Raw genomic sequence first — 54,641 nt, 5'->3', positions numbered from 1 at the left:
TGATCTCCGCCCGCCCGGCCCGCGCATGGCGCACCGTGTTGGCCAGCGCCGACTGCGCGGTCCGCAGCAGCGCCACCTCGTAGGGCGTCGGCAGCTCCACCGGGGTGCCGCTCACCGCGAACCGCACGGTCAGGTCGGGCGCGGTCGTACGGGCGCAGAGCCGCTCCAGCGCGGCGGACAGCGAACCGTGCTCCAGGTCCGGCGGCGTCAGCGCGCGGACGAACGAACGGGCCTCGGCGAGATTCGCCTGCGCGGCCTCGCGGGCGGCCCGCACATGCGCGGCGGCGGGAGCGTCCTCGGGCAGCGAGCGCTCGGCGGCGCGCAGCAGCAGCTGGATGCTGGACAGGCCCTGGGCCAGCGTGTCGTGGATCTCCCGGGCGAGGCGCTCGCGCTCGGCGAGGGTCCCGGCCGTGCGTTCCGCCTCGGCGAGGTCCGCGCGGGTGGCGACCAGCTCCACGATCAGTTCGCGCCGCCGTTCGCTCTCCCGGAAGAGCGCGTCGTATCCGAGGACGGTGGCGACGGCGACCGCCCCGCCGAGCAGCGGCCCGATGAACGCGCCGGGCTCGATCTCCTGCCGGTGCACGACGAAGCTGGTGATCGCGGCGGCCGCGGTGACCACGACGGCGGGCAGCGCCCACCGCATGGGCAGGATGTGGAGCTGGAGGAAGTAGAGCGGGAAGGCCACCCACAGGGCGTCCGGCGACAGGACCAGCAGCGCGGCCCACAGGGCGCCGAGACCCGCCAGCCACACGGCCCCCGCGCGGTTTCCCGGCTGTACGGAGGAGGCGAGCGGCCCCGCCGCGTACAGGGCGGCCATCAGCACCGCCACCACCACGACGGCTGCGGTGTGCGGCGCGTCCTCGCTCGCCGTGCGGACGACCACCAGGGCCAGCAGCCCCATCAGCAGGGCGTGCAGACAGAGCCGCAGGGCTGCCGTGACGTGGGTGTGCGAACGCGAATTCATGGTCCGTCCAGCGTAGCCGCGGCCTCCCCGGACCCGGTCAATCGAAAGGTTGATCCCGGGCCCGTCCGCCGCGCGATGTTTTCCCGCCCGCGCCGCACGACGCTGGAGCCATGTTCGTCGCATGGAGAGACCTTCGCTTCGCCAGGGGCCGGTTCGCGCTCATGGGCTCGGTCGTGGTGCTGATCACGCTGCTCGTGGGGCTGCTGTCCGGCCTGACCGCAGGCCTGGCCCGGGAGAACATCTCGGCCGTCACCGGTCTGGACGCCGACCACCTGGCCTTCGCCGCGCCCCCCGACGGGCAGGCGGAGTCGTTCAGCAACTCGACGGTCCGGGAGGACGACTGGCGGGCCTGGACCGGACGGCCCGGGGTCCAGGCCGCCCAGCCGGTCGGCATCCGGACCCTGAACGCCACCGCCGCCGGTGAGCGGAGTGCCGCCGTCTCGGCCTTCGGCGTCGAACCGGACGGCACCCTCGGGCCGGAGGGGATCGGTCCGGGGCGGGTCGTGCTCTCCGAGAAGGCGGCCGAGGAGCTCGACGCGTCGGCGGGCGACAGGATCGCGCTCGGCCGGACCGAGCGCGAGGTCGCCGCCGTCGCCACGGACGCCTCCTACAGCCACACGCCCGTCGTCTGGACCTCGCTCGACGACTGGCAGGAGATCGGCCACGACGGCGCCGGGCCCGCCGAACAGGCGACCGTGATCGCCCTGACCACCACCCAAGGCGCCGACCTCGCGGCGGGGGACGCGGCGGCGGGCACCAGCACGCTCACGCTCGACGACTCCCTCACGGCCATCGGCTCCTACCAGTCGGAGAACGGTTCGCTGCAACTGATGCGCGGCTTCCTCTTCGCCATCTCCGCCCTCGTCATCGGAGCGTTCTTCACCGTCTGGACGATCCAGCGCAGCGGCGACGTCGCCGTGCTGAAGGCACTCGGCGCGTCGACCCCGTACCTGCTGCGCGACGCGCTGGGACAGGCCGTCGTGATGCTCGCCCTCGGTACGGGACTGGGCACCGCGCTGGCCGCCGGGGCCGGAGCCGTGATCGGCGGAGGAGCCGTGCCGTTCGTCCTGGACGCGGCGACCGTCCTCGTCCCGGCCGCCGTGATGATCGTCCTCGGCGCGCTCGGGGCAGCCCTGTCCATCCGGCGGATCACCGCCGTCGACCCGCTCACCGCACTCGGGAGTGCCCGATGACGCTCACCCTGACCGACGTCACCCTCACCTACCCGGACGGCGAGGGACGGCTCACCGCCCTGGACCGGGTCTCGCTGGACGTGCCCCCGGGCACGCTCACCGCCGTGGTCGGGCCGTCCGGCTCGGGCAAGTCGAGCCTCCTCGCGGCCGCCGCCACCCTGGTCACCCCGGACTCCGGCGAGGTCGTGGTGGCCGGGACGCCGACGGCCGGGCTCGGCCGGGCCGGGCGGGCGGCCCTGCGCAGGGAGCACATCGGCATCGTCTTCCAGCAGCCCAACCTGCTGCCCTCGCTGACCGCCGCCGAACAGCTCCAGGTGATGCGCCACCTGTCCGGGGACTCCGCCCGCGGCGCCCGCCGCCGGGCCCTGGAGCTGCTGGACGCGGTCGGGCTCGCCGACCGCGCCGACCGGCGGCCCCACCAGCTCTCCGGCGGGCAGCGCCAGCGGATCAACATCGCGCGGGCCCTGATGAACGAACCGGCGGTCCTGCTCGTCGACGAGCCGACCAGCGCGCTCGACCACGAGCGCGGCGCGGCCGTGCTCGACCTGCTGGTCACCCTGACCCGGGAGCGCGCCACCGCCACGGTGCTGGTCACGCACGATCTGGCGCACCTGGGGCGGATGGACCGCACGGTGACGATGGACGACGGGCGGCTGACCGTCCCGGCCGGGGTCTGAAACGAGGAGCGGCGGGGCCCGGAACAGCCGGGCCCCGCCGCTCCTCGTTCTCAGCCGCCGTTCGTGCCGTTGCTCGCCAGCGCGTCGGACAGCTCTCCGGCGACCTGCTGGAGGATCGGCACGATCCGCTCCGTCGCCGCCTCCGTCACCCGCCCCGCCGGTCCCGAGATGGAGATCGCGGCCGAGGTGGGGGAGTTCGGCACGGAGACCGCGAGGCACCGCACCCCGATCTCCTGCTCGTTGTCGTCCACCGCGTACCCGGCGCGGCGCACCAGCTCCAGGGCGTCGAGGAAGCCCTCCGGGGTGGTGATCGTCTTCTCCGTGGCGGCCGGCATGCCGGTACGGGCCAGAAGAGCGCGGACCTCGTCGGCGGGGGTGTGCGCGAGGAGCGCCTTGCCCACGCCGGTGGAGTGCGGCAGCACCCGGCGGCCGACCTCGGTGAACATCCGCATGGAGTGCTTGGACGGCACCTGGGCGACGTACACGATCTCGTCCCCGTCCAGCAGCGCCATGTTCGCCGTCTCGCCGGTCTCCTCCACCAGGCGGCTGAGGTAGGGGCGGGCCCAGGTGCCCAGCAGCCGGGAGGCGGACTCACCGAGCCGGATCAGCCGGGGGCCCAGCGCGTAGCGGCGGTTGGGCTGCTGGCGCACGTACCCGCAGCCGACCAGGGTGCGCATCAGCCGGTGGATGGTCGGCAGGGGCAGACCGCTGCTCGCGGAGAGCTCGCTCAGCCCGACCTCGCCCCCGGCGTCGGCCATCCGCTCCAGCAGATCGAAGGCGCGCTCGAGGGACTGCACCCCACCGCTGGAACCGGAGGGCTTGGAGTCGGCTGTGCTGGCGTGGGACGGCGGCACGTCAACGGTCCTTTCGAAGCGGAAGGCAAGGCAGCAGCCTACCGGGCGGTTCCCGATCGGCCCACAGCTCCCCGGTCGGCGTCCATGCCGGTCAGGGGCTGTTTTGTCCGGGTGCCGACGGTCGTTGCGGGCGGCTCGGAGCCGCCCTCCTGGCCCATGCTACGTTCCGCAGTCCGAAATATGACTTTTACTTTGTGGAAACCTCCAGTCGGGCGGCGGAGGTGGACCGGTCGGCCCCCGTGGCGGAAGGTGGGGTCTTGACGAGGGCGATTCCCGAGTGAAGACTCCATCGAAAGCTTCAACAGTTCGTTGAATTCCTGTTGTGATCATTGCTGGAGTGAAGGAGCACAGGTGTCCGGTCCGGACGTGAACCTGATACTGCGCTCGACGCGCGTCGTGACCCCCGAGGGGACCCGCCCGGCGGCGGTCGCCGTCGCGGGCGGGACGATCGACGCGGTCCTGCCGTACGACACCGGGACGCCCGCGGGCGTCCGCCTGGAGGACTTCGGCGACGACGTCCTGCTGCCGGGCCTGGTCGACACCCACGTCCATGTGAACGACCCCGGCCGTACCGCGTGGGAAGGCTTCTACACCGCCACCCGCGCGGCCGCCGCGGGCGGGATCACCACGCTCCTGGACATGCCCCTCAACTCCCTCCCGCCGACCACCACCGTCGAGCACCTGCGGATCAAGCAGCAGGTCGCGGCCCCCAAGGCGCACGTCGACACCGGCTTCTGGGGTGGGGCGATCCCGTCCAACGTCAAGGACCTGCGCCCGCTGTACGAGGCCGGGGTCTTCGGCTTCAAGTGCTTCCTGTCGCCCTCCGGCGTCGAGGAGTTCCCGGAGCTGGACCAGGAGCAGCTGGCCCGCTCCATGGCGGAGATCGCCGGATTCGGCGGGCTGCTCATCGTGCACGCCGAGGACCCGCACCACCTGGCCGAGGCCCCACAGCGCCCCGGACCCGCCTACGCGGACTTCCTCGCCTCCCGGCCCCGCGACGCCGAGAACACCGCGATCGAGGGGCTCATCGCCCACGCCAAGCGGCTGAACGCCCGCGTCCACGTCCTGCACCTCTCCTCCAGCGACGCCCTGCCGCTGATCGCCGCCGCGAAGCGCGAGGGCGTCCGTGTCACCGTCGAGTCCTGCCCGCACTTCCTCACCCTCACCGCCGAGGAAGTTCCCGACGGGGCGACGGAGTTCAAGTGCTGCCCGCCGATCCGCGAGGCCGCCAACCAGGACGCGCTCTGGGCCGGGCTCGCCGACGGCACCATCGACTGCATCGTCAGCGACCACTCGCCGTGCACCACCGACCTGAAGACCCCGGACTTCGCCTCCGCCTGGGGCGGGATCTCCTCCCTCCAGCTCGGCCTGCCCGCCATCTGGACCGAGGCCCGCAAGCGCGGCCACACCCTCGACGACGTCGCCCGCTGGATGTCCGCCGCCCCCGCCGCGCTGGCCGGGCTGACCCGCAAGGGCGCCATCGAGGCCGGACGCGACGCCGACTTCGCGGTCCTCGCCCCCGACGCGACCTTCACCGTCGACCCCGCCGAGCTCTTCCACCGCAACCAGGTCACCGCCTACGCCGGGAAGACCCTGCACGGCGTCGTCCGCTCCAGCTGGCTGCGCGGTGCCCGCATCGCCTCCGACGGCGTCCTCGCCGAGCCGGCCGGCCGCCTCCTCGAACGCGACCACTGACCGGGCCCGCCGGTCCGCTTCCCGTACGGGACCGTCGACCGGGCCCGCCGGTCCGCTCCCCGTACGGGACCGTCGACCGGGCCCGCCGGTCCGCTCCCCGTACGGGACCGCTCGCCCAGTTCACCGGTCCGCTTCTCGAACGCGCCACTGACCGTGCCCGAAAGGAACCCCTGACCATGACGGACGCCGCGATACCGCGCTTCACCGGCGACGCAAGCCCCTACGCGGGCGGCGACCCGTACGCCGACCACCGCACCGCCGACTTCCCCTTCACCCACCTCGTCGACCTGGCCGACCGCCGTCTCGGGGCGGGGGTCATCGCCGCCAACGACGAGTTCTTCGCCGAGCGCGAGAACCTCCTCGAGCCCGGGCCCGCCGTCTTCGACCCGGAGCACTTCGGGCACAAGGGCAAGATCATGGACGGCTGGGAGACCCGCCGCCGACGCGGTGTCAGCGCCACCGAACCGCACCCCACCGCCGACGACCACGACTGGGCCCTCGTCCGGCTCGGCGCGCCCGGCGTCATCCGGGGCATCGTCCTGGACACCGCCCACTTCCGCGGCAACTACCCGCAGGCGGTCTCCGTCGAGGCGGTCGCACTGCCCGGCTCCCCGTCCCCCGAGGACCTCCTCGCCCCCGACGTGAAGTGGACGACGCTCGTCCCCCGTACGGCGGTCGGCGGCCACGCGGCCAACGGGTTCGCCGTCGACGCCGAGCAGCGCTTCACCCACCTGCGGGTCAACCAGCACCCGGACGGCGGGATCGCCCGCCTGCGGGTGTACGGAGAGGTCGCCCCCGACCCCGCCTGGCTCGGCGCGCTCGGTACGTTCGACCTCGCGGCCCTGGAGAACGGCGGCCAGGTCGAGGACGCCTCCGACCGCTTCTACTCCCCGGCCACCAATACCATCCAGCCGGGCCGCTCGCGGAAGATGGACGACGGCTGGGAGACCCGCCGCCGGCGCGACCAGGGCAACGACTGGATCAGCTACCGTCTCGCCGCACAGTCCGGTATCCGGGCCGTCGAGATCGACACCGCCTACCTCAAGGGCAACTCCGCGGGCTGGGCGAGCCTCTCGGTACGGGACGGAGCGGACGGCGACTGGACGGAGGTCCTTCCCCGGACCCGGCTCCAGCCCGACACCAACCACCGCTTCGTCCTGGACGGAACCGTCCGCGCCACGCACGTACGGATCGACATCTACCCGGACGGCGGCATCTCCCGGCTCCGGCTGTTCGGATCGCTCACCGACGAGGGCGCCGGGGCCCTGGCTGCCCGTCACCGGGAGCTGGGCGGCTGATCCCCGAACGCGGCCGGCACCTGGCGCACCGCGGTCGCAGGGGGACCGCGGTGTGCCCGGCCGGTCCCGTTACGTGAGGGTGTGTCACCCTGGTCGAGGTGCGGTGAGCGGGCCCTGCGGGCCGGGCGAACCGCACTTTCCGACGCCCCTACCAGGAGTCCCCATGATCTTCATCGCCGTCAAGTTCACCGCCCTCGACCCCGAGGAGTGGCTCAGCCGGCTGGACGGCTTCACCGTCGCCACCCGCCGCGAGCCCGGCAACCTCTTCTTCGACTGGTCGCACAGTGTGGAGAACCCCAACGAGTTCGTCCTGCTGGAGGCCTTCGCCGACGCGGCCGCGGGCGAGGCGCACGTGAACTCGGACCACTTCAAGGCGGCGATCGCGACGATGTCGGAGCTGGTGGCCGAGGTCCCCGAGATCATCAACGTCGAGGTGGAGGGCGCCGGCTGGTCCCGGATGGCGGAGGTCACCCCGCGCAACCGCTGACCGGCACCGGCACCCTAGAACTCCTCGTGGGACTCCGGGTCGCCGCCGAACCGCCGCTGCCGCCCGGACGCGATCGACGTCAGCTCCTGCGCCGTCAGCTCGAACCCGAACAGATCGAGGTTCTCGCGTTGCCGGCCCGGGTCCGCCGACTTCGGGATGGGGACCGCGCCCAGCTGGGTGTGCCAGCGCAGCACCACCTGCCCGGGACTCACCCCGTGGTCCTCGGCGATCGCCACGGTCGAGGGATCCTCCAGCACCTCGCGGCCCCGGGCCAGCGGGCTCCAGCTCTCCGTGACGACGCCCTTGGCCGCGTGCACGGCACGCAGCTCCTCCTGCGGCAGCAGCGGGTGCATCTCGATCTGGTTCACCGAGGGCAGCACGCCCGTCTCCCGCTCCAGCCGCTCCAGCTGCGCGGCGGTGAAGTTGGAGACGCCGATCGAGCGGACGAGACCGTCCTCGCGGAGCCGGATCATGGCCTTCCAGGTGTCCACGTACTTGTCGAGGCGGGGGAGCGGCCAGTGGATCAGATAGAGGTCCACGTACTCGACGCCCAGGCGGGCCCGCGACTCCTCGAACGAGGCGAGCGTCTCCTCGTACCCGTGGTGCCGGCCGGGCACCTTCGTGGTGAGGCGGACCTCCTCGCGGGGGACGCCACTACGGGCGATGCCCCGGCCGGTGCCGGTCTCGTTGCCGTAGTTGAGGGCCGTGTCGACCAGCCGGTAGCCGAGCTCCAGGGCCCCGGCGACGGCCTCCTCGGCCGCCGCGTCGTCCAGCGGGTAGGTGCCGAGCCCCACCGCGGGGAGTCGCGTGCCGTCATTGAGCGCCTGAACCGGTGTGCCGGACATGTGCTGATCCCGTCCTTCCCGTCGCTGCCCCCGTCCCGGCCAGCGTAGGGGCGTGGCCGGGACGGGGGCAGCCGGACGGGGCCGACGGGGGGAGTGCTCCGGAGAGCGCCCGGGGGAGCGGCCCGGAGAACACTGGGCGAGCGCGCCGGTCGGCGGACAGGAGGCGTGCACGCCCGACGGTGGGGCAGCTCAGGCCCGGGGGCCGCTCAGGCCGCGTGGCCGCCGTCCACGACGAGCTCCGTGCCCGTGATGAACCCCGCGTCCGCGCTCACGAGGTACGCGACGAGCGAGGCGATCTCCTCCGTCGTGCCGAAGCGGCCCAGGGCGGTCGCCGCGCGCTGGCCCTCGGCGAACGGCCCGTCGGCCGGGTTGAGATCGGTGTCCACCGGCCCGGGCTGGATCAGGTTCACCGTGATGCCGCGCGGCCCGAGCTCCCGGGCCAGCGGCTTGGTCAGCCCGACCAGGGCGGACTTGCTGAGCCCGTAGAGGGTGGAGCCGGGCCCGCCCGCGTACCGGCTCAGGGCGGAGCCCACGGAGACGATGCGGCCACCGTCGGCCAGCCGCTCCGCCGCCGCCCGGCAGGCGAGGAAGACGGCCCGCACGTTCACCGCCAGCGTCCGGTCCACCTCCGGCCCGGCGAGCGCGGAGATCGGGCCGAGGACGCCGATGCCGGCGTTGTTGACCAGGATGTCGAGCCGGCCGAGCGCGTCCGCCGCCCGGTGCACGGCGTCGGCGGCCGCGTCGGCGTCCGCCGCGTCGCAGCGCAGGGCGACGCCCCGGCGGCCGAAGCCCTCGATCTTCGCGACGACCGCGAGGGCCGCTTCCTCGTCCTGGACATAGGTGACGGCGACGTCCGCGCCGTCCTGGGCGAGCCGCAGCGCGATCGCGGCGCCGATGCCCCGGCTGCCCCCGGTGACCAGGGCGGCCCGGGCAGGGAGGCCGGTGGTGACGGTGGCGGGGGCGGTGGTGGGCAGGGTGCTGGACATGGCCGGTTCCTTTGCTGAGGGACGCCGTCGCTTCGACGACATCCCCCAGCAAACGCGGGCCGGGGCCCGCGCACCGGCGGGTATCGGACGCCCACGGCCGACAGGATCCGGCAGCCCGGGCGCCTACCGCGAAGGCAGCAGTGCGGGATCCGTCGCCGCGGCCCGCAGCCGGATCAGGATGGCCCGCGCCGCCTTGGCGTAGCCGAGGTTGTTGTTCTGGAGCACCGACTCGGCGTTGGCCAGCTCCAGCAGGGCGATCACCTCGAAGGCCAGCTGGCACACGTCGGTGTCCCCGGCCAGCTCCCCGGCGGACCTGGCCTCCTCGATCGTCTGCTCCACGAAGGTGACCCAGCCGGTCTGCGCGGACGCCAGGGCGTCGTGCACCCTGCCGCCACGGGCGTCGAACTCGGCCGTGGCTGCGTAGAAGAAGCAACCGCCCCGGAACACACGCTCGCGGGAGTACGCGATCCACGCCTCGCACAGCCGCCAGACCCTTCCGAGCCCCGGCGGAACCGACCGGGTGGGGCGCAGCACATGGTCGACGTATATGGCCACCGCCCCCCGCACGGTGGCCAGCTGGAGCCCCTCCTTCGAGCCGAAGAGGGCGAACACCCCGCTCTTGCTCAGCCCGAGCTCGGTGGCCAGCCGCCCCAGCGACAGACCCTCCAGCCCTTCGACCGAGGCGATCTGCACCGCCCGCCCCAGGATCAACTGCCGGGTCTGGTTCCCCCGCTCGACCCGCCCGTCCGCTCTCAACGACGTCATGTGACCACTCCGTGCCTCAGAGTTATCGAGGCGTCAGTCTAGGGAGCGGTGGCGCGGCCGGAGGACCCTCCGCCGCCCGGCCGAACGGCTCGACCGCCGCTGACCACGGGTGATGCCCCGGGACGATCCGAGCGTTGAGACAGGTGTTCCTTTTTCAGGAGCTCAGCGGATAGCGTGATCGCTCCGCGTGCGAGCCGGTGAGGTCTCCACAACACGTTCCGTGGAGATCACAGGAGATCCAGGTGTCCGCTGTCGCCGTGCCCACCCTCGCACCCCCGCGCCGTGCCTGGGGCACCGATCTGCCCGTGCTGGCGGTCGCCGCCGTCTGGGGAGCCAGCTACCTCGCGGCCAAGGGCATCACCACCGCCCACACGGTCATCGCCGTCCTCGTCCTGCGCTTCGCGATCGTGCTGCCGGTGCTCGTGGCGACCGGATGGCGCAGGCTGCGGGCGCTGACCGGTGCGCAGTGGCGCGGCGCCGGGCTGCTGGGCCTGGTGCTGAGCGGGATCTTCCTGCTGGAGACGTACGGGGTGGTGCACACCTCCGCTACCAACGCCGGGCTGATCATCAGCCTCACCATGATCTTCACGCCGTTGGCCGAGGCCGTCGTGACCCGGGTGCGCCCGTCGGCCGGATTCGTCGCGGCGGCCGGGCTCTCCGTCGCCGGAGTGGTCCTGCTGACCCAGGGCGGCGGGCTCACGAGCCCCTCGGGCGGCGACCTCCTGATGCTTCTCGCCGCTCTCGCCCGGACCGTCCACGTCCTGGCGATGGCCAGGATGAAGGCGGTCCAGGGCGCCGACTCGCTCTCCCTCACCACCGTCCAGCTCGGGGCCGCGGTCGCCGTCTTCGCCGTGCTCGCAGCCGTCCCGGGTACCGGCGCGTCGCCGTGGAGCGCGGCGGCGGACTTCGGCGCCCGGGAGTGGGCGGGCCTGGTCTTCCTCTCGGTGTTCTGCACGCTGTTCGCGTTCTTCGTGCAGATGTGGTCCGTGCGCCGCACCTCGCCGTCCCGGGTCAGCCTGCTGCTCGGTACGGAACCGCTGTGGGCCGCCGCCGTGGGCATCAGCCTCGGCGGCGAACGGCTCGGGCTGCTCGGCGCCGCCGGGGCGGTTCTCGTCCTGGCGGGCACCGCATGGGGCCGACGCGGCGCGGACCGGTCCTGATCGCCGGTGTCAGGACTTGCTCACCGGAGTCGGGGCTTGCTCACCGGCGTCAGGATTTGCTCACCGCCGTCAGGGCTTGCTCACCGGCGTCGGGATCTGTCCCCCGCCATCAGACGTGATCGCCGGTGTCAGGACTTGATCGAGTCCGCAGCGATCATTACGGCCACCCCCGCCACGATCAGCACGATGTTGACGAACAGCCCCCGGTCGCTGAGGAAGTCGACCCGCCGCACCACCGTCCACAGCCGGAACCAGCCCGTCCACTCGTACAGCAGCCCGCCGGCGCCCTGGGCGAAGACGAGGAACCCGATCGTCTCGACAATTTTCTTCATGGGCCGAGCCTCCTGCCCGCCCCGCACCCGCCGCGTCGGCCACCGGTCCCGTCCGCCGCGCCGAAAGTAGCCGGTCCTGCGACTTTGGTCGCTCCCTCGCCACGCAGGGCCCCTCCGGGCCGCCCGGCTGCGTAACTTTGTCGATATGACGCGCACCGAGTACCGCTGGCTGCTCCCTTCGGCCATGGCCGATCCCGAGCTGCCCGGCGACCGGCCCCGGGCGCGGCGCACCGTGCGGGACTGGGCCGTCGACATCACGGTCTTCCTCGGTGCCGCGGGCTTCGGACTGCTGGCGCTCGCCGCGATCGACGCCGACAGCACCACGGCGGACGTCTTCGTCCTCGTCGACTCGGTGATCGGCGCGGCTGCCTGCTGCGCGCTCTGGCTCCGACGACGCTGGCCCGTCGGGCTCGCCGCCGCGCTGACCGTCGTCTGCGTCGTCGAACCCGTGGCCGCCGGGGCGCTGATGGTGGCCCTTTTCAGTCTGGCCGTGCACCGCCCCTTCAAGCCGGTGGCGATCGTCGGCGCGGGCGCGCTGATCGTGGCTCCCCTGCAGCCCCTCCTGCGCCCCGACCCCTCGACGACCTTCCTCGTCTCGGTCATCTTCGGGGTCCTGCTCGTCCTGCTGGTCCTCAGCTGGGGCATGGTCGTACGCTCCCGGCGCCAGCTCGTCCTCTCGCTCCGCGAACGGGCCCGCCGCGCCGAGGCCGAGGCGGCGCTGCGCGCCGAACAGGCCCAGCGGCTGGCCCGGGAGGCCATCGCCCGCGAGATGCACGACGTCCTGGCCCACCGGCTGACCCTGCTCAGCGTGCACGCCGGGGCCCTCGAATTCCGGCCCGGCGCCCCCGCCGCCGAGGTCGGCCGGGCAGCGGGCGTCATCCGGGACAGTGCCCACGAAGCCCTCCAGGACCTCCGCGAGATCATCGGCGTCCTGCGCGGGCCCGGCGACACCGACGAGGGCGAGCGGCCGCAGCCCACCCTCGCCACTCTGAACGCCCTCATCGCCGAGTCCCGGCTCGCGGGCATGAAGGTCGCCGTCGACAACGAGGTCGCCGAACCCCAGGACGCCCCCGCCGCCACCGGCCGCACGGTCTACCGAATCGCCCAGGAGTGCCTGACCAACGCCCGCAAGCACGCGCCCGGCACCGAGGTCTCCCTCACCGTGGCGGGCGGCCCCGGCGAGGGGCTCACCATCGAGGTGGAGAACCCCGCGCCCACCGAGCCCTTCGAGCGGGTCCCCGGATCGGGCCAGGGGCTCATCGGCCTCACCGAACGCGCCACGCTCGCCGGCGGCGGGCTGGAGCACGGCCCGACGGAGGACGGCGGCTTCGTGGTCCGGGCCCGGCTGCCGTGGCCCGCCGCGTGAGGCCCCGGGGCGGTGCGGGGCCTCGCCGGAGGACCAGGACCGTGACGCGTTCCCGGAGAGGTGGGGCCGTGACGCGTGCCCGGAGAGCTGGGCCCGTGACGCGGGCCCGGGGAGCCGTGGCCGTGACGTGTGACCGGAGGATCCGGGCCGCGACGCCCGCCGTACGGGGCCCGCTCACCGGCTGGCTACGGTGGCCGTCATGAACACCCCGGCGTCCCCGACACCCCCGGCGTCACCCGCGCCCCCGCCCGTCCGGCTGCTGATCGTCGACGACGACCCGCTGGTCCGGGCCGGACTGACCCTGATGCTCGGCGGCGACGAGGGCATCGACATCGTGGGGGAGGGCGCGGACGGCGACGAGGTCGAGGAACTGGTCGAACGACTGCACCCGGACGTCGTCCTGATGGACATCCGGATGCCGGTCATGGACGGACTCACCGCTACCGAACGGCTGCGCCGCCGGCCGGGCGCGCCCGAAGTCGTCGTCCTCACCACGTTCCACGCGGACGAACAGGTGCTCCGGGCCATCCGGGCCGGGGCGGCCGGATTCGTCCTGAAGGACACCCCGCCGGCCCGGATCGTCGATTCGGTCCGCCGGGTCGCCGCCGGAGACCCGGTGCTCTCGCCCGCCGTCACCCGCCAGTTGATGGCGCGCGCCGCGGGCGGCGGACACGACGACCGGGCCGGCCGCACCGGCCGCGCACGCAGGCGCTTCGACCAACTCGCCGAGCGGGAGAAGGAAGTGGCCGTCGCCGTCGGACGCGGCGGCTCCAACGCGGAGATCGCGGGCTCCCTCTACCTCAGTGTCGCGACCGTCAAGACCCACGTCTCCCGGATTCTCGCCAAACTCGAACTGAACAACCGTGTCCAGATCGCGCTGTTGGTCCATGACGCGGGACTCCTCGACACGGACGGGACGGACGGGACGGACAGGGAGGGCGGGGGCGGCCTACGCTGACAGGACCGGACAGGACCGGACAGGACCGGAAGAGGGGCTGACCGCCGGCCCGGGGTCCGGTTCAGCCGCCGCCGGGGATCTCCGTCATCGCCACCGGCCGCCGTTCGCGGCGGGAGACCTCGCACGCCTCGGCGATCCGCAGGGCGTGCAGGGCCTCCCGCCCGTCGCACGGATTGGCCAGTTCGCCGCGGGCCACCCGCAGGAACGCGTCCAGTTCCGCCTCGTACGCCGGGGCGAACCGTTCCAGGAACCCCGGCCAGGGCTTCGCCGGTGCGCCGGGACCGCCGGGCTCGGCCGAGGTCAGCGGCGTACGGTCGTCCAGGCCGACGGCGATCTGGTCCAGTTCGCCGGCCAGCTCCATCCGCACGTCGTACCCGGCACCGTTGCACCGGGTCGCGGTGGCGGTGGCGAGCGTCCCGTCGTCGAGGGTGAGCAGGGCGGCGGCCGTGTCCACGTCCCCGGCCTCCCGGAACATCGCGGGTCCGGAGTCCGAGCCGGTCGCGTACACCTCGCTCACCTCGCGTCCGGTCACCCAGCGCAGGATGTCGAAGTCGTGGACCAGGCAGTCGCGGTACAGCCCGCCCGAGAGCGGGAGGTAGGCGGCGGGCGGCGGGGCCGGGTCGGAGGTGACCGCGCGCACGGTGTGCAGCCGGCCGAGCCTGCCCTCCCGTACGGCGGCCCTGGCCTCGCCGTACCCGGCGTCGAAGCGGCGCATGAAGCCGAGCTGGAGCACGCTGCCCGCCGCCTCTACCTCCGCGAGCGCGGCGAGGGTGCCCGGCAGGTCCAGGGCGATCGGCTTCTCGCAGAAGACGGGCAGCCCGGCGTGTGCGGCCCGTGCGATGAGCCCGGCATGGGCCGAGGTCGCCGAACAGATCATCACGGCGTCGGGCGGGCCCCCGGCGGCGCCCTCCCCGGCGAACAAGCCGTCCACCGAGACCGCTGTCGCCCCCGTCCGCGCCGCGGCTCCGGCCGCCCGCTCCGGATCCGCGTCCGCCAGCAGCAGGGCGTCCACGGCGGGGTGACGGCTCAGCACCTCCGCATGGAATGTGCCGATCCGTCCCGTTCCGATCAATCCGATGCGCATGGGCCCCAAGGTGACGTTCGCCCGGTCGTCATGTCAAGCGTTTGTCCTGACAAATGGCGGCCGCACCGATCGGCGGCTCCCCGCCCCGGTACGCCATGGCTTTGTCCGGACAAGCGAACTACGCTCGCCCCGTGACCGCACATGGATCCGACCGGCCGCTGCCGCTGAGCGTGGACCGCACCAGCCCGGTGCCGCTCTACTTCCAGCTGGCACAGCAGCTGGAGGCGGCCGTGGAGCAGGGCCGGCTGGCCCCCGGCGCCCTGCTCGGGAACGAGATCGACCTCGCCGCCCGCCTCGGCCTGTCCCGGCCGACCGTCCGCCAGGCCATCCAGTCGCTCGTCGACAAGGGCCTGATGGTCCGCCGCCGGGGAGTCGGCACCCAGGTCGTCCACAGCAAGGTCCGCCGCCCGCTGGAGCTCAGCTCGCTCTACGACGATCTGGAGGCGGCCGGCCAGCGCCCCGCCACCAGCGTCCTGCGCAACACCACGGAACCGGCCACCGCCGAGGTCGCCGCCGCGCTCGGCGTCGCCGAGGGCAGCGAGGTCCACCTCGTCGAACGGCTGCGCAGCGCCCACGGCGAACCGATGGCCCTCCTGCGCAACCACCTGCCCCCCGGGCTGCTGCCCCTGCTCACCGAGGAACTGGAGGCCACCGGCCTCTACCGGCTGATGCGGGCTTCCGGCGTCACCCTGCACAGTGCCCGCCAGACCGTCGGCGCGCGCGCCGCGGACGACCGGCAGGCGCGGGCGCTGGCGGAGCCCGTGGGGGCGCCCTTGCTGACGATGGAGCGCACGACGTACGACGACACCGGCCGGGTCGTCGAGTTCGGCTCGCACGTCTACCGGGCGGAGCGGTACGCCTTCGAGTTCCAGCTCCTGGTGCGCGCCTGAGCCCGCCCGGAGCCTTCCCGGGCCCGTGGGGGCCCCACTCAGCCCGTCCGGCGATTGAGGACGGAACCGCCGACGTGGGCGAGGCCGCACCCGCTGGCTACCGTTACCCAGGGCCCCTGTGCCCGCGGACACACCCACGCAAGGGTTCCGTCCTCAAACGCCGGACGGGCTGAAATGGTGCGGGCACACGGGTTGCGCTCGACAGCCCCCGTGCCCCAGGCTCCGTGTCCGTCGGGCCCACCCACGCAAGGGGTCCGTCCTCGAACGCCGGACTGGCTGGGGGTGCGGGCACCGAGGGGCGGGGCTCGGGGATACTTGGGCAGCCGGGCCGGGACCGTACACTCCCCGGCCCCGTCAAGCAGCACAGCGAGCAGCAGTAGAAGGGCACGGCGTCGTGGCAAGGGTTCGGACAGGGGTACGCGCGATGGGCGCCGTGCTGGCAGTGGTGCTGGGCGCCTCCCTCACGGGATGCAGCAGCACCGGCGGCAAGCGCGCCGAGGAGCGCGCGGCCGCCGCGGCCGAGGGACGGGCCGCGGTGAACACACCGCGCTGGACCTTCGCCATGGTCACCCACTCGGGCGACGGCGACACCTTCTGGGACATCGTCCAGAAGGGCGCCGAGCAGGCGGCCCTCAAGGACAACATCAACTTCCTCTACTCGCACAACGACGAGGCCAACCAGCAGGCCCAGCTCGTCCAGACCGCGATCGACAAGAAGGTCGACGGGCTGATCGTCTCGCTGGCCAAGCCGGACGCCATGAAGGCCGTGGTCGCCAAGGCCGTCAAGGCCGGCATCCCGGTCGTCACCGTGAACTCCGGCTCCGCGGAGTCCAAGGAGTTCGGCGCGCTCACCCACATCGGCCAGGACGAGTCGATCGCCGGAGAGGCCGTCGGCGACGAGCTGAACAGCCGGGGCCGCAAGAAGGCCCTCTGCGTCCTGCACGAGCAGGGCAACGTGGGCCACGAGCAGCGCTGCGCCGGGGCGAAGAAGACCTTCGACGGCACGATGCAGAACCTGTACGTCGACGGCACCAACATGCCCGACGTCACGTCGTCCATCGAGGCCAAGCTCCAGTCCGACAAGAGCATCGACGCGGTCGTCACCCTCGGCGCCCCCTTCGCCGACGCGGCCGTCCAGGCCAAGCAGACGGCGGGCAGCAAGGCCGAGATCGACACCTTCGACCTCAACGCCAAGGTCGCCACCGGCCTCCAGAGCGACAAGCTCGGCTTCGCCGTCGACCAGCAGCCCTACCTCCAGGGCTACCAGGCCGTCGACCTGCTCTGGCTCTACCGCTACAACCGCAACGTCCTCGGCGGCGGCCTCCCCGTGCTGACCGGCCCGCAGGTCATCACCAAGGACGACGCCGACGCCCTGGCCGACTTCACCAAGCGGGGCACGCGATGAGCGGCGCCACCGCCGCACCGCGGAAGCCGGAGCAACTGGACGAGCGGCTGGTGCGCACCTCACCGCTGCGCAAGCTGCTCGGCCGCCCCGAACTCGGCTCGGTCGTCGGCGCCGCGGCCGTCTTCCTGTTCTTCGCGATCGTCGCCGACAGCTTCCTCCAGGCCTCCAGCTTCGGCACCGTGCTGTACGCGGCCTCCGTCCTCGGCATCATGGCCGCGCCGGTCGCGCTGCTGATGATCGGCGGCGAGTTCGACCTCTCCGCCGGCGTCATGGTGACCAGCTCCGCGCTGATCTCCTCGATGTTCAGCTACCAGATGACGGCCAACGTCTGGGTCGGCGTCTTCGTGTCGCTGCTGGTCACGCTCGCCATCGGCGCGTTCAACGGCTTCATGCTGACCCGCACCAAACTGCCGAGCTTCATCATCACGCTCGGCACGTTCCTGATGCTGACCGGTCTGAACCTCGGCTTCACCAAGCTCATCAGCGGCACCGTCTCCACCAAGGCCATCGGCGACATGGAGGGCTTCGACTCGGCCCGCGCGCTGTTCGCCTCGACGCTGACCCTCGGCGGCGTCGAGTTCAAGGTGACGATCCTGTGGTGGGCGGCGCTCGTCGGCGTCGCCACCTGGATCCTCCTCCGTACCCGTTTCGGCAACTGGATCTTCGCCGTCGGCGGCGAGGCCGACGCGGCCCGGGCGGTCGGCGTGCCCGTCATCCGCACCAAGATCGGGCTCTACCTCGGCGTCGCCTTCGCCGCCTGGGTCTCCGGCCAGCACCTGCTGTTCAGCTACGACGTCGTCCAGTCCGGCGAGGGCGTCGGCAACGAGCTGACGTACATCATCGCCGCCGTCATCGGCGGCTGCCTGATCACCGGCGGCTACGGCTCCGCGATCGGCTCGGCCGTCGGCGCCTTCATCTTCGGCATGACCAGCAAGGGCATCGTGTACGCCGAGTGGAACCCGGACTGGTTCAAATTCTTCCTGGGAGCGATGCTGCTCCTGGCCACCCTGCTCAACGCGTGGGTGCGCAAGCGCGCGGAGGCGACGGCATGACGGCCACCCCTGAAGACCCCGCCGGAGCGACCGCGGGACCGCTGGTCGAGCTGGACGACGTGTCCAAGTTCTACGGGAACATCAAGGCCCTGGAGCACGTCTCGCTGGAGGTCCACGCGGGCCGGATCACCTGTGTCCTCGGGGACAACGGCGCCGGCAAGTCCACCCTCATCAAGATCATCGCGGGGCTGCACCGGCACGACGCCGGACGCTTCCTGATCGAGGGGGAGGAGACCACCCTCGCCAACCCGCGCGACGCCCTGGACCGGGGCATCGCCACCGTCTACCAGGACCTCGCCGTCGTCCCGCTGATGCCGGTCTGGCGGAACTTCTTCCTCGGCTCCGAGCCCACCGTCGGCTTCGGCCCCTTCAAGCGCCTCGACGTCCGGAAGATGCGGGAGAGCACCCGTACCGAACTGCTGCGCATGGGCATCGACCTGCGCGACGTCGACCAGCCCATCGGCACCCTGTCCGGCGGCGAGCGCCAGTGCGTGGCCATCGCCCGCGCCGTCTACTTCGGCGCGAAGGTCCTGGTCCTGGACGAGCCGACCGCGGCCCTCGGCGTCAAGCAGTCCGGCGTGGTCCTCAAGTACGTGGCGGCCGCCCGCGACGCCGGCCTCGGCGTGGTCCTCATCACGCACAACCCGCACCACGCGCACCTCGTCGGAGACCGCTTCGTCCTCCTCAAGCGCGGCGCGATGTCCGGCAGCCACACCAAGGACGACGTCACGCTGGACGAGCTGACCCGGCAGATGGCGGGCGGCAGCGAGCTGGAGGAGCTCAGCCACGAGCTGGAACGCACCCCGGCCCCCACCCTCCCGGGCGCCCACGGCGCGAAGGGCGGGACTCCCTGAGCGGCGACCGCCCCGGCGCGGCCGACCCCGCCCACCGGCCCGCCGGTGCCGGGCAGTGGCAGAATCGAGCCCGGCGGGCGCCGTCCGCCGCCGGCCGCGACAGCGGCCCGGCCCCCCAGACCCCGCAGGGACGATGAGCACGTACCGCGACTTCGCACACCGCGGCTCCGCCCGCGCCACCGTCCTCAAGACCGTCGGCACCAAGGAACGCCGCTCGCATCTCACCGCCCCCCGGGTCCCCACGGTCGGGATCGACATCGGCGGCACCAAGGTGATGGCGGGCGTCGTCGACGCCGACGGCAACATCCTGGAACAGCTCCGCACCGAGACGCCCGACAAGTCCAAGAGCCCCAAGGTCGTCGAGGACACCATCGTCGAACTGGTCCTGGACCTCTCCGACCGCCACGACGTCCACGCGGTGGGCATCGGCGCGGCGGGCTGGGTGGACGCCGACCGCTCCAAGGTGCTGTTCGCCCCGCACCTCGCCTGGCGCGACGAGCCGCTGCGCGACGCGATCGCGTCCCGCCTCGTCGTCCCCGTCATGGTCGACAACGACGCCAACACCGCCGCCTGGGCGGAATGGCGCTTCGGGGCGGGCCGCGGCGAGGACCATCTCGTCATGATCACCCTCGGTACGGGCATCGGCGGCGCGATCCTGGAGGACGGACAGGTCAAGCGCGGCAAGTACGGCGTGGCCGGTGAGTTCGGCCACATGCAGGTCGTGCCCTCGGGCCACCGCTGCCCCTGCGGCAACCGGGGCTGCTGGGAGCAGTACAGCTCCGGCAACGCCCTGGTCCGAGAGGCCCGGGAGCTGGCCGCGGCCGACTCACCGGTGGCGCACTACCTGCTGGACCGGGTGAAGGGGAACATCCCCGACATCACCGGCCCGCTCATCACCCAACTGGCCCGCGAGGGCGACGCGATGTGCATCGAGCTGCTCCAGGACATCGGCCAGTGGCTCGGCATCGGCATCGCCAATCTGGCCGCGGCGCTCGATCCCTCCTGCTTCGTCATCGGAGGCGGCGTCAGCGCCGCCGATGACCTGCTGATCAACCCCGCCAGGGACGCCTTCAAGCGTCACCTCACCGGCCGCGGCTACCGCCCCGAGGCCCGGATCGCGAAGGCGCAGCTCGGCCCCGAGGCGGGTATGGTCGGCGCCGCGGACCTGGCCCGGCTGGTCGCCCGCCGATTCCGCCGGGCCAACCGGCGGCGCGTCGAGCGGTACGAGCGGTACGCCCAGATCTACGACCAGGCGGCGAGCACCCTCCGCAACACGCGGGCCACCCGTACCGCTGACTGAACCGCAGCCGCCCGTTGCGGCGTCCCCCCTTCAGTACGCCGTCACCGCAGCACTTGAGGACCACCTGATCATGATCGCAGCCGAGCACCCCGTGGTGCCGCACCAGTCGGAGTCTCCGGGCGACGGCGAGGGCAAGCCGCCAGAGGACCGGCGGCATGTGTTCAAGCGGCGATTCATCACCGCGACGATCATCGTGCTGCTGATCGGCATCCCGGCCGGCTACCTGCTGATCTCGGCAGGTCAGAGCCGCCGCTCGGGCCAGGACAAGGAGGCCGAGGCGGCCGCCGTGGGCCTCCGGGAGGGCTGGCCCTCCAAGATGCAGCGCCGGATCTTCGAGATCCCGATCCCCGGCAACGGGCAGGGCGTCCAGTACTACGAGACGAACAACTGGAAAGCCAGCCGGATGTACGCGAAGTTCCGGACGACCTCCGCGGGTCTCGACCGCTTCCTGAGCGGGGTGGGCACCGGACGCGCGGCGCTGGAGCCGGACACGATCACCATCAGCCCCCGGGACATCAAGATCACCGGCTGGTCCTTCGGCCCGGGCGAGGAGTGGGCCGGCACCACGCACAGCAACAAGAAGCCGCGCCCGACCCAGAACATCACGGTCAACATGACCGATCCGGCCAGTCCGGTGGTGTACGTGGTCTCGGCGGCGACCCCTTGATGGCCCGCCGTTCGGCGGGCGCACCGGGGCGCGCGCTCCGCCGGTAGCCGAGAACCGGCCGCGAGCGCCCCCCCCCGGCGAGTCTCAAAGACGACCTGCGAAGAGGCGTTCCGGGAGACGATGATGATCGCTATGCCGGAAGTTCTGGAGATCCTCGCCCTCGCCTGTACCGGTCTGTACGCCGGATACATGCTCGCCTTCATGTCGGGCCTCATGCCCGCGCTCAAGGAGGTGGACGACGCGTCGTTCACCCTGGTCATGCGGACGGTGAACCGGAAGGTTCCCGGTCCGCTCTTCCTCGTTCTCTTCCTCGGGTCGCTCGCCTTCCCCGTGGCCTCGTTCTTCGTCGAGCCGGACGGACGGGCGGGCGGTGGCACGGCTTTGGTAGGCGCCGCAGCGGTCTGTGCGCTGGTGGGCCACCTGGTCACGTCGGGCGGCAACGTCCCGCTGAACAACGCCCTGGACTCGTCGAAGGGACAGGGCGACGAGCGGAGCGCCCGTACGGCGTTCGAGGGCCGGTGGAACGCCCTGCACGCCCTGCGCACGCTGCTGGCCGCCGCCGCATTCGTCCTGGTCGCCATGGCCGTCACCGGCTGAGGTGGTGCCCCGGTTCCGTGGACCCGGTTCCGCGGACCCGGCTCCATGCCTACGTGAAGCGCCGTCGACATGAGACGATGGCGAATGAAATTGAGTCTGTGAGCTATTCAACGTCTGCGTTGCGGAGACTTTAATGAAGTCATGAGCACTCACGGACAGAACACAGCGCCCATCCTCGTCATCGGCGGCACCGGCAAGACCGGGCGGCGCGTCGTGGAACGACTGGAGACGTTGGGCCGCCCGGCCCGCGTCGGCTCGCGCTCCAGCGAGACCCCCTTCGTCTGGGAGGACGAGAACACCTGGGAGGCCGCTCTCGCCGGAGTCTCCGCGGCCTATGTCACGTACTACCCGGACCTGGCGTTCCCCGGCGCCAAGGAGGCCATCGGACGGTTCGCCGCCGTCGCGGTGGAGCGGGGCGTCAAGCGCCTCGTGCTGCTCTCCGGCCGGGGCGAGGAAGGGGCGGTCGCCAGCGAGGACGCCCTCAAGGCGTCGGGGTGCGACTGGACCGTCGTCCGCTGCAACTGGTTCAACCAGAACTTCAGCGAGAGCTTCTTCCTCGACCCGGTCCTCTCCGGCGAGCTGGCGCTGCCGACCGGTGACGCCGTCGAGCCCTTCGTGGACGCCGACGACATCGCCGACGTCGCGGTCGCCGCACTCACCGACGACCGCCACATCGGCAAGACGTACGAGCTGTCCGGACCGCGGCTGCTGAGCTTCCACGACGTGGCGCGCGAGTTGTCGGCCGCCACCGGCCGGACCATCACCTACATCCCGGTCAGCAGCGACGACTACCGCGCGGCGCTCCGAGGGCTGGGCGAGCCGGAGGAGTTCGCCGATCTCTTCACGCTGATCGTCGACGGCCGCAACGCCAGCATCGTGCACGGCGTCCGCGAAGCGATCGGGCGGGAGCCCAAGGACTTCGCGGACTACGCCAAGGAGGCGGCGGCCGGCGGGGCCTGGAACGCCTGACCGGTCCTGTTTCGAGCAGCGGTGGTCCGCCGACCGGGGAGCCGGTCGGCGGACCACCCCTCGACCGTGTGTCGCCACATACTGACAAGTCGGGTGTCCGGCAGCGCAGCGCCGGAACGCCCGGAGAAAAGAGGGACGCGATGGACGGGCCGGCGTGGGAGGGCAGAGGGGTGGGCGCGCTGCCCCGCCACCTCCGCGGATTCGCGCAGACACATCTCGCGCTGCGACGTGACTCCCGCCGACTGGTTGCCGCGGTGCCGCTGTTGACATCGGCCGGAGTGCCCGCGGTCGCGGAGTGGTGGCGGCAGTTCCGCGCCATCGTCGACTGGCACCATCGTACCGAGGACGAGATCCTCTGGCCGGGCCTGATCGAGCACGCGCCCGAGATCGCTGCCGGATCGCACCTCATGGTCCAGGACCACGTGGCCCTCGACGACTCCATGCTCCGGGTGACCCGGGCCCTGGAGACGGGCCGGGCCGAGGCGCTGGACGGCCCCGCCGGCGCGTTCGACTCCGTCCTCCACCAGCACCTGCACGAGGAGGAAGAGCTGACGTTCCCGGTCTTCGCCCGGGTGCCGCCGGACGTCTTCACCGCTCTGGAACGTCGGGTCCTGGCCGCAGCACCCTTCGGCGTCAAGCGGATCCTGCCGCCCTGGCTGCTGGACGGGCTCCCCGAGCCGGACGGGCTGATGCCGGGACCGGTGCTGCTGATCGGCCGCACGCTGCTCCTGAAGCGCTATCGCCGCTCCGTGACAGGACTGCTGGAACCCACCTGAGCCGGCCCCGCGTCCGCCGGAGCCGACGGCCCGTACCACCGAACGAGCGGAGAGACACCATGAGCCCAGCCTCCTCCCGTCCCGAACCCGCCCTCCTCGCCGCGACCGTCGGCACCGGTCTGATGGCCGGGCTGTACCTCGCCTTCGACGTCGGCGTGATGCCCGCGCTGGCGCGCCGCGATGACGAGGGGTTCGTCAGCGCGATGCGCCGGGCCAACGACGCCCTCGACGACAGCGCCTCCTTCGGGGCCCTCTTCCTCGGGGTGTTCGTGGCCACCGGTGTCGCCGCCCGTCGGCTCCGCCGCGCCGAGCAGGGCGAAGCCGCCCGGCGGGCCAGGGGCGCCGCGGTGCTCTACGGGCTCAGCATCGCGGTGACCATCGGCGCCAACCTCCCGCTGAACCGCCGGCTCCGGAACGCCCCCGTGGCGCCGTCGGCAGCGGTGCGGGCCGCCCGGACCGCTTACGAGCGGCCGTGGCGGACCGCCAACGCCGTCCGTACGGCCGCCTGCCTGGGGGCCCTCGCGCTCCTCGGTGACGCGGCCCGGCGGCGGGTCGCCGCCCGGACACGGTGATGGCGGCGGTACCGAGCGAAGAACCGGGAACCGCCGCCGGCTCCCGGCCGTTGGCAGGAGGACGCGGGCGGGGCGACCGACCCGGGACCGGTCCGTGCGGTGGTCGGCGCTCTTCACGGGGGTGGCGGCCGGAGCCGGGCCGACTCGCGGGACCACGATGGCGAAACGGTACGAGGTGACTGTGGTGGATGCGTTCAGCGGCCTGCTGGGAAGTCCCAAGGCCCGGGGAGCATTTCTGCTCAAATCCGTGTTCAACCCCCCGTGGGGCTTGCGCGTCGAGGACCGCGCGCCGCTGTCGCTCGTCACCCTGCTGCACGGGTCGGCGTGGGTGCTCCGCGAAGGCGGCGAACCGGTCAAGCTGGCCGCCGGGGATGTCGCCGTCCTGCGCGGCCCCGAGCCGTACACCCTCGTCGACGACCCGGCCACGCCGCCCGGCGTCACGGTCGCCCCCGAGCAGAGGTGCAGCACCGCCGACGGCGAGGACGTCACGGAGACGATGTCGCTGGGCGTGCGGACCTGGGGCGAGCCGCACAGCTCCGGCTCCACGGTGATGCTGAGCGGCACTTACCAGGCGCCCAACGAGGTGGGCCGCCGGCTGCTGGCCAGCCTGCCCGCCCTGCTGGTGCAGCCCGCGTCGGCCGCCCGGACGCCACTGATCGGCATGCTGGCGGCCGAGATGGACCAGGAGGACGTCGGCCAGGAAGTGGTCCTGGACCGGCTGCTGGATCTGCTGTTGATCAATGTGCTGCGCTCCTGGCTGGTCGAGCCCGGCACGGGGGCGCCGCTCTGGTTCCGCGCCCAGAGCGACCCCGTGGTCGGCCGGGCGCTGATGCTGCTGCACGACCGGCCGAGCGAACCGTGGACGGTCGCCTCGCTCGCCTTCGCCGTCGAGGTCTCCCGGGCCAAGCTGGCACGTCACTTCACCGAGCTGGTCGGCGAGCCGCCGATGTCCTATCTGACCGGGTGGCGGCTCACGCTCGCCTCCGACCTGCTGCGCGACCCGGATCTGTCGGTCGCCAAGATCGCCGAACAGGTCGGCTATTCGGGGCCGTTCGCGCTGAGCGCCGCGTTCAAACGCGAACGCGGCGTCAGCCCGCAGGAGTACCGTCGCGGCAAGCGGTCGGAGGGGGCCCTGGCCACCGGGTCCGACGGCCGGACCGTGTTGCTCAGACGCTGAGGCGCACCGCCGGCCGGGGCGGCCCCGGACTCCGAGTCCCGGCGCCCGGTACGGCCACGGCTGTGAGCAGCAGTCCGTCCCCGACATACCAGCGGCCGGTGTACGGGTACGCGCCTCTCGCCGGAGGCGGCACGCCGCCTGAGGCGGTGGTCGCCCGCGCGACGAGGGGGCGCCGGCGCGCCGGGGGCGGCTGCGTGCGCTCCGGACGTACCGAGGCCGTGAACAGGCCGTCGGCGGTGAACGCCACCTCGATGGCGCGGGTCCCGATCCAGCGGCCCGTTGCCGGATGCCAGGCCTTGTAGACCGACTCCTTCGCGCTGAACAGCAGCCGGTCCCAAGGAACGCCGGGATGGATACGGGACAGCTCCGCCACTCCGCGCCGTTCCGGCCCCGTCGCCACGAGGTCCAGCACGCCGGGAGGCAGAGGCAGGGCCTGTTCGGCGTCCACGCCGAGCGCCGCCCACACCTCGGTGCGCGCCGCCACCGCACCCCGGTAGCCGGCACAGTGCGTGATGCTCCCGACGACACCGGACGGCCATGCCGGGCCGCCTTCCACCGTGCGCAACAACGGGCCGTACGGCTCGGAGAGCTGGTCCAGGCAGTGGTGGGCGCAGGATCGCGCGGCGGCGAACCGGCGGACGGCCGCCTCGGGCCGTCCGCGCAGCAACGCCAGCTCCCGGGGGTCGGGCAGGCGGGGCAGCACGTCGTCGAACGTCTCCGCCCCCGCGACCCCTTCCGGGACGACCCGTTCGATCACGGCCGGAGATCCGCCCGGAGCGCCCCGAGGCAGCCCGGGCGGTCTGCGGCACCGGTCACCGGGACCCCGCCCGCTTCACGGCCCCGCCGCTCACGGGCTGTCCGGTGGCCTCGCCGCTGACTCGGAGGACCGCCGCGACCACCTCGTCCGGACGTTCCAGCGGCAGAACGTGTCCGGCGCCGGGCAGGGGAGTGAACGTGGCGTCCGGCAGCGCCGACGCCAGCTCCCGGCCCAGCTCGGGCCGGATGACCTGGTCCTTCTCTCCGGCCAGCACGGCGGCCGGGACCCGGACGGAGGCCAGTGCCGCCCGTAGGTCCATGCCCCGGGACGACCGGAAGCAGGCGGCGCGCACCGGCGGCGGGGTCCCGGCGAACACCTGGCGGTTCACCTCGCGGAGTCGTGGGTCCAGTGCCGTACCCGTCATCCGGCCGAGCAGGAGCCGCCCGAGCGCGGGCCGCCGCAGCGCCCAGGAGAACAGCGGGGCCTCCATCATCGAGGCTTCCTTCTCCGGCGTGTCCTGGCCGTGCGCGGCCGAGGCGACCAGCACCAGCCCCACCGGGCCGGCGCCCGGCCCGGAGGCGGCCGCCAACGACAGCGCCGCGAACCCGCCCCCGGAGTGGCCGACGATGATCGGCGCACCACCGGCGTAGTCGACGACCCTCGCCAGGTCGGCGGTCATCGCCTCGGCGCTGATACCGAAGGAGCCCGCGGTCGAGCCACCGTGACCGCGCAGATCGTGGACGACGACCGGGAAGCCACGCCGCAGCAGCCGGTCCGTGACCGGGCTCCAGACCCGGCGGCTGCCACCCCAGCCATGCGTCAGCACGACCGCGGGCAGCTGCTCGCCGCCGTGCTCCAGCGGGGGCAGTACGGAGAGCGCGAGCCGCCCGCCGTCCTCGGTGGCGAGGAAGACCTCACCGGCGGCGGGCGCCGTCACCGTGTCCCCCCGGCGGCCGGAGCGGCGGCCGGAGCGGCGGCCGGGGCGGTGGCGAGCAGCTGGTTGAGCCTGCCGAACGCCGCACGGGTGGCGCGGGTGTGCATCGCCGCGACGTCCACCACGTGGGCGAGGAGAGCGAGTTGGCCCTGCGGGCTGGCGCGGAAGGACATCGCGAGCCGGGTGCCGCCGTCCTCCAGCGGGGTGAGTCCGAACTCCGCGGTGCCGCGGAACGCCCCGTCCACGTACTCCAACGCCAGCCGCTCCGCCCGTTGCACGAGGGTGGTGCGCGCGGTGAACCGGAGCTTCTTGCCGCCCTTGTCGACGCCCTTGGTGTGGACGGTGATCCGGGTCAGCGCGCCGACCCGGTCGGGGGCGCCGTCCACCGGTTCGAAGGTGTTGTCGGGCACCCACCATCGCGCCTCGCCCGTGAGTTCGCCCAGGAGGGCCTCCCAGACGGCGTCAGGACCGGCGGCGAGCAAGGCCTCGTCGACGAGCTCGTACTTCTTCACTGCTCCTCCTCCTGCGGGATGAATGGGAGGGGCCGCTCCCGCGGGAGCGGCCCCGGGCTCTGCTCGGTCAGCCGAAGAAGCCCTGACCGGGGGTGAGGACGTTGCCGGGGTCGAACCTGCGCTTGGCGTCGCACAGCGCCCCGTAGCTGCTGCCGAAGTGGCGCCGCCAGTCCGAGGCGGTCAGGTCCGGCACCGCCCCGACGAGGTAGCGTTTGGCGCCCAGCTCCACGGCACGGTCGTACAGCCAGCGGTTCTGCTTGACCATCCGCGCGATCTCGGCGTCGCTGGTTCCCGGGTTCGGGAAGCGCAGCAGGTCGAAGAGGTACCCGGTCCTGTCCCTCGGCTGGACCGCCATGGGCGCGGTGATTTTGGACGTCGGGTACGGGTAGGTGAGCATCACCCCGGCGCCCAGCCCCTCCGTGGTGAGCTGGCTCTCCACCAGGCGCAGGAAACGGGCGGCCGAGTAGCGCGGCAGGAAGAGGCTCAGCCACGGCTTGGCCTCGAACCAGTGCCCGCCCTCCTTGAGGAAGGCCTCGTAGCCGTCCAGCCGGAAGAGGTAGTCGCGCAGCGCGTAGTCCTCGATGTGTGCCTCGGCGCGCAGGTCCTTCAGGCCCGACAGCAGTCTCGCCCGGTCGGGGACGCGACCGCCGGAGTACGTGGCGACCGCCTCGATCTTGTAGCGCCAGCCGGAGCCGTCCGGCTTGCGGACCATCTCGCCGCCCTGCATCTGGAAGCGGCGGTCGGCGAGCAGGATCTCCGAGTCCTCCATGAAGGCCGTGACGTCGCCGTAGAACAGGCTGAAGACGGTGGCCCGCTCGGCGGCCGGCACGGTCCGCAGTGTCACGCTGACGATGACGCCGACCTGGCCGCCCCCGGCCAGCGCGGTGTGGAACAGGTCGGAACGCCGGGTCTTCGAGGTGGTGACGACCTCACCGGTGCCGGTCACCACGGTCATCGAGGTCACGGTGTCCGCGATGAGACCTTCGGAGCCCATGGTCAGGCCGATGCCCCCGACACTGATCGTGCCGCCCACCGAGAGCGGCAGGTAGTCCGGCAGGGCGGGCAGGGTGCGGCCGCGGGGCAGCAGGTGGTCGGTGATCTCCGCCCAGGTCGCCCCCGCTTCCACGGTGATGGAGTCGCCGCCGGTGGAGAGGATGCGCGCCATCCCGCGGGCGTTGACCGCGATGCCGCCGGGCACGGCGGCCTGGCCGTAGCAGGAGTGGGACTCCAGGTCGCCGCCGGTGCCGCTGCGGCCGTTGACCGCCAGCTTCAGCCGGTTGGACCGCGCGTAGCGGATCATTTCGGCGATGTCCTGGACCGAGCCCGGCGTGAGGACGGCCCAGGGCACGGTGCCGTTGACCAGCCGCCCGAAGTCGTGGCTGTAGGAGCCGAACTGGCCGGCATCCGTGGTGAGTGTGCCGTCCAGCCGCGGTACGGACACGATGCGGTCGCCGGGTCGGCGATCCGGGTCGGCGGCCCAGGCCCAGCTGCCGGTGGTGGCGTTCCAGCCGATCACCGTGGCGGCGGCGCCGACTGTGCCGAGCACTGCTCTTCGGGAAGGGGTGTGCAGATTCACGGGGAGGGGCTCCATGTCTTGTCGGTCACGCGTACGGCGTTCAGGAAGCGGTGGGCACGGGCGCCCGTAGGTCCTCGCTGGTGCTCAGCAGGTGCTCGGCGGGGTCGAACCGGCTGGTGGCCCGCCGGAAGCGCCAGGTGTAGGTCGGCCAGATGGACGGGTTGCGGCCGTGCTCGTCGAGATACCAACTGCGGCAGTTGCCGGCGTTCCACACGGTGCCGTCCAGCCACTGGTCGAGCTTCTGGTTGTAGGCGCGCTGGGCTTCGGGCAGCACCTCCACGCCGGCCAGACCGCGCTTGTCCATCGTTCGCAGGGCGTCCAGGAGGTAGCTGATCTGCGCCTCGATCATGATCACCTGGGAGGAGTGGCCGAGGGTGGTGTTCGGCCCGAGGAGCATGAACAGGTTCGGGAATCCGGCGACGCCGGTGCCGCGCAGCGCGCTCATGCCCTCGCTCCAGGCGTCCTTGAGGCTGGTGCCGTTCCGGCCGAGGACGCGTTCCGCGATCGGGCGGCGTACCGCCTCGAATCCCGTTCCGAGCACGATGGTGTCCACCGGGCGCTCCCGGCCGTCGGCCGTGACCACCGCGTCCGCGGTGACCTTGGAGATGGCGTCGGTGACCAGCTCGACGTTGGGCTGCTGGATCGCGGGATAGTACGTGTTCGAGAAGAGCAGCCGTTTGCAGGCCATCACGTAGTCCGGGGTGAGCCGGGCCCGGAGTGCCGCGTCCGGCACGCTCTTCCTGAGGTGGTCGGACGCCATCTTCTGCATCTTCCCGGCGACGGCCGGGCGCGCCATCACGAACGCCAGGATCTCCCGGCCCCACATGTTGAAGTTCCGGCGGAAGCGCTGGTAGCCGGGGGCGGAGGACAGCAGTTTCGTCTGGAGGGCGCTGTTGGCCTTGTCGTTCTTCGGGCCGATCCAGGGCGGGGTGCGCTGGTAGAGGTCGAGCTGCCCGACCTCCGGCTGGATGGCGGGGACGAACTGGATGGCGGACGCCCCGGTGCCGATGACGGCGACCCGGCGGCCGGTGAGGTCCAGGTCGTGGCGCCACCGGGAGGAGTGGAAGACCTCGCCCCGGAACCCGGAGAGACCGGGGATGCCGGGGATGGCCGGCTCGCTGAGGTAGCCGGTGCCCGTGACCAGGACCCGGGCGGTGTAGTCGCCGCCCGTGGTGGAGATCAGCCACCGCTTGCGCAGGTCGTCCCAGCGTGCCTCGGTCAGCTCGTGTCGGAAGCGGATGCGCGAGCGCACCCCGAACCGGTCGGCGCAGTCACGCAGATAGTCGAAGAGCTCCCCCTGCTTGCCGAAGGTGCTTTTCCAGTTCGGGTTCGGTGCGAACGAGAACGAGTACAGGTGCGACATCACGTCACAGGCGCAGCCCGGGTAGGTGTTGTCGCGCCAGGTGCCGCCGACCTCGTCGGCCCTCTCGAAGACCAGGAAGTCGTCGATGCCCTGTTGCATGAGCCGGATCGCGGTGCCGAGCCCGGAGAATCCGCTGCCGATCACCGCCACCCGCAGATCGCGGGCCGGGTCCAAGGGTGCCTGAGCCATCCCGGTCACCCCTTGCGGGCCAGCGTCATCCGGAAGTTGTTGAAGAAGCGGTCCTCCAGCGTGTACGCGAAGATGTCCAGGTAGCGCTCGAAGCGGGCCACCACCTCCTCGCTCTCCAGCGCCACGGCCTCCTCGCGCCGCTCGGCGAGCAGCACCAGCCAGGCGCGGCAGGCCCGGGCGAACGCCTCACGCTCGTTGACCAGCTCCACCACCTCGAACAGGCCCTCGGCGGCGGCCGCCAGCTCGTGCAGGTGCGGGATGTGCATTCCGGCGAACTCGGAACGCTGGAGGAACTTCAGGTCCGCCAGGATCCTCCGGCCGATCGGCTGGGCCTCGGCGGTCATCGTGTGCAGGACGAACCGGCCGTCCGGCACCAGCGCTTCGTGCACCTGCCGGAAGAAGAACCTGTAGCGCTGGGTGCGCTCCTTCGGTGACAGGCTGGAGGGTACGAAGTGCTCCAGTGCGTTGACGCAGAACGCGGCGTCGTAGGCCCCCGGGTCGCTGTGCTCCGACCAGCTCTCCACCCGGGTGGTGAGGGCCGGGTTGTCCAGGCCCGCGATGAACTCGGCCTGGGTGCGGCTCAGCGTCAGGCCGACCGCCTCGCGCACGCCGTGCTTCCGCGTCAGCCGGTCCATCAGGGTGCCCCAGCCGCAGCCGATGTCCAGCACCCGGCCCTTGCCCGCCGCGTCCGCAAGCTCGGCGAACGCGTCGAGTTTGCGCTCCTGCGCGATGTCCAGGGCCTCGGTGAGGCCCTCGTCCTCCTGCCAGTAGCCGCCGCTGTACATCATGCTGGGTCCCAGCAGCAGCTGGTAGAACTCGTTTCCCACCTCGTAGTGGTGGCGGACTGCGTCCACCTCCGGCTCCGCGGTGTAGGAGGCACTCGTCGCCATCCTCGCCCTCTCCTCGCAGCTTCTGCCGACCGGGCGCAGAGCGCGCCGTACGGCTGTCCGGTCCTGAACCGTGCTGAGAGGGAGCCAAGCGGACCTGTGCAATCCGTCCGCAACAGCGGCGTGTGACCGCTCTGTTGCGGCTCGGTTGCGAGGAGGGGCTTGCATGCCGACACGACCGTACGTCGCGTTGAGAGAGGAACAATCATGGCACTGCCGACTGTCGAGGTTCTCTCGGAGCAGCTCGCCGCCGTCTCCGGAGCCCCCGAAGTGACGCCCGACGCGCCGATCCGGCACACCCCGGGTGTGGACTCGCTGGACCTCATGGAGTGGCTCTACAACTTCCAGAACGAGCACCCGGACATCCCTGCCGACGAGTCCCTCTTCGCGGACCTGGACGACAGCACGACCATGCGGGACGTGTACGCGAAGCTGGTCGATCTGGCGCCGCAGCCGGCCGAGGCCTGAGGCGGGCCCATGAGTGGATTCGCCGTCGCCGGGTGGGGCAAGGCCCTGCCCGAGCGGGTCATCACCAGCACCGAACTGGCCGAGCGCTTCGGGGTCGACGAGCACTGGGTCGTCAGCCGTTGCGGCATCCATGAGCGGCGGGCGGTGGACCCGGGGCAGACCACCGCGTCCCTGGCCATCGACGCGGGCCGCGCCGCACTCGCCAGGGCGGGGCTGACCGGTGCCGACATCGCCCATCTGATCGTGGCCACGGCCACACCCGAGCAGCCGTCCCCGGCCACCTCCGCCTTCGTCCACCACGCACTGGGCATCGGCGGCGGGGCGATGGACGTCAACTCCGAGTGCGCGGGCTTCGTCTACGGGCTGGTCGCGGCCATGGGCATCCTGCGCATGGACCGCCGTCCGATCCTCCTCGTCGGCTCGGACACCCACACCTTGACCGTCGATCCCGCCGACCGGGACCTCTCCATCCTCGTCGGCGACGGCGCGGCCGCGGTGGTTCTCGTACCAGGTCCGGAAGATCCCGTTCTGGCCTGGAACCTGGGCGCGGATGGATCATGTGCAGATGCACTGAAGGTCCAAGCGGGCGGAAGTCGGATGCCCACGACACCGGAAACGGTCGCGCAGGGGCTCCATTTCGCGCAGATCAAGGGAAACGAGATCTACCTCAACGCCGTTCGTTTCACGGTGCGGACGGTGCGCGAGACGCTGGAGAGGGCCAAGATATCTCCGGCGGAGGTGGACCACGTCATCCCGCACCAGGCGAACATCCGCATCATCAACTCCGTGATGCAGCACTCGGGTCTGCGCCCGGAGTCCCTGATCACCAATCTGGACCGGTACGGCAACACCGCGTCGGCCTCTGTCCCGCTGGCGCTCACCGAGGCGCTGGACGCGGACCGGATCAAGGCCGGGGAGCTGGTGCTGCTCGCCGGGTTCGGGGCGGGCATGACCTGGGGTTCGGTCCTGATGCGCTGGGGAGGCACCGCGTGAGCGGAGGAAAGGAAGCGGGCAAGCGGCCCGAGGCGCCGGTGGCTCTGGTCACCGGCGCCTCGGGCGGCCTCGGGCAGGCGCTGGCGGTCGAACTGGACGCGCTGGGCTGCCGGGTGGCCGTCCACTACCGCAGCTCGGCCGACCAGGCCCGCGCGGTGAGCGAGAAGCTGACCAACGGCTCGGTCGTCGTCGGCGCGGACGTCGGCTCCTGGGAGGAGACCCAGCGGCTCTACCGCGAGGTCGAGGAGGCGCTCGGCCCCATCGACGTGGTGGTCAACAACGGAGCCGTCCGCAAGGACGCCCTGATGGCGATGCAGTCCCCGGACGACTGGCACGAGGTCATCCGTACCAACCTGCTGGGATCGTTCCACACCAGCCGGGTGGCGCTGCCGTACATGCTGCGGCGGCGCTGGGGCCGGATCGTCAACGTGGTCTCGCCGTCGGGCTTCATCGCCACGGCGGGGCAGACCGCGTACTCCGCCTCCAAGGCGGGTGTCATGGGGATGACCCGTGCGCTGGCGGCGGAGTGCGGCCGGCGCGGGGTCACGGTGAACGCCCTGTCACCCGGGTTCATGATCACCGGCATGACCGATCAGCTGCCGGAGAGCGTCGTGTCGGACATGGCGCGCAAGGCGCCGGTCCCGCGGTTCGTCACGGTCGAGGAGGTCGCCCGCGGCGTCTCCCTCTTCCTCGACCAGGACTGCATGACCGGACAGGTGGTCAGCATCGACAGCGGGGTCTCGATCATGTGAGCCGGCGCCGCGGCAGGACGGCATCGGGGAGGAACGCGGACCGCGTTCCTCCCCGATGCCGTTCAGGGTTCAGGTCGGCCGGTGCGCTGACATCGTTTCCCACCCCGCCCCGGCGGGAGAGACCGGGAGCCGGGTCCGCTCCAGCAGGCCCAGGTAGGCGGCCTCGCTCTCGGGGCTCGGATCGCAGCCCAGCTCCTCGGCGAGGATGACGCGCAACTGCTGGTATATACGCAGGGCCTCGGCTCTGTTCCCGGCCAGCCGGTGAGCGGTCATCTGGCAGCGGTAGGCGCTCTCCCGGAACGGCGCCTGGCGCACCGCCTCCTCCGCGTACCGCAGGGCGTGGTGGGTGTCGCCGAGCGCGGACGAGGAACTGCTGGCGGTCTCCAGAGCGGAGACCCGCAACTCCTTGAGGTGGCGCCGGACGGACTCCACCCACTCGCTCTCGTGGGAGGCGAGGAACGGCCCGCGCAGCAGGGACACGGCGGTGGTGGCGAGCCGCTGCGCGGTGCTGTGGTCACCCTCACGGTGGGCGGCGGCCGCGGTGAGGGCGGCCTGCTCCGCGCGCTCCACATCCACCTGGGCGTACTCCGGCAGCTGGAGCAGGTAGCGCCCGCCGCGTGCGATCACCGCCGGCCCGGCGCTCTCCCGCTCCGAGAGGAGAGCCCGAAGGCGGCTGACGACACTGCGTAACGCCGAGGCCCAGGTGCTGGGCAGGCCATCCGGCCATATGGTGTCGGCGAGTTGTTCCCGGCCTGTGCCGGAAGGACGCTCCAGGCAGAGCCGGGCCAGGGCGATCTGCACCTGATGGCTGGCCAGGACCCGCGGGGCTTCGGATTCATGTTCGATGGAGACAAGGCCGACAAGCCTGATGAGCACGGTCGATCCCCCCAAGAAGGTTGAGGCGACTTCCTCGGCGGCAACGAAGACGGAAGTCGACTTTCTGGCGTGCGTGCGGTTCCGTGCGCAAGCCCGGGGCGCGACTCGTGGACCGAGCGGACGTGAGGGTCCCGTGCGGGGTCTGCGGTGGGCCGGAATGAGCTTGGTCAAATCTTCTCCACGGCTGAGTAAATAGCATTCTCGTTCAAAAGGAGTGCGTGTCAACCGCGCAATAAAGTTGCAGAAGTTAACGAGCGGTGAATCAGAAGCTCCGGCGCATGCCGGAAGCTCGGTGACTGTTTGATCTTGCTCCCGTGTTGCGCCTTGATTGCGAGAAGGCCGTTGAATTCGAGGCGCATCAGATCGTTGCACCCGTGTGCAATGGCAGTCACCAATGAGAGGACGGCCGATGGCATCCGCAGCGTGGGGGAGAATCGCGCACAAACTGGAAGCGACGCAGCGCCGCGTGTCCTCCCTGGAGTGGGAGTCCGAGCGCCGCAACAGCTTCGTCCCCTACACCGCCGAGCGCGACACGGCCTACGTCGACCTCGACGGCCGACGGCTGCTGATGATGTCCGGCTACAGCTATCTGGGCCTCTCCGGTGACGAGCGCGTGGTGGCGGCGGCCCGGGCCGCCGCGGACCGCTACGGCACCGGCAACCACGGAGTGCGGGCCCTCGCCGGCTCCATCCCCCTGCACGAGGAGCTGGAGGCCGAGGTCGCCGTCGTCGCCGAGCGGGAACGGGCCATCGTCTTCGGCTCCGGCTACGCGGCCAACGTCGGCACGATCGGCGCCCTGGTCGGTCCGGGCGACACCGTCTTCGTCGACAAGTACGCCCACGCCAGCATCGTCGACGGCTGCCGCCTCAGCGGCGCCACCGTGGTCCGCTTCCGGCACAACGACACCGACCATCTGGCCCGCCGCATGGAGGCCGCCGCCCCCGGCGGAGTCCGCCTGGTCATCGTCGACAGCGTCTACTCCATGGACGGAGACATCGCGCCGCTACCCCGACTCCGCGAGGTATGCGACGCCCACGAGGCGTTGCTGATGACCGACGAGGCCCACGCCCTCGGCGTCATCGGTCGCACCGGTCTGGGGGTGGAGGAGCACTTCGGCCGCCAGGTGCGGGTGGACGTCAAGCTCGGCACCCTGTCCAAGGCCATCCCCTCCATGGGCGGCTGGGTCGCCGGCTCGGCCGAGCTGATCGGACATCTCCGATACGCCGCACGGCCGTTCCTCTTCTCCGCGGCCCTCGCACCCGCCTCGGCGGGTGCCGCCCTGGAGGCGCTGCGCGTGCTGCGCGCCGAACCGGAGCGCGTCGCCCGCGTCCAGCGGTACGGCGCCCGGTTCCGGGAGCTGGTGACCGCGGGCGGCATGCGGACCGGCGACAGCGAGACCGCCGTCGTCCCGCTCATCGCGGGCAGTGACGAGTCGGCCTACGACCTGGCCACCACCGCACGCCGCCTGGGCGTGATCGGGCTGCCCGTGGTCACCCCCGCCGTACCGCGTGACCTGGCCCGGCTGCGGATCGCCGTCACCGCACGGCACACGGACACGGACGTGGAGCTCGCCGCCGAGGCATTCCTCAAGGCCGCGGGGGAGTGCGGCCTGCTGACGGGCTGACCTCCCCGCCGCCGGCGCATCCCGCGCTCGCGGTTCACCGTGTCCACGGCCGACGGCCGGTCACCGGAACGGGAAGGAAGCACAGGACCATGCGCAACGAGGCGGAACGCTCCGCCCGGCCGGACGTCGCCATCAGCGGGATCGGCACCGTCACCCCGGCCGGACTCACCACCGACCACCTGTGGAACGCGGTCTCGGCAGGCCGCTCCCTCGCGGTCGACCTCACCCACTTCGACACCGCCGGCCACCGCATCCGCATCGGCTGCCGGGTGCCGGAGCTCACCGGCCACGGCCTGCCCTGGCAGGAGGCGCTGGCGAGCAAGGCCGCCCAGCGGCTCGATCCCTTCGCCCGCTACGGGCTCGCCGCCGCGCTGGCCGCCCACGCCGACGCAGGGCTGCCGCAGGCGCCCGCCGCCCGCTGCGCCATCATCGTCGGCAACGCCGTCGGCGGGCGCACCACCAGCGACGCCGAGTCCGTCAACTTCGCCGCGAAAGGCCCCGGCGGGGTGCGCCCGATGATGCCCCTGATGACGATGCCGAACGCGGCCGCCGCCCAGATCGCCCTCCAACTGGGCTGGCACGGACCGGCCCTCACCGTCAGCACCACCTGCGCCAGCGGGGCCGACGCCATCGGGATCGGCGCGGCCATGCTCCGCGACCACCGCGCCGACGTGGTGATCGCGGGAGGCTGCGAGGCGACCCTCACCCCGATCACCCTCGCCGGGTTCGGCAACCTCAACGCCGCCTCCACCCGTACCGAGGCCGCCACGGCGTGCCGGCCCTTCGACGTGAGCCGGGACGGCTTCGTGATGGGCGAGGGCGCCGCCTTCGTGGTGCTGGAACGGGCGGCGGACGTACGGGCCCGGCGCGGCCGGGCGCACGGCCTGGTCGCCGGATACGCCGCGACCTCCGACGCCCACCACCTCTCGGCCCCGCACCCGGACGGGGCGTTCGCCGCCGAGGCCATGTCCGGTGCGCTCGCCGACGCCGGGCTGACACCGTCGGACATCGCCCATGTCAACGCCCACGGCACCGCCACCGTGCACAACGACCGAGCCGAAGCCGCAGCCCTGACCAAGGTGTTCGGGCCCCACTGCCCCCCGGTCACCGCCAGCAAAGGCGTACTCGGCCACCTCATCGGAGCGGCCGGAGCCGTCGAACTCGTCGTCGCCGTGCTGACGATGAACGCCGGCGCGGTGCCGCCCACCGCCAACCACACACGAACGGAACCCGAGATGGAGATCGACGTGGTCCACGCCACCCCGCGCTCCGTCCCCACCGGCCCCGCGCTGACCAACTCCTTCGGCTTCGGCGGCCACAACAGCAGCCTGGTGGTGACCCCCGCATGACGACCCTGCCCGGATCCGCACTCGACCCGTCCGCACCGCTCCTCGACGCGGGCGCCGCCGGCCACTACCGCACCGTCACCCGCCGGGCGCTCGGCCGCCCGGCGTCCGACCGGTCCGGGACGGGCCCCCTTGCCGCCTTCGTCCTCACCCACCCCCTCGCCGAACGCACCGTCGCCGATCTCGCCGCCGGACACGGCCCCTACTCCCTGGTGCACCTCGCCCAGCAGATCGAGCTGCACCACCCGGCGCGCGCCGGGGCCCCGCTCGACGCGTCCGCCGAACTGGACGCCGTACGTGTCGAACCCAAGGGCACCCGGCTCGCCCTGACCACCACGCTCACCGACCGGACGACCGGCGTCGAACAGGCCCGGCTCACCGCCCACATCCTGCTCGTCGGCATCGGGGCCGCAGAACCGCGCGGCACGCTCGTCCCCACGGCCGTGCCCCGCCAGGAGGCGCCCGGCGCCACGGTCAGCCACGACCTCGGAATCGACCGGGCGTGGATCGCCGACTACGGCCACGCCGCCGGAGACCTCAACCCGGTCCACCTCGACCCGCAGGCCGCCCGGCGAGCCGGGTTCGCGGACGTCATCGCACACGGCATGAGCCTCGTCTCGCTCGCCGTGGAAGAGGCCGCCGAACGTTACGCGGACGGGGACGCCGACCGGGTCCTGGCCGTCGGCGCGCGCTTCGCCCGCCCGGTCCTGCCCGGCGAGGGAACCACCCTCGACCTCACGCCCTCCGCCGCCGGGGACACCGTCGCGTTCACCGTGCGCTCCCAGGGCGCCACCGCGGTCAAGAGCGGCCGGCTCCGGCTGGGCCCCGCGACGGGAGCCGGCCGATGAACGGTGCCGAGCGGTACGGCGGGACCGCCGACGCCGTACTCCGCTGGGCCGAAAAGACCCCGGACGCCCCCGCCCTGTGGTGGAACGGCACCCCCACCAGCTACCGGGAACTGGCCGAGGCGACCGACGCCGCCCGCGCCCGCCTCGCCGAACAGGTGCCCGTCGGAGCCACGCTCGCCGTGCTCGACGACAAGTCGCCCGGCACCGTCGCCACCATCCTCGCCTGTCTGGCCTCCGGACGCCCCGCGCTGCTGCCCTCGCCCACTCTGCCGTCCGGCCACCTCGCGGCGGTGATGGCGGAGGCGGGCTGCCGGTACGCGCTCGCCGGGCCGACCGTCACGGCGGCGGGCCCGCACCGCGACGAGCGCCGCGGAGGAGCGGTGCCTCCGGGCACCGCCGTCGTTCTCACCACCTCCGGCTCCACCGGAATCCCCAAGGCCGTCCCCCTGCCGCACAAGGCGGTGGACGCCTTCACCGGCTGGGCCGCCGACGCCTTCGGCATCACCGAGTCCACCCCCGTCCTCAACTACGCCCCGCTCAACTTCGACCTCTGCCTGCTCGACGTCTGGACCACCCTCGCCCACGGCGGTCAGGTGGTGCTGGTGGACGCCTCGACGGCGGCCGGCGGCTCCCGGCTGCTCCGCCTGATGCGCACCCACCGCGTCGAGGTGGTCCAGGCAGTCCCCCTCTTCCACGCCCTGCTCTGCGCCCAGGCCCGCGCGGAGGACAGCGACCCGCTGGAGACCGTCCGGCACGCGGCGTTCACCGGCGACGTGATGCCCGAGCAGGTGCTGGCCGACCTCGCGGAACTCGTCCCCGGCGCCCGGCTGCACAACATCTACGGCTGCACCGAGACCAACGACAGCCTGATCCACGAGGTCGACCGGCGCCTGCCGTCCTCCCTCCCGATGCCGCTGGGCCGCCCCCTCCCGGGCGTACGCCTCCGGCTGCGGGACTCCGACGGCCGGCTGCTGGCCGGGCCCGGCCGCGGCGAACTGGAGGTCGTCACGCCCTTCCAGAGCACCGGGTACGCCGATCCGCGCCGGGCCGCCGAGAAGTTCGTCCCGGACCCGGCGGCGGACGGCGGCACGGGCACCCCGTGGTTCCGCACCGGGGACCTGGTCGAGAGGGACGCCGACGGCACCCTCCGCCTCGTCGGCCGACTCGACCACCAGGTGAAGATCCGGGGCGTCGCCGTCCACACCGGTGAGGTCGAACAGGTGCTGCTGGAACACCCCGACGTGCTGGAGGCCGGGGCGACCACGGTCCCCGACCCGGTCGAGGGCCGCCGCCTGGTCGCGGTCGTCCGGCTGGAGCACGCTTCCACCGCCACCAGCCTCGACCTCAAACGGCACTGCACCGCCCGGCTGGCCCGCGGCTGGGTGCCGGGTCTCATCACCCCGGTACGCGAGCCTCTGCCGCGCACCGGCACCGGCAAGGTGGACCGTCGCGCGCTCGCGACGGTGACCGCTTCCGCGACCGCCGCGACCGCGTCCTGACCCGGCCCGACCTGCCCGCCGTAGGCCGCCCGCAGCCCCTCGGCAGGCCCCGAAGCCCTGCGAAGACCCCGTACGAGCAACCCGCCAAGGAGCACCCTGTGAGCAACACCGACCAGATCAGCGAGTACATCGTCCGGGAGTTCCTGCCCGACCTCACCCCCTCGCAGCTCCCGCACGACCTGGACCTCCTGGCCGACGGCGCCCTCGACAGCCTCGGCGTCCTCAAGCTGATCGCCTGGGTCGAGCACCACTTCCGGCTCGCGGTCGGTGACAGCGACCTCGACCCCGACAACTTCCGCAGCGTCAACGCCATCGACGCCTACATCGCGCGCTCCCGGAGCGCCGCCCCCCTGGGCGGCTGAGCCGTGCACCCGGCCCTCGTCCCGATCATCGACCGGCGCGCACCGGCCGGCCCGGACCAGTGGGACGCGCTCTGGCAGGCGCTGGCCGACGGTGCACTGGACCGCGGTGACGCGCTGGCGCTCCTCGCCTCGCTCACCGCGGCCCTGCCCGAGACCGACGCCCTGCTCGCTCTGCTCGGCACACTGGACCGGCGGCGCCCGCCGCGGCCCGCGACGCCATGGCCCGGCACCGTCAACGTGGTGGGCACCGGGGGCGGGCCGCCCACCGTCAACCTCTCCACGGCCTCCGCGCTGGTCGCCGCCGCCTGCGGGGTCCGGGTCGTCAAGTCCGGCTCACGCGCCCACACCGCGAGCACCGGCTCCATCGACCTCCTGGACCGGCTGGGCGTCCCGCTCGCCGCCTCACTGGACCGGGCGGCCGGCCAACTCGACGCCCACGGCATCGCCTTCACCGGGCCGTTCGTCTACCCCGCGCAGCTGGTCCGGCTCGCTCGGCTGGCCGTCCCCACGTCCATGCGGGCGTTCGGCCGGTTCCTCAACACCGTGGGCCCCTTCCTCGCGGCTGTCCCGGTGGCCGCCCAGGTCACCGGGGTCAGCGGGGGCGAACTCCCGCCCGCCCTGCGGGCCGTCGCAGCCCGGCCGGGAGCCCCGATGACGTGGCTGGTCACCAACCCGCTCGGCGCGGACGAACTCCTCAGCATCTGCGACAACACCCTCCACCTCCCCGACGGCAGCACGCTGACGCTTCGCGCGGGCGACCTCGTCCCCGCCGACGGATCGCCCGACGACCTCGCCCCGGTCTCCCGGGAGGCTGCCGCAGACCACTTCCGTACCGTTCTCGCGGGCCGGGCGGGCGGCCCCCTGCGCGCCACCCTCCAGCTCAACGCCGCCGCGCTCGCCATGGCGTCCGGGCATCGCGACGACTGGGCGAAAGCGGTTGCCGAGGCGGGCGCAGCGCTCGACGAAGGGGCGGCGCTCGACCTGCTGGAGCGGCTGACCGGGGTGGACCATGCCCGCTGACTTCTTCGCCGAGGCCCGCGCCCGCGGGGAGCTGGGCCTGGCGGTCTTCCTCAACGCGGGCGACCCGTCGTTGCCCGTCCTCACCGATCTCGTCGCGCTGCTGGACGAGTCCGGCGTCGACTGCCTGGAACTGGCCGTCCCCTTCCCCGGCTCGCCCACCGACGGGCCCGTCGTGCGCCGCTCCGCCGACCGGGCACTGGCACAGGGCGTCGCGCTGCGCGAGACCCTCGCCTTCGTCGCCACCGTACGACCGGCGCTGAAGCGGCTGCGGATCGCGGTGCTCGCCGACTGGAGCCACAGCCTGCGCACCGTCCCGCCCGCCGACTACGCCCGCGCCGTGGCGGACAGCGGCGCCGACGCCCTCCTGGCCCACGGCCTGCCGCCCCGGTTGAGGCCGGCCCACCACGAGGCGCTGCGCTCGGCGGGCCTGCCGGAGGTCACGACCTGCTACCCGGTCAGCTCACCGGCCACGGTCGCCGAGGCGGCGGCCCATGCCACCGGATACCTCTACCTGGTCGCGCGCTACGGGCGCAGTGGCGCCGGAACGCCCGAGGGCGGCCACGCCGGCCTCGGGCCCTTCGTCGGCTCCCTTCGCGACCTCACCGCCTCCCCGATAGCCGTCGGCTTCGGGGTGTCCACCGCCGAGGATCTCGCCTCCGTCGCCCTGAGCGGCGCGGACGCGGCGATCGTCGGCTCCGCCGGAGTGGCCACGCTGGAACGGAGCCTGGAGGCCGGGTCCGACCCGGTCGACGGCTACCGCTCCTTCGTAGCCGCCCTCGGCCGTCCCGCCACCGCCCGTCCGAAGGAGGACACCCGTGCTCATCCGAAACATCGAGACCGTCAAGACCGTTGACTGGGGCAACGGACTCAGCCGCAGATTCCTACTGGACGCCGACGGCCTGGGCTACAGCGTCACCGACACCACGGTGCGGGCCGGGACCAAGTCCCGCCTGGAGTACCGCAACCACCTGGAGACCTGCTACTGCATCGAGGGCTCCGGCGAGGTGGTGGAACTCGACGGCACCAGTCATCCGCTGACGCCGGGCGTCCTCTACTCGCTCGACAACAACGACCCGCACTTCCTGATCGCCTCGCCCCACGAGGACCTGCGTCTGGTCTGCGTCTTCGCCCCGGCGCTCTGCGGCGACGAGGTCCACAGCCTGGACGAGAACGTCTCCTCCGCTTACTAGGGCCTTTCGCCGCTCACCCGACGGGCGCCTGAACCACGGGCGCCCGCCGACCTGACGACGGCGGAAATCCGCTGTCACCCCTCCGCCCGTCATCGACCGAGGCCACCCGCACGGCCCGTACGGAAGGCTCCGCCATGAGGAATCGAGACGCGGATCAGCAGGCGCTCTGCGCCGGCATGGCCCAGTGGGGCAAGCTCCTGAGCGAAGGACACATCGACGCGGACGCCCGGTCCGCGTTCGAACCGCACCGTTGGCGGTCCCTTGCCGAAAGCGGCGTCCTCGGGCTGCCGTTCCCCCGGCAATGGGGCGGCGCGGGGCAGTCCCTCCTCACCACCCTGCACGTCCTGGAGACCCTCGGCGCAACCTGCCGGGAGTCCGGACTGAACTTCTGCGCCACCACCTCGATGGCCAGCACCGGCGTACCGCTCACCGCCTTCGGCAGCGACGCTCTGCGCGAGCGCTATCTGCCCGGAATCTGCTCGGGCGAGCTGATCGGCGCCCACGCCATCACCGAACCCGACAGCGGCTCGGACGCCATGGCGATGACCACCCGTGCCGAGCGCGACGGCACGCACTACGTCCTCACCGGTGGCAAGGCATTCGTCAGCAACGGCCCGATCGCCGACATATTCGTCGTCTACGCGCGTACGCGCCCGGAAGGCGGACCGCTCGGCACCACCGCCTTCCTCGTGGACCGGGACACCCCGGGGCTCTCCGTCGGCGGCCCGACCGCCAAGATGGGGCTGCGGACCGCGCCACTGTCCACCCTGCACCTCGACAGCTGCCGGATACCCGCCGAGCGGGTGCTGGGCCGGGTGGGCGGCGGACTGCTCGTCCTCGACCACGTCATGAAGCGCGAGATCCTCTTCGGCTTCACCGTCCAGCTCGGCGAGATGCGCCACCGGCTCGAGCGCACCGCCGCCTACGCGAGGGAACGCAGGGCATTCGGCCACCCCATCGGCGACTACCAGGCGGTCTCACACCGCGTGGTCGACATGAAGATCCGCACCGAGACCTCCGCCAAGTGGCTCTACGACACCGCCGAGCGACTCGCGGCGGGCGAGGACATCACCGCCGACCTCGCCATCACCAAGATCCTCGCCAGTGAGGCCGCCCTGTCCACGAGCCTCTCCGCGGTCCGGGTCTTCGGCGGCGCGGGCTACCTCGCCGAGGTCGGCCTGGAGAAGGAGGTTCGGGCGGCTGTCGCCGGCACCCTCTACTCCGGGACCAACGACATCCAGTACAACCACGTCGCCTCGGCCCTGGGGCTGGGCGGATGAGCGTCCCGACCGGGCCGCACCCGCGTCTGCTCAAGGTGTGCGGCGCCACCGCCCCCGAGGAGGCGGCCGCCGTGGCCGCGCGCGCCGATCTCGTCGGCCTCTGGTACGGAGTGGCGAACGGAGCCCGCGACCTGACCGGCGCTCAGCTGGCCGAACTGGCCGAGGCCGTCCGCACCGCGGGCCGGGCCGAGCCCGTGCTCGTCACGTTCCTGCACGACGCCGGCCGGATCGAATCGGCCGCCCGCGCCGCCCGGGTGCGCTGGGTCCAGCTCCATGCCTACCAACCGCCCGCCGCCGTCGCCGCCCTGCGCTCGGCCCTGCCCGACGCGGTGCTGGTCAAGGCGGTGCACGTCCTCGACGGGGCATGCGTGGAGCAGCCCTTCCTCCAGGCGTACGCCCGTGCCGGGGCGGATCTGTTCCTCGTCGACGCGGCGACCCGGGGCGGGGCGGTCGGCAGCACCGGCCACCGTGTGCCGGCCGAGGCGCTGGAGGCCCTGCTGCCCACTCTGCCCCTGCCGTTCCTCCTCGCCGGAGGCCTCACCGAGGCCGACGCCCCCGGCCACGCCTTCGCCGCGTACCCCGGGTTCCGGGGAGTCGACATCGACAACGCCGCCCGTGCCGACGGTGGTCCGCTCGACCCCGCCCGGGTCGCCGTGCTGGACCGCGCCTGGACCGCAACCCCAGCCCCGCTCCCTGGGGAGCACCCCGTTACTCCGTGAGGAAAGACCCGATGACGCAGCCCTTCCTCTCCGCGCTCCTCGGCGCGGAGCGCCCCGTGATCATGGAAGTGAAGTCTCGCGACGCGTACGGCGTCGACCTGTTGCGGGGCCGCGCCCCCGGCGACATCGCCGCCGCCTACGGGCGGGCCGGGGCCCCGTGCGTGTCCGTCGTGACCGGCAGGTGGTTCGGCGGGTCGCCGGCCATGCTGCACGAAGTGACCGCCCGCGTGGACGTCCCGGTCCTGCTCAAGGACTTCGTGACCCGGCGCGACCAGATCGCCACCGCCGCCCGTTCGGGCGTCTCGGCGGTCCTGCTGACCGCCGCGCTGCTGCCCCGGGAGTCCCTGCACGACCTGGCCCGCGAGTGCCAGGCGAAGGGGCTGACCCCGTTCGTGGAGATCACCCGCGCCGAGGAGGCGATCGGTCTGCCGGACCCGCAGACCTGCGTTGTCGCCGTCAACAACAAGGACATCACCGCACGCGAACGGGGCGCCGGGAGCCTGGACCGCAGCCGCGCGCTGCTGCCCGCCGTACGCGCCGCGGGCACGCTCTGCCCCGTGAGCGCCAGTGCGGTGAGCGATCCCACCACCGCCGCCGGTCTGCTGGCCGAGGGCTATCGGGGCCTGCTCATCGGCACCTCGCTCCTGCGCGCCCCGAGCGTGGAGGCCTGGCTGGCCGAACTCGACGCGCACCTGGCCGCGAACACCGGGACGGCTGGGCGCGTCGTGGTCCCGCTGCCCGCCGAAGCGCCCCCGGCCCCGGCGCGCCCCGTCTCCGTCCCCGTCCCCAGCGCGCTGACGCCCGCCGGGCCGGAGCTGTCGGCAGTTCCCGTCGACGAGGCTGGAGGCGTGCCCGCGTGAGCACCGCGCCGACGGACTCGGTAGCCCGGCAGACCTTCGCCCCGAGGGACCTCGCCCCCGAGGGCGTGGAGCAGATCGTGCTCGGCCGGGGCCCCCACCGCCTCGGCGCCTGGCGTGCCGAACCGGCCACCAGGGAGCCGAGGTCCGTGCTCGTCGCCGTCCACGGCCGGGCGATGTCGCCCGGCTACTTCGCCGGGCCGGTCGCCCCGCACACCTCGCTGCTCGCGCTCGCCACCGCGCTCGGCCACACCGTCCTCGCGGTCGAACGGCCCGGTTACGGCCTCTCCCGTGCCGCCCTCCCGCGCGGTCTGCCGCTCGCCGAACAAGCGCGGCTGCTGCGCAGGTCCCTCGCCGAGTACGCCGAACTGCACCCCGTCGGGGCCGGGTTCTTCCTGCTCGGACACTCCGACGGTGGCAAGGCGGCCCTGCACCTGGCGGGGGAGCCCTGGTCCGGGGCGACGGCCGCCGACCGCCTGGTCGGGCTCGACCTCAACGGCTGCGGCTGGCACTACGCGCCGGCCGCCGCCCACTTTCCGGACACCTTCGGCGGCGGCGCGGGCGGGCTCAACTGGGGACCGCTGCGCCTCTATCCGGGCGGCACCTTCCGCGCCAGCCGCGCCTTGCTCCGCGAGGTCCCGGCCGTCGAGGAGGAGGAGACCGGGCGGTGGCCGGCCCGGTTCCCGGCGGCCGCCGCCCGCGTCCGCTGCCCCGTGCGACTCACCTTCGGCGCCTACGAGGGCTGGTGGCGCCTGGACCGGGAGGAGCTGGCGGCCATGGCCGCCGGTTTCACGGGCACGCGCCGCCCCGTCGTGGAACGTCTGCCGGAGGCCGGGCACAACCTCAGCCTCGGTCAGGCCGCCCCGCTCTACCACGCGCGGGCTCTGACGTTCCTGGAGGAGTGCCTGGCCGCGTCCCCCGACCGCCCGAGGTGACGTACTCGTATGCGCGTGAGCGTATGAGGTATGGACCTTGGGGCCCTGAACCTGCTGGGGTGATGACGCGCACCGTGTGCACGCGCCGTTCTGCCGTACGCACCGTACGCCACCAGCCGGAATGACCCATCCGACCGACAGGACGCGCGACATGAGCCACTATTCTCCCCACGCCGCCCCCTACTCGGCGGGTCCGGGCCGGCACAGCGGGGCTCCGCCCGCCCGTGACCGCGTCACCGTGCCGTTACTGGTGGCTTCGGTGCTCTGCACGGGGCTGATGGCGGGGCTGTTCTTCGCCTACGACATCTCCGTGATGCCGGGGCTGGCGGAGTTGGACGACGCCGCGTACGCGACGGCCATGCAGCGGTTCAACGCGGTGATCGACGGCAGTGCGCTGTTCGGCCTGGTCTTCCTCGCCGCGCTGGGGCTCACGGTCGCCGCCGCGATCGTGGCCGCCCGCCGCAGGCACCGCGCGGTGGCCCTGCCGCTGACCGTCGCGGCCGTCTGCTACCTGCTGGCGCTGGTCCTCACCGTCGCGGTCAGCCTCCCCCTCAACGCGGACCTCGCGGCGCTCGGTGACCCCGCGTCCGCCCAGGATCTGCATGCGGTGATCGACGACTTCAAATCGGTCTGGGTGCCGGTGAACGTCTTCCGGACTCTTCTCTGCGTACTGAGTCTCGGCGCTCTGTGCGCCGCGCTGCTCCGTTACGAGAAGACGGATTCTCCCGTGGAAATCCGGCAGTGAGGAAACCGTGATCTCTTCCACGGGCCGACCGTCACCCGTGGATAGGGAAACGCCCGTTCTTTTCTTATATTTGCGTTGGCAATGGTCGACCCTCTTTCTTTTCCGTCGAGTGAAAGAGGGCAGTCGGCGTGTGCGGCGCTCCATCGCCCGTGACGCTCGACACGGCGGCTCACGCACCTGTCCCCCGCCGGTCGGCGGCCCCGGGGGATATGGGAGTGTGGGCACGGTGAGTGAGAAGGCGACGGAAACCATGCAGTACCGCTTCGACGGGCCCGAGGACGCCCCCGTCCTGGTCATCGGCCCCTCGCTGGGCACGACGTGGCACATGTGGGACCGCCAAATACCCGAGCTGTCCCAGCACTGGCGGGTCTTCCGCTACGACCTGCCCGGCCACGGCGGCGCGCCCGCGCACGCCGCCGCCTCCGTCGCCGATCTGGCCGACCGGCTGCTCGCGACGCTGGACGGGCTCGGTGTCCAGCGCTTCGGCTACGCGGGCTGCTCGATCGGCGGGGCCGTCGGCGCCGACCTGGCCCTGCGCCATCCGCACCGGGTCGCCTCGCTGGCGCTCGTCGCCTCCTCGCCCCGGTTCGGCACGGCCGACGAGTTCCGCCGGCGCGGCGTGATCGTCCGCACCAACGGCCTGGAGCCGATCGCCCGCACCGCGCCGGAGCGCTGGTTCACCCCCGGCTTCGCCGCCGCGCAGCCCGCCATCGTCGAATGGGCCGTACAGATGGTCCGCACCACCGACCCCGGGTGCTACATCGCCGCCTGCGAGGCGCTCGCGGCGTTCGACATCCGCGGCGCGCTCGGCCGGATCGGGGTTCCCACCCTGGTGCTGGTCGGGGCGGAGGACCAGGTCACCGGGCCCGCCGAGGCCCGCACGCTGGTCGCCGGGATACCGGACGCCCGCCTGGCGCTCGTCCCCGGGGCCTCGCACCTCGCGCCGGTCGAGCAGCCCGCCGCCGTCAGCGACCTGCTGCTGATGCACTTCTCCACCGCCTGGCAGCAGGACACCTCGGCGGCCATCCCCGTGCTGCCGCTGGTCCCCGGGCCCGCGACGCCCGCCGCCCCGTTCGCCCCGGTGGCCGAGATCGCCCCGGCCGCCGCGCTGCCCGAGACCTCCGCGCCGACGCCGGACGACCGGCACGAGCAGGGCACGAAGGTACGCCGGGAGGTGCTGGGGGACGCCCATGTCGACGCGGTGAACGCCTCGGCCGACGGCTTCACCGAGGACTTCCAGGAGCTGGTCACCCGGTACGCCTGGGGTGAGGTCTGGAGCAGGGACGGCCTCGACCGCCGCACCCGCAGCTGCATCACGCTCACCGCGCTCATCGCCTCCGGCCACCTGGAGGGCCTGGCCGCGCACACCCGCGCCGCCCTGCGCAACGGCCTGACGCCCGCAGAGATCAAGGAAGTGCTCCTCCAGACCGCCGTCTACTGCGGACTCCCGGCCGCCGGAGCCGCGTTCGCCGTCGCGCAGAAGGTGATCCAGGAGGAAACCACGCCGCCCGCGTAGCAGGATGGGGCCATGAACGCATCGCCCGGGGCTCTCGCCCTCACCAAGAAGACCCACTCCTGCGTCCGTATCGAGAAGGAGGGGCGGGTCCTGGTCATCGACCCCGGGGGCTTCTCCGAGGACGACGCGGCGCTCGGCGCCGATGTCGTCCTGGTGACGCACGAGCACCCGGACCACTTCGACGAGGCGCGGCTGCGGGCGGGCCTGGAGGCGAATCCGGCGGCCGAGATCTGGACGCTGCGCAGCGTGGCCCAGCAGCTCTCGGCCGCGTTCCCCGGGCGGGTGCACACCGTGGGCGACGGGGACGCGTTCTCCGCCGCCGGATTCGACGTCACCGTGCACGGCGAGCTGCACGCGGTGATCCACCCCGACATCCCGAGGGTCACCAACGTCGGCTTTCTCGTCGACGGTTCGGTCTTCCACCCCGGCGACGCGCTCACCGTTCCCGACCGCCCCGTCGACACCCTCCTGCTGCCGGTCATGGCCCCCTGGAACAAGATCTCCGAGGTCATCGACTACGTGCGCGAGGTCAAGCCGCGACGGGCCATCGACGTCCACGACGCCCTGCTGACCGATCTGGCACGGCCGATCTACGACAACCAGATCGGGGCCCTGGGCGGCGCGGACCACGGTCGGCTGGCCCCGGGCGGCGTCACCGAGCTGTGAGCCCCCCGGCGACTGTCAGTGGGAGCCGCTAGGTTGGCTGCCATGCGCATCGCCACCTATAACGTCAATTCGATCACCGCCCGGCTGCCGAGGCTGCTGGCCTGGCTGGAGAGCAGCGGCACCGACGTGCTGTGCGTCCAGGAGACCAAGTGCACGGCGGAGCAGTTCCCCACCGCCGCGCTCGCCGAGCTCGGCTATGAGTCCGCGGTCAACGCCACCGGCCGGTGGAACGGGGTCGCGCTGCTCTCCCGCGTCGGCCTCTCCGACGTCGTCACCGGGCTGCCCGACGGCCCGGAGTACGACGGGGTGCAGGAGCCGCGCGCGATCGCGGCGACCTGCGGCCCGCTGCGCCTCTGGTCGGTCTACGTGCCGAACGGCCGCGAGGTCGCGCACGAGCACTACGCGTACAAGCTGCGCTGGCTGGAGGCCCTGCGGAAGGCCGTGGCGGCGGACGCCGCGAAGGCCCTGCCGTTCGCGGTCCTCGGCGACTTCAATGTGGCCCCGACCGACGAGGACGTCTGGGACCCGGCGCTGTTCGCCGGCGCCACGCATGTGACGCCCGCCGAGCGCGCCGCCCTCGCGGCCCTGGAGGCGGAGGGCCTGAGCGAGGTCCTGCCCCGCCCCCTCAAGTACGACCGCGCCTACACCTTCTGGGACTACCGCGAGCTGAGGTTCCCCAAGAACAAGGGCATGCGGATCGACCTCACCTTCGGCAACGCCCCGTTCACCGCCGCCGTCAAGGACAGCTACGTCGACCGCGAGGAGCGCAAGGGCAAGGGGGCGTCGGACCACGCCCCGGTGGTCGTCGACCTCGAACTCTGAGCCGGGATCCACGGGAGCGGAGGCCCCGTCGCACTGACAACTCAAGGTTGACACCACGCGGGTGTCAACCTACGGTTGTCACATGACGCAGCCTCTTCCCGTCTCCCCGTCCGTGCGCCTCGACGATCTGATCGAGGCCATCAAGAAGACCAACGACGACGCCCTGGAGCAGCTCTCGGGCGCGGTGCTCGCCGCCGACCACCTCGGAGACGTGGCCGACCACCTCATCGGCCACTTCGTGGACCAGGCCCGGCGCTCCGGCGCCTCCTGGACCGACATCGGCCGGAGCATGGGGGTCACCCGCCAGGCCGCCCAGAAGCGCTTCGTGCCCAAGAAGGGCGGCGGCTCCTCGGACCCGGACCCGAACGAGGGCTTCAACCGCTTCACCCCGCGCGCCCGCAACGTGGTGGTCGCCTCCCACAACGAGGCCCAGGCCGCCCGGCACGCCGAGATCGTCCCCGCCCACCTGATCCTCGGCCTGCTCGCCGAGCCCGAGGCCATCGCCGCCCGCGTCCTCACCGGGCAGGGCATGGCGACGGACGCGCTACGGGCGGCGGCGACCGCTGTGCTGCCCGCAGCCGTGGACGAGGCGCCCGAGCTGATCCCGTACGACGCTGACTCCAAGAAGGTCCTGGAGCTGACCTTCCGCGAGGCGCTCCGGCTCGGCCACAACTACGTGGGCACCGAGCACATCCTGTTGGCCCTGCTGGAGTTCGAGGACGGCTCCGGCGTGCTCACCGGCCTCGGTCTGGACAAGGAGGCCGTGTCCGCCGCGGTGGAGCGGGCGGTGGGCGAGGCGGCACAGGCCCCACGGCAGTAGGAGCCCCGAGGCCCCTCACGACGGGCGGCGGGCCCGGAGCACCGACGGCCGGCAACCGTGAACCCGCCGCCCAGGAGCACCGGCGGCCGGTCACCGCGACCCCGCCGCCCGGGCGCATCGGTCCTCAGTGCACCGAGAACCCGCCGTCCACGAACACCGACTGTCCGGTGACGTACGCCGAGGAGCGCCCCGCCAGGAACACCGCGGCCCCCGCGAAGTCCTCCGCGAGGCCGTTGCGGCCGACCAGGGTCCGCGCGGCAAGCGACGCCACCTTCTCCGGGTCCGAGGCGAGGCTCTGGTTCAGCGGCGTCAGCACGAACCCGGGCACCAGGGTGTTCACGGTGACGCCGTGCGGGGACCACGCCTCGGCCTGCGAGCGGGCCAGGGACTCCAGGCCGCCCTTGGACACCCCGTACGCGCCGCTGTCCACGAAGGCCCGGTGCGCCTGCTGCGAGGTGACGTGGATGATCCGCCCGTACCCGCGCTCGGCCATGCCGGGCCCGAAGCGCTGACCCAGCAGGAACGGCGCCTTCAGGTTCACCGCCATCGTGGTGTCCCAGACGTCCTCGCCCAGCTCGCTCATCGGCGGCCGCAGATTGATCCCGGCGCAGTTCACCAGGATGTCCGGCTCCCCGAACGCCCGCACGGCCTCGTCCGCCCCCGCGCGCACCCCCTCGGTGGTGCTCAGGTCCGCGCTCACCCAGGCGGCCCGGCAGCCCTCGGCGGTCAGCTCGTCCACGGTCGCGCTCAGCTCGGCCTCCCGGCGGGCCACCACGACGACGCCCGCGCCGGCCCGGGCCAGGGCGTCGGTGATCCCCCGGCCGATGCCGGAGCTGCCGCCCGTGACCACCGCCACCCGGCCTTCCAGCGAGAACAGTTCCGAAACGTAAGCGTGTGCACTCATGTGCGTACTTTAGATATCTGCTCGGATCCCCGGCCGGGCCGGGGTGGGGGATCGGTGAACGCCGCGCGCCCTGTGGTGCGGAACCCGGCCGGGATGGGACCCTAGTGGTATGAACATCCCTTTCTTGGACAACTGGCGTAAGCGTCAGGGGGGTACGCGTTCAGGCGCACTCGCCACCGCCGTCGAGGCAGACCCCGACGGTGTGGCCGAACTGCTCGCCGAATGCGAACTGCTGCGCGTCAGGGCGGGGCAGCACGGACTCGAACTCGACGACACACCCGCCTCGTTGGCCGCGCTCGACCAGCTACCGCCCCGCTGGCGCGACGACCCCGAGGAGCTTCCCTGGCTCGGCAACGACGCCGGTCTCTACCTCGGCACCGTGATCGTGCGGACCGTTCCGGGTGCCACGTGGGACGTCTGGCCGAGCGGCCGGCCCGTGGTGCGGCTGGAGTCCGGGCGGGAGATCGACGTCGTCGCGGCCGGACTCGACTGGGCGATGGCAGGCAGCCCCGAGCTCTCCCAGGTGTACGCGGAGTCCGCCGAGAACTGAGCCGCTGGACGCTCTCGTTGGGATCATGCCGGACTCGCGGGGTCCGCTCTCCTCATCTAATCCAGTTAAAAAGCCTTTTGCGCCATTTACGCGTGTCGGGTGCGAAGTCCCTTTTCGGGATGGATAGTTTGCGCTGACCTCGACACAGCGACAAGTGGGTAGGGCAGCGCATGGCCGTCGATCCGTTGATCGAACTGAGGGACGTCAACAAACACTTCGGAGAGTTGCACGTACTTCAGGACATCAATCTCACCGTCGGCCGCGGGGAGGTGGTGGTGGTCATCGGCCCCTCCGGCTCAGGGAAATCCACCCTGTGCCGGGCGATCAACCGGCTGGAGACGATCGAGTCCGGCAGCATCACGATCGACGGCAGGCCCCTCCCCGAGGAGGGCAAGGGCCTGGCCCAGCTCCGCGCCGAAGTCGGCATGGTCTTCCAGTCGTTCAACCTCTTCGCCCACAAGACCGTGCTGGACAACGTCTCGCTGGCCCAGCTCAAGGTCCGCAAGCGCAAGAAGGACGAGGCCGACCGGCGCTCCCGTGCACTCCTGGAGCGCGTCGGCCTGGCCGCCCACGCGGACAAGTTCCCCGCCCAGCTCTCCGGTGGCCAGCAGCAGCGCGTGGCCATCGCCCGCGCCCTGGCCATGGACCCCAAGGCGCTCCTCTTCGACGAGCCCACCTCGGCGCTCGACCCGGAGATGATCAACGAGGTGCTGGAGGTCATGCAGCAGCTGGCCCGGGACGGCATGACCATGGTCGTGGTCACCCACGAGATGGGTTTCGCCCGCTCCGCGGCGAACCGCGTGGTGTTCATGTCCGACGGCTGCGTCGTCGAGGACCGCACCCCGGAGGACTTCTTCACGAACCCTTCGAGCGACCGCGCCAAGGACTTCCTGTCCAAGATCCTCAAGCACTGAGGGGAGGCTTCCATGTTGCGCACGAGGAACACGCGTACGGGCAGGGCCACCGCCCTGGTGGCCGGTCTCCTGCTCGCCGCACTCGCCGCCGGCTGCGGCAAGGACGGCAGCCCGCCGGTCAAGGGGCCGAAGGCCGAGGCCCTGCCGGTGTACCAGGTCGACACCGGCTTCGAACTGCCCGACTCCCGTACCTGGACCAAGGCGAAGAGGCGCGGCCATCTGGTGGTCGGCGCCAAGGAGGACCAGCCGTACCTGGGGGAGAAGGACCCGGCGAGCGGGATCTACTCCGGGTTCGACATCGAGATCGCCCGCATGATGTCGGCCTCGCTCGGCTTCGACCCGAAGACGATCCGCTTTCGCACGATCGCCTCCGCCAACCGCGAGACGGCCCTGCAGAACGGCCAGATCGACTACTACGTCGGCACCTACACCATCAACGACATGCGCAAGAAGCTCGTCGGCTTCGCCGGTCCCTACTACATGGCCGGCCAGGGCCTGCTGGTGCGTACCGACGAGAACGACATCGACGGGCCCAAGGACCTGGCGGGCAAGACCGTCTGCTCGGCGGCCGGCTCCACGCCCTACCAGCGCATCGCCGCCGACTACCCCAGGGCGACGCTCGTCGCGTACGACACGTACTCGATCTGCGTCGACAACCTCCTCACCTTCCAGGTCGACGCCGTCACCACCGACGACGCGATCCTGCTCGGCTTCGCGGCCAAGGCGCCCGACGAGATGAAGGTCGTCGGCAAGCCCTTCTCCGAGGAGCCGTACGGCATCGGCGTACCGCGCGACGACAACGCGCTGCGCGACGCGCTCAACGACGCGTTGGAGGCCAACGAGAGAGACGGCAACTGGAAGAAGGCGTACGAAGCGACGCTGGGGCTCTCCGGAGCGCCCGCGCCGACCCCGCCGCCCATCGACCGCTACCCGGCGACCTGAGGGGACGGCCCCACCCATGGACGTACTGACAGAGAACTTCTCCCTCTACGGCAAGGGCTTCCTCGGCACCGTCGAGCTGACCGTCTACGCCTCCGCGCTGGCGCTCGTCCTCGGCTTCCTGATGGCGTCCTTCCGGGTCGCGCCCGTCGGCTCCTTCCGGGTGCTGGGCACGGTCTGGGTCACCGTGCTCCGCAACACCCCGCTGACGCTGCTGTTCTTCGCGGTCCTGCTCGGCCTGCCCCGCTTCGGGCTGGTCCTGCCGTTCCAGGTCTTCGCCGTGCTGGCGCTCGGCTGCTACACCTCGGCCTTCATCTGCGAGGTGCTGCGCTCCGGTATCAACACCGTGCCCAAGGGCCAGGGCGAGGCCGCCCGCAGCCTCGGGATGAACTTCGGCCAGACGCTGAGCACCGTGGTGCTGCCGCAGGCGTTCCGGTCGGTGATCCCTCCGGTCGGCTCGACACTGATCGCGCTGGCGAAGAACTCCGCGATCGCCGGGGCGTTCAGCGTCACCGAACTCCTCGGCACCTACAAGACGCTCAACGAGCTGGGCTACAGCATCATCTGGTCCTTCATCTGGATCGCCGTCGGCTACCTGATCATCACCCTGACCATCAGCGCGGTGTTCAACGTGATGGAGAAGCGCTGGGGAGTGGCACGATGACCAAGACCCTCACCCGCAGGCCCACACTGCCCGCGGCCACCGCGCTCTACGACATCCCCGGCCCGGTGACCCGCAAACGGCACCTGATGTACGGGATCGCCTCGACGGTGGTGATCCTGGCGCTGCTCGGCTGGATCGTCTATCTCCTCTTCGACACCGACCAGTTCACCGCCGAGAAGTGGACGCCCTTC

General features: G+C 72.3%; 59 protein-coding genes (2 of these 59 cut by a window edge). 44 read left to right on the top strand and 15 right to left on the bottom strand.

Features of this window, described 5'->3' with window-relative positions; all coding sequences use genetic code 11:
- Nucleotides 1-964: the 5' portion of a sensor histidine kinase gene (locus N7925_RS05505; RefSeq protein WP_274343221.1), read on the bottom strand. Its footprint begins 236 nt before the window's first position; the window shows 964 of its 1,200 coding nt (coding positions 1-964); its start codon is at nt 962-964; the stop codon falls past the left edge of the window.
- 110 nt (nt 965-1,074) lie between these two features.
- Between N7925_RS05505 and N7925_RS05500 the strand changes: the two genes are divergently transcribed.
- A complete protein-coding gene (locus N7925_RS05500) occupies nt 1,075-2,157 on the top strand; it encodes an ABC transporter permease (RefSeq protein ID WP_274343220.1) in 1,083 nt (360 codons plus the stop codon).
- Entirely contained in the window at nt 2,154-2,834 is a 681-nt protein-coding gene (locus tag N7925_RS05495; RefSeq protein ID WP_274343219.1) for an ABC transporter ATP-binding protein, read from the top strand. The genes N7925_RS05500 and N7925_RS05495 overlap by 4 nt, the downstream gene beginning before the upstream one ends.
- 50 nt (nt 2,835-2,884) lie before the next feature.
- Here N7925_RS05495 and N7925_RS05490 read toward each other — a convergent pair whose 3' ends face one another.
- The gene (locus tag N7925_RS05490) at nt 2,885-3,688 is read right to left on the bottom strand and encodes an IclR family transcriptional regulator (RefSeq protein ID WP_215109962.1); all 804 of its coding nucleotides are present in this window, start codon (nt 3,686-3,688) and stop codon (nt 2,885-2,887) included.
- A gap of 351 nt (nt 3,689-4,039) precedes the next feature.
- On the opposite strand from N7925_RS05490, the gene allB reads away from it, so the two are divergent.
- The 3 genes from allB to N7925_RS05475 all read left to right on the top strand — a co-directional run bounded on the left by allB (nt 4,040) and on the right by N7925_RS05475 (nt 7,168).
- Nucleotides 4,040-5,383, top strand: coding sequence for an allantoinase AllB (allB, locus tag N7925_RS05485; protein WP_274343218.1), 1,344 nt, complete (start codon nt 4,040-4,042; stop codon nt 5,381-5,383).
- Nucleotides 5,384-5,559: 176 nt separating this feature from the next.
- Nucleotides 5,560-6,681, top strand: a complete 1,122-nt coding sequence (alc, locus tag N7925_RS05480) for an allantoicase (RefSeq protein WP_274343217.1) — start codon at nt 5,560-5,562, stop codon at nt 6,679-6,681.
- Between the two features lie 163 nt (nt 6,682-6,844).
- Nucleotides 6,845-7,168 (top strand): putative quinol monooxygenase, encoded by a 324-nt coding sequence (locus N7925_RS05475; RefSeq protein ID WP_265598371.1) that lies wholly within the window; start codon nt 6,845-6,847, stop codon nt 7,166-7,168.
- 14 nt (nt 7,169-7,182) lie between these two features.
- Here N7925_RS05475 and N7925_RS05470 read toward each other — a convergent pair whose 3' ends face one another.
- The 3 genes from N7925_RS05470 to N7925_RS05460 form a co-directional block, all read right to left on the bottom strand.
- Nucleotides 7,183-8,013 (bottom strand): aldo/keto reductase, encoded by an 831-nt coding sequence (locus N7925_RS05470; RefSeq protein WP_265598370.1) that lies wholly within the window; start codon nt 8,011-8,013, stop codon nt 7,183-7,185.
- Nucleotides 8,014-8,219: 206 nt separating this feature from the next.
- The gene (locus N7925_RS05465) at nt 8,220-8,999 is read right to left on the bottom strand and encodes an SDR family NAD(P)-dependent oxidoreductase (protein WP_274343216.1); all 780 of its coding nucleotides are present in this window, start codon (nt 8,997-8,999) and stop codon (nt 8,220-8,222) included.
- A gap of 123 nt (nt 9,000-9,122) precedes the next feature.
- Entirely contained in the window at nt 9,123-9,764 is a 642-nt protein-coding gene (locus N7925_RS05460) for a TetR/AcrR family transcriptional regulator (protein ID WP_265598368.1), read from the bottom strand.
- Between the two features lie 242 nt (nt 9,765-10,006).
- Here N7925_RS05460 and N7925_RS05455 point away from each other — a divergent pair, with 242 nt between their 5' ends.
- Nucleotides 10,007-10,924, top strand: coding sequence for a DMT family transporter (locus N7925_RS05455; RefSeq protein ID WP_274343215.1), 918 nt, complete (start codon nt 10,007-10,009; stop codon nt 10,922-10,924).
- 128 nt (nt 10,925-11,052) lie between these two features.
- Here N7925_RS05455 and N7925_RS05450 read toward each other — a convergent pair whose 3' ends face one another.
- Complete coding sequence (locus N7925_RS05450; RefSeq protein ID WP_274343214.1) at nt 11,053-11,256, bottom strand: hypothetical protein; 204 nt, start codon at nt 11,254-11,256, stop codon at nt 11,053-11,055.
- Nucleotides 11,257-11,401: 145 nt separating this feature from the next.
- On the opposite strand from N7925_RS05450, the gene N7925_RS05445 reads away from it, so the two are divergent.
- Both N7925_RS05445 and N7925_RS05440 read left to right on the top strand, forming a co-directional pair.
- Nucleotides 11,402-12,622 carry a sensor histidine kinase gene (locus N7925_RS05445; protein WP_274343213.1) on the top strand — a complete coding sequence of 407 codons (1,221 nt, stop codon included), beginning with the start codon at nt 11,402-11,404 and terminating at the stop codon, nt 12,620-12,622.
- A 199-nt stretch (nt 12,623-12,821) separates the two neighbouring features.
- A complete protein-coding gene (locus N7925_RS05440) occupies nt 12,822-13,580 on the top strand; it encodes a response regulator transcription factor (RefSeq protein ID WP_274343212.1) in 759 nt (252 codons plus the stop codon).
- 61 nt (nt 13,581-13,641) lie between these two features.
- Here the strand turns inward: N7925_RS05440 and N7925_RS05435 are convergent, their stop codons facing one another.
- Nucleotides 13,642-14,664, bottom strand: coding sequence for a Gfo/Idh/MocA family protein (locus tag N7925_RS05435; protein ID WP_274343211.1), 1,023 nt, complete (start codon nt 14,662-14,664; stop codon nt 13,642-13,644).
- A gap of 131 nt (nt 14,665-14,795) precedes the next feature.
- Here N7925_RS05435 and N7925_RS05430 point away from each other — a divergent pair, with 131 nt between their 5' ends.
- From N7925_RS05430 to N7925_RS05380, 11 genes are all read left to right on the top strand, one after another.
- Nucleotides 14,796-15,554 carry a GntR family transcriptional regulator gene (locus tag N7925_RS05430; RefSeq protein WP_265598362.1) on the top strand — a complete coding sequence of 253 codons (759 nt, stop codon included), beginning with the start codon at nt 14,796-14,798 and terminating at the stop codon, nt 15,552-15,554.
- 394 nt (nt 15,555-15,948) lie between these two features.
- On the top strand, nt 15,949-16,959 hold the full coding sequence (locus N7925_RS05425; protein WP_443032118.1) for a sugar ABC transporter substrate-binding protein: 1,011 nt from the start codon (nt 15,949-15,951) through the stop codon (nt 16,957-16,959).
- The gene (locus tag N7925_RS05420) at nt 16,956-18,011 is read left to right on the top strand and encodes an ABC transporter permease (RefSeq protein ID WP_265598360.1); all 1,056 of its coding nucleotides are present in this window, start codon (nt 16,956-16,958) and stop codon (nt 18,009-18,011) included. Before N7925_RS05425 ends, N7925_RS05420 begins: the two co-directional genes overlap by 4 nt.
- Nucleotides 18,008-18,865 (top strand): ATP-binding cassette domain-containing protein, encoded by an 858-nt coding sequence (locus N7925_RS05415; RefSeq protein ID WP_274343209.1) that lies wholly within the window; start codon nt 18,008-18,010, stop codon nt 18,863-18,865. Before N7925_RS05420 ends, N7925_RS05415 begins: the two co-directional genes overlap by 4 nt.
- A gap of 133 nt (nt 18,866-18,998) precedes the next feature.
- The gene (locus N7925_RS05410; RefSeq protein WP_265598358.1) at nt 18,999-20,165 is read left to right on the top strand and encodes an ROK family glucokinase; all 1,167 of its coding nucleotides are present in this window, start codon (nt 18,999-19,001) and stop codon (nt 20,163-20,165) included.
- A 70-nt stretch (nt 20,166-20,235) separates the two neighbouring features.
- On the top strand, nt 20,236-20,832 hold the full coding sequence (locus tag N7925_RS05405) for a hypothetical protein (RefSeq protein ID WP_265598357.1): 597 nt from the start codon (nt 20,236-20,238) through the stop codon (nt 20,830-20,832).
- Nucleotides 20,833-20,964: 132 nt separating this feature from the next.
- Nucleotides 20,965-21,429, top strand: coding sequence for an anthrone oxygenase family protein (locus N7925_RS05400; RefSeq protein WP_274343208.1), 465 nt, complete (start codon nt 20,965-20,967; stop codon nt 21,427-21,429).
- A 141-nt stretch (nt 21,430-21,570) separates the two neighbouring features.
- Nucleotides 21,571-22,398 carry an NAD(P)H-binding protein gene (locus N7925_RS05395; RefSeq protein ID WP_265598355.1) on the top strand — a complete coding sequence of 276 codons (828 nt, stop codon included), beginning with the start codon at nt 21,571-21,573 and terminating at the stop codon, nt 22,396-22,398.
- Nucleotides 22,399-22,538: 140 nt separating this feature from the next.
- A complete protein-coding gene (locus N7925_RS05390; protein ID WP_265598354.1) occupies nt 22,539-23,174 on the top strand; it encodes a hemerythrin domain-containing protein in 636 nt (211 codons plus the stop codon).
- Between the two features lie 59 nt (nt 23,175-23,233).
- Entirely contained in the window at nt 23,234-23,746 is a 513-nt protein-coding gene (locus tag N7925_RS05385; RefSeq protein WP_274343207.1) for an anthrone oxygenase family protein, read from the top strand.
- Between the two features lie 184 nt (nt 23,747-23,930).
- Entirely contained in the window at nt 23,931-24,923 is a 993-nt protein-coding gene (locus tag N7925_RS05380; protein ID WP_265598352.1) for an AraC family transcriptional regulator, read from the top strand.
- Here the strand turns inward: N7925_RS05380 and N7925_RS05375 are convergent.
- The 6 genes from N7925_RS05375 to N7925_RS05350 all read right to left on the bottom strand — a co-directional run bounded on the left by N7925_RS05375 (nt 24,913) and on the right by N7925_RS05350 (nt 31,144).
- Nucleotides 24,913-25,680, bottom strand: coding sequence for a 4'-phosphopantetheinyl transferase family protein (locus N7925_RS05375; RefSeq protein ID WP_274343206.1), 768 nt, complete (start codon nt 25,678-25,680; stop codon nt 24,913-24,915). The two genes, N7925_RS05380 and N7925_RS05375, sit on opposite strands and share 11 nt — an antisense overlap.
- Before the next feature lie 55 nt (nt 25,681-25,735).
- Nucleotides 25,736-26,617: an alpha/beta fold hydrolase gene (locus N7925_RS05370; RefSeq protein WP_274343205.1), complete on the bottom strand. Its 882-nt coding sequence runs from the start codon at nt 26,615-26,617 to the stop codon at nt 25,736-25,738.
- Entirely contained in the window at nt 26,614-27,126 is a 513-nt protein-coding gene (locus N7925_RS05365; protein ID WP_274343204.1) for an SRPBCC family protein, read from the bottom strand. Before N7925_RS05365 ends, N7925_RS05370 begins: the two co-directional genes overlap by 4 nt.
- Before the next feature lie 67 nt (nt 27,127-27,193).
- Complete coding sequence (locus tag N7925_RS05360) at nt 27,194-28,702, bottom strand: FAD-binding protein (protein ID WP_274343203.1); 1,509 nt, start codon at nt 28,700-28,702, stop codon at nt 27,194-27,196.
- Between the two features lie 40 nt (nt 28,703-28,742).
- On the bottom strand, nt 28,743-30,254 hold the full coding sequence (locus tag N7925_RS05355) for a flavin-containing monooxygenase (protein ID WP_274343202.1): 1,512 nt from the start codon (nt 30,252-30,254) through the stop codon (nt 28,743-28,745).
- A 5-nt stretch (nt 30,255-30,259) separates the two neighbouring features.
- Nucleotides 30,260-31,144, bottom strand: a complete 885-nt coding sequence (locus N7925_RS05350; RefSeq protein WP_274343201.1) for a class I SAM-dependent methyltransferase — start codon at nt 31,142-31,144, stop codon at nt 30,260-30,262.
- 204 nt (nt 31,145-31,348) lie between these two features.
- Here N7925_RS05350 and N7925_RS05345 point away from each other — a divergent pair, with 204 nt between their 5' ends.
- Genes N7925_RS05345 through N7925_RS05335 form a run of 3 tightly spaced genes read left to right on the top strand, consistent with a single transcriptional unit; the run spans nt 31,349 to nt 33,354 of the window.
- Nucleotides 31,349-31,609, top strand: coding sequence for a hypothetical protein (locus N7925_RS05345; RefSeq protein WP_265598345.1), 261 nt, complete (start codon nt 31,349-31,351; stop codon nt 31,607-31,609).
- Nucleotides 31,610-31,618: 9 nt separating this feature from the next.
- Complete coding sequence (locus N7925_RS05340) at nt 31,619-32,602, top strand: 3-oxoacyl-ACP synthase III family protein (RefSeq protein WP_265598344.1); 984 nt, start codon at nt 31,619-31,621, stop codon at nt 32,600-32,602.
- Nucleotides 32,599-33,354, top strand: a complete 756-nt coding sequence (locus N7925_RS05335) for an SDR family NAD(P)-dependent oxidoreductase (protein WP_274343200.1) — start codon at nt 32,599-32,601, stop codon at nt 33,352-33,354. The genes N7925_RS05340 and N7925_RS05335 overlap by 4 nt, the downstream gene beginning before the upstream one ends.
- Nucleotides 33,355-33,423: 69 nt before the next feature.
- Here N7925_RS05335 and N7925_RS05330 read toward each other — a convergent pair whose 3' ends face one another.
- Nucleotides 33,424-34,230 (bottom strand): AfsR/SARP family transcriptional regulator, encoded by an 807-nt coding sequence (locus N7925_RS05330; RefSeq protein WP_274343199.1) that lies wholly within the window; start codon nt 34,228-34,230, stop codon nt 33,424-33,426.
- Nucleotides 34,231-34,639: 409 nt separating this feature from the next.
- Here N7925_RS05330 and N7925_RS05325 point away from each other — a divergent pair, with 409 nt between their 5' ends.
- The 17 genes from N7925_RS05325 to N7925_RS05245 all read left to right on the top strand — a co-directional run bounded on the left by N7925_RS05325 (nt 34,640) and on the right by N7925_RS05245 (nt 50,479).
- Nucleotides 34,640-35,854 carry an aminotransferase class I/II-fold pyridoxal phosphate-dependent enzyme gene (locus N7925_RS05325; RefSeq protein WP_274343198.1) on the top strand — a complete coding sequence of 405 codons (1,215 nt, stop codon included), beginning with the start codon at nt 34,640-34,642 and terminating at the stop codon, nt 35,852-35,854.
- Between the two features lie 89 nt (nt 35,855-35,943).
- Nucleotides 35,944-37,203: a beta-ketoacyl-[acyl-carrier-protein] synthase family protein gene (locus N7925_RS05320; protein ID WP_274343197.1), complete on the top strand. Its 1,260-nt coding sequence runs from the start codon at nt 35,944-35,946 to the stop codon at nt 37,201-37,203.
- Entirely contained in the window at nt 37,200-38,048 is an 849-nt protein-coding gene (locus N7925_RS05315) for a MaoC/PaaZ C-terminal domain-containing protein (RefSeq protein WP_274343196.1), read from the top strand. Before N7925_RS05320 ends, N7925_RS05315 begins: the two co-directional genes overlap by 4 nt.
- The gene (locus tag N7925_RS05310; RefSeq protein WP_265598338.1) at nt 38,045-39,547 is read left to right on the top strand and encodes an AMP-binding protein; all 1,503 of its coding nucleotides are present in this window, start codon (nt 38,045-38,047) and stop codon (nt 39,545-39,547) included. The genes N7925_RS05315 and N7925_RS05310 overlap by 4 nt, the downstream gene beginning before the upstream one ends.
- 98 nt (nt 39,548-39,645) lie before the next feature.
- Nucleotides 39,646-39,909: an acyl carrier protein gene (locus tag N7925_RS05305; RefSeq protein WP_265598337.1), complete on the top strand. Its 264-nt coding sequence runs from the start codon at nt 39,646-39,648 to the stop codon at nt 39,907-39,909.
- A 3-nt stretch (nt 39,910-39,912) separates the two neighbouring features.
- Nucleotides 39,913-40,929 (top strand): anthranilate phosphoribosyltransferase, encoded by a 1,017-nt coding sequence (locus tag N7925_RS05300; protein ID WP_265598336.1) that lies wholly within the window; start codon nt 39,913-39,915, stop codon nt 40,927-40,929.
- Nucleotides 40,919-41,782 carry a tryptophan synthase subunit alpha gene (gene trpA / locus N7925_RS05295; RefSeq protein ID WP_265598335.1) on the top strand — a complete coding sequence of 288 codons (864 nt, stop codon included), beginning with the start codon at nt 40,919-40,921 and terminating at the stop codon, nt 41,780-41,782. The genes N7925_RS05300 and trpA overlap by 11 nt, the downstream gene beginning before the upstream one ends.
- Complete coding sequence (locus tag N7925_RS05290) at nt 41,745-42,119, top strand: ectoine synthase (protein ID WP_265598334.1); 375 nt, start codon at nt 41,745-41,747, stop codon at nt 42,117-42,119. The genes trpA and N7925_RS05290 overlap by 38 nt, the downstream gene beginning before the upstream one ends.
- 134 nt (nt 42,120-42,253) lie before the next feature.
- Complete coding sequence (locus N7925_RS05285) at nt 42,254-43,399, top strand: acyl-CoA dehydrogenase family protein (protein ID WP_265598333.1); 1,146 nt, start codon at nt 42,254-42,256, stop codon at nt 43,397-43,399.
- Nucleotides 43,396-44,118, top strand: a complete 723-nt coding sequence (locus N7925_RS05280) for an N-(5'-phosphoribosyl)anthranilate isomerase (RefSeq protein ID WP_274343195.1) — start codon at nt 43,396-43,398, stop codon at nt 44,116-44,118. Before N7925_RS05285 ends, N7925_RS05280 begins: the two co-directional genes overlap by 4 nt.
- 11 nt (nt 44,119-44,129) lie before the next feature.
- The gene (locus N7925_RS05275) at nt 44,130-44,978 is read left to right on the top strand and encodes an indole-3-glycerol-phosphate synthase (RefSeq protein ID WP_265598331.1); all 849 of its coding nucleotides are present in this window, start codon (nt 44,130-44,132) and stop codon (nt 44,976-44,978) included.
- Entirely contained in the window at nt 44,975-45,910 is a 936-nt protein-coding gene (locus N7925_RS05270) for an alpha/beta hydrolase (protein ID WP_274343194.1), read from the top strand. Before N7925_RS05275 ends, N7925_RS05270 begins: the two co-directional genes overlap by 4 nt.
- A gap of 151 nt (nt 45,911-46,061) precedes the next feature.
- Nucleotides 46,062-46,655, top strand: coding sequence for an anthrone oxygenase family protein (locus N7925_RS05265; protein WP_274343193.1), 594 nt, complete (start codon nt 46,062-46,064; stop codon nt 46,653-46,655).
- A gap of 250 nt (nt 46,656-46,905) precedes the next feature.
- Nucleotides 46,906-48,171, top strand: coding sequence for a bifunctional 3-oxoadipate enol-lactonase/4-carboxymuconolactone decarboxylase PcaDC (gene pcaDC, locus N7925_RS05260; protein WP_265603753.1), 1,266 nt, complete (start codon nt 46,906-46,908; stop codon nt 48,169-48,171).
- 12 nt (nt 48,172-48,183) lie between these two features.
- Complete coding sequence (locus tag N7925_RS05255; protein WP_274343192.1) at nt 48,184-48,837, top strand: MBL fold metallo-hydrolase; 654 nt, start codon at nt 48,184-48,186, stop codon at nt 48,835-48,837.
- Nucleotides 48,838-48,879: 42 nt separating this feature from the next.
- Nucleotides 48,880-49,659 carry an exodeoxyribonuclease III gene (locus N7925_RS05250; protein WP_265598327.1) on the top strand — a complete coding sequence of 260 codons (780 nt, stop codon included), beginning with the start codon at nt 48,880-48,882 and terminating at the stop codon, nt 49,657-49,659.
- An 82-nt stretch (nt 49,660-49,741) separates the two neighbouring features.
- Nucleotides 49,742-50,479: a Clp protease N-terminal domain-containing protein gene (locus tag N7925_RS05245; protein ID WP_274343191.1), complete on the top strand. Its 738-nt coding sequence runs from the start codon at nt 49,742-49,744 to the stop codon at nt 50,477-50,479.
- A 124-nt stretch (nt 50,480-50,603) separates the two neighbouring features.
- Here N7925_RS05245 and N7925_RS05240 read toward each other — a convergent pair whose 3' ends face one another.
- Entirely contained in the window at nt 50,604-51,383 is a 780-nt protein-coding gene (locus N7925_RS05240) for an SDR family NAD(P)-dependent oxidoreductase (RefSeq protein ID WP_274343190.1), read from the bottom strand.
- A gap of 109 nt (nt 51,384-51,492) precedes the next feature.
- On the opposite strand from N7925_RS05240, the gene N7925_RS05235 reads away from it, so the two are divergent.
- The 5 genes from N7925_RS05235 to N7925_RS05215 form a co-directional block, all read left to right on the top strand.
- The gene (locus N7925_RS05235; protein WP_265598324.1) at nt 51,493-51,933 is read left to right on the top strand and encodes a DUF6278 family protein; all 441 of its coding nucleotides are present in this window, start codon (nt 51,493-51,495) and stop codon (nt 51,931-51,933) included.
- A gap of 170 nt (nt 51,934-52,103) precedes the next feature.
- Nucleotides 52,104-52,847, top strand: a complete 744-nt coding sequence (locus tag N7925_RS05230; RefSeq protein WP_265598323.1) for an amino acid ABC transporter ATP-binding protein — start codon at nt 52,104-52,106, stop codon at nt 52,845-52,847.
- A 12-nt stretch (nt 52,848-52,859) separates the two neighbouring features.
- Nucleotides 52,860-53,789 (top strand): glutamate ABC transporter substrate-binding protein, encoded by a 930-nt coding sequence (locus N7925_RS05225; RefSeq protein WP_274343189.1) that lies wholly within the window; start codon nt 52,860-52,862, stop codon nt 53,787-53,789.
- A gap of 16 nt (nt 53,790-53,805) precedes the next feature.
- The gene (locus tag N7925_RS05220; RefSeq protein ID WP_007454866.1) at nt 53,806-54,450 is read left to right on the top strand and encodes an amino acid ABC transporter permease; all 645 of its coding nucleotides are present in this window, start codon (nt 53,806-53,808) and stop codon (nt 54,448-54,450) included.
- Nucleotides 54,447-54,641, top strand: partial view of an amino acid ABC transporter permease gene (locus N7925_RS05215; RefSeq protein WP_274343188.1) — the start only. 693 nt of this gene lie beyond the right edge of the window; the window shows 195 of its 888 coding nt (coding positions 1-195); it begins with the start codon at nt 54,447-54,449; its stop codon lies off the right edge, out of view. The genes N7925_RS05220 and N7925_RS05215 overlap by 4 nt, the downstream gene beginning before the upstream one ends.

Source organism: Streptomyces sp. CA-278952 (genome assembly GCF_028747205.1).
Lineage (GTDB): Bacteria > Actinomycetota > Actinomycetes > Streptomycetales > Streptomycetaceae > Streptomyces.
The sequence above is the reverse complement of the archived record's forward strand: the minus strand, read 5'-3'. Positions and strand labels throughout refer to the sequence as shown.

Excerpts from the sequence above, each read along its gene's own strand:
- N7925_RS05500 (WP_274343220.1), top strand. The coding sequence starts at position 1,075 with ATGTTCGTCGCATGGAGAGACCTTCGCTTCGCCAGGGGCCGGTTCGCG.
- N7925_RS05495 (WP_274343219.1), top strand. The coding sequence starts at position 2,154 with ATGACGCTCACCCTGACCGACGTCACCCTCACCTACCCGGACGGCGAG.
- alc (WP_274343217.1), top strand. The coding sequence starts at position 5,560 with ATGACGGACGCCGCGATACCGCGCTTCACCGGCGACGCAAGCCCCTAC.
- N7925_RS05475 (WP_265598371.1), top strand. The coding sequence starts at position 6,845 with ATGATCTTCATCGCCGTCAAGTTCACCGCCCTCGACCCCGAGGAGTGG.
- N7925_RS05470 (WP_265598370.1), bottom strand. The coding sequence starts at position 8,013 with ATGTCCGGCACACCGGTTCAGGCGCTCAATGACGGCACGCGACTCCCC.
- N7925_RS05465 (WP_274343216.1), bottom strand. The coding sequence starts at position 8,999 with ATGTCCAGCACCCTGCCCACCACCGCCCCCGCCACCGTCACCACCGGC.
- N7925_RS05460 (WP_265598368.1), bottom strand. The coding sequence starts at position 9,764 with ATGACGTCGTTGAGAGCGGACGGGCGGGTCGAGCGGGGGAACCAGACC.
- N7925_RS05450 (WP_274343214.1), bottom strand. The coding sequence starts at position 11,256 with ATGAAGAAAATTGTCGAGACGATCGGGTTCCTCGTCTTCGCCCAGGGC.
- N7925_RS05445 (WP_274343213.1), top strand. The coding sequence starts at position 11,402 with ATGACGCGCACCGAGTACCGCTGGCTGCTCCCTTCGGCCATGGCCGAT.
- N7925_RS05440 (WP_274343212.1), top strand. The coding sequence starts at position 12,822 with ATGAACACCCCGGCGTCCCCGACACCCCCGGCGTCACCCGCGCCCCCG.
- N7925_RS05435 (WP_274343211.1), bottom strand. The coding sequence starts at position 14,664 with ATGCGCATCGGATTGATCGGAACGGGACGGATCGGCACATTCCATGCG.
- N7925_RS05420 (WP_265598360.1), top strand. The coding sequence starts at position 16,956 with ATGAGCGGCGCCACCGCCGCACCGCGGAAGCCGGAGCAACTGGACGAG.
- N7925_RS05415 (WP_274343209.1), top strand. The coding sequence starts at position 18,008 with ATGACGGCCACCCCTGAAGACCCCGCCGGAGCGACCGCGGGACCGCTG.
- N7925_RS05410 (WP_265598358.1), top strand. The coding sequence starts at position 18,999 with ATGAGCACGTACCGCGACTTCGCACACCGCGGCTCCGCCCGCGCCACC.
- N7925_RS05405 (WP_265598357.1), top strand. The coding sequence starts at position 20,236 with ATGATCGCAGCCGAGCACCCCGTGGTGCCGCACCAGTCGGAGTCTCCG.
- N7925_RS05400 (WP_274343208.1), top strand. The coding sequence starts at position 20,965 with ATGCCGGAAGTTCTGGAGATCCTCGCCCTCGCCTGTACCGGTCTGTAC.
- N7925_RS05395 (WP_265598355.1), top strand. The coding sequence starts at position 21,571 with ATGAGCACTCACGGACAGAACACAGCGCCCATCCTCGTCATCGGCGGC.
- N7925_RS05390 (WP_265598354.1), top strand. The coding sequence starts at position 22,539 with ATGGACGGGCCGGCGTGGGAGGGCAGAGGGGTGGGCGCGCTGCCCCGC.
- N7925_RS05385 (WP_274343207.1), top strand. The coding sequence starts at position 23,234 with ATGAGCCCAGCCTCCTCCCGTCCCGAACCCGCCCTCCTCGCCGCGACC.
- N7925_RS05355 (WP_274343202.1), bottom strand. The coding sequence starts at position 30,254 with ATGGCTCAGGCACCCTTGGACCCGGCCCGCGATCTGCGGGTGGCGGTG.
- N7925_RS05350 (WP_274343201.1), bottom strand. The coding sequence starts at position 31,144 with ATGGCGACGAGTGCCTCCTACACCGCGGAGCCGGAGGTGGACGCAGTC.
- N7925_RS05345 (WP_265598345.1), top strand. The coding sequence starts at position 31,349 with ATGGCACTGCCGACTGTCGAGGTTCTCTCGGAGCAGCTCGCCGCCGTC.
- N7925_RS05340 (WP_265598344.1), top strand. The coding sequence starts at position 31,619 with ATGAGTGGATTCGCCGTCGCCGGGTGGGGCAAGGCCCTGCCCGAGCGG.
- N7925_RS05325 (WP_274343198.1), top strand. The coding sequence starts at position 34,640 with ATGGCATCCGCAGCGTGGGGGAGAATCGCGCACAAACTGGAAGCGACG.
- N7925_RS05320 (WP_274343197.1), top strand. The coding sequence starts at position 35,944 with ATGCGCAACGAGGCGGAACGCTCCGCCCGGCCGGACGTCGCCATCAGC.
- N7925_RS05315 (WP_274343196.1), top strand. The coding sequence starts at position 37,200 with ATGACGACCCTGCCCGGATCCGCACTCGACCCGTCCGCACCGCTCCTC.
- N7925_RS05310 (WP_265598338.1), top strand. The coding sequence starts at position 38,045 with ATGAACGGTGCCGAGCGGTACGGCGGGACCGCCGACGCCGTACTCCGC.
- trpA (WP_265598335.1), top strand. The coding sequence starts at position 40,919 with ATGCCCGCTGACTTCTTCGCCGAGGCCCGCGCCCGCGGGGAGCTGGGC.
- N7925_RS05285 (WP_265598333.1), top strand. The coding sequence starts at position 42,254 with ATGAGGAATCGAGACGCGGATCAGCAGGCGCTCTGCGCCGGCATGGCC.
- N7925_RS05280 (WP_274343195.1), top strand. The coding sequence starts at position 43,396 with ATGAGCGTCCCGACCGGGCCGCACCCGCGTCTGCTCAAGGTGTGCGGC.
- N7925_RS05275 (WP_265598331.1), top strand. The coding sequence starts at position 44,130 with ATGACGCAGCCCTTCCTCTCCGCGCTCCTCGGCGCGGAGCGCCCCGTG.
- N7925_RS05265 (WP_274343193.1), top strand. The coding sequence starts at position 46,062 with ATGAGCCACTATTCTCCCCACGCCGCCCCCTACTCGGCGGGTCCGGGC.
- pcaDC (WP_265603753.1), top strand. The coding sequence starts at position 46,906 with ATGCAGTACCGCTTCGACGGGCCCGAGGACGCCCCCGTCCTGGTCATC.
- N7925_RS05255 (WP_274343192.1), top strand. The coding sequence starts at position 48,184 with ATGAACGCATCGCCCGGGGCTCTCGCCCTCACCAAGAAGACCCACTCC.
- N7925_RS05250 (WP_265598327.1), top strand. The coding sequence starts at position 48,880 with ATGCGCATCGCCACCTATAACGTCAATTCGATCACCGCCCGGCTGCCG.
- N7925_RS05245 (WP_274343191.1), top strand. The coding sequence starts at position 49,742 with ATGACGCAGCCTCTTCCCGTCTCCCCGTCCGTGCGCCTCGACGATCTG.
- N7925_RS05240 (WP_274343190.1), bottom strand. The coding sequence starts at position 51,383 with ATGAGTGCACACGCTTACGTTTCGGAACTGTTCTCGCTGGAAGGCCGG.
- N7925_RS05235 (WP_265598324.1), top strand. The coding sequence starts at position 51,493 with ATGAACATCCCTTTCTTGGACAACTGGCGTAAGCGTCAGGGGGGTACG.
- N7925_RS05230 (WP_265598323.1), top strand. The coding sequence starts at position 52,104 with ATGGCCGTCGATCCGTTGATCGAACTGAGGGACGTCAACAAACACTTC.
- N7925_RS05225 (WP_274343189.1), top strand. The coding sequence starts at position 52,860 with ATGTTGCGCACGAGGAACACGCGTACGGGCAGGGCCACCGCCCTGGTG.
- N7925_RS05220 (WP_007454866.1), top strand. The coding sequence starts at position 53,806 with ATGGACGTACTGACAGAGAACTTCTCCCTCTACGGCAAGGGCTTCCTC.